Source organism: Neorhizobium lilium (assembly GCF_004053875.1).
In the GTDB taxonomy this organism is placed as follows: domain Bacteria; phylum Pseudomonadota; class Alphaproteobacteria; order Rhizobiales; family Rhizobiaceae; genus Neorhizobium; species Neorhizobium lilii.
Map to the genome: position 1 here is coordinate 1,255,470 of NZ_SBIP01000001.1, position 55,502 is coordinate 1,310,971.

Sequence of the window (55,502 nt, forward strand, 5' to 3'; positions counted from 1 at the left end):
CGCCTTCGTGCTGGTCGCATTGCATGATTTCCACTGGAAGCGGTAAGCTCCTCATCGAACTAGGAGCGCCTGACCCTATCCGAATATCGACCGTCCAATCGTCCAAATCTGCCTGCTAACGCACAAGAAGAAAATCTTCAACTGCGATAGATTTCCTCCAGACGAGGCCGGAAGCCGGCCCTTCTATAAGGGATAACCATGCCGAACGAATTCGAACTCACCCTTTCACGCCGTCAGGCATTGGCGGCTGGAATTGCCCTTTCGGCAACGGTGGCAGCACCGTCGCTTGCTCTTTCCAAGACAACATCTTCTAAGCACAACCCTGAAAAAGGATTACCAGAGATGACCAGCAGCTTCGTCGAGACCAAGGACGGCGTCCAGATCTTCTACAAGGACTGGGGTCCGAAGGATGCGCAGCCGATCCACTTCCATCACGGCTGGCCGTTGTCGTCCGACGACTGGGACGCGCAGATGCTGTTCTTCCTGGCAAACGGCTATCGCGTCGTCGCCCATGACCGTCGCGGACACGGCCGGTCGTCGCAGGTGAGCGACGGTCACGACATGGACCACTACGCAGCCGACGCATCGGCAGTCGTGGAACACCTGAACCTCAAGAACGCCGTCCATATCGGTCACTCCACCGGCGGCGGCGAAGTTGCCCGCTACGTCGCAAAGTTCGGCGAGCCGCAGAAGCGCGTTGCCAAGGCCGTTCTGGTATCTGCCGTACCACCGCTGATGTTGAAGACGGAATCCAATCAGGGTGGCCTGCCGATGGAAGTCTTCGACGGCATCCGCAAGGCTCTCGCCGACAACCGCGCACAGCTTTTCATCGATTTCCCGACCGGCCCCTTCTACGGTTTCAACCGTCCGGACGCAAAAATCTACCCGGGAGTCATCCAGAATTGGTGGCGCCAGGGCATGATGGGCAGCGCCAAGGCCCATTATGACGGCATCAAAGCCTTCTCCGAGACGGACCAGACGGAAGACCTGAAGAAAATCACCGTACCCACGCTGGTCATGCAGGGTGATGACGACCAGGTCGTGCCATACAAGAACGCGGTAGAACTGCAGGCCAAGCTGATCAAGAACAGCGCTATCAAGGTCTACAAGGGTTTCCCGCACGGCATGCTGACAACCCATGCCGACGTGATCAATGCGGATCTGCTGGCTTTCATCAAGGCCTGATAGACCACCATTAACTCCGGGCGCAGCCGCTCCTCAAAGAGGGGAGGCTGCGCCCGGCCGCCGGTTTCTGTTTCTCTCGGCGGTCTGCAATGGGCAAGGACGCTACGAGACATGAAGAATATCCCACTTGCCATTCTGTTGAGCCTGAATGGCGGTTACGTCGATACCGTTGGGTTTCTTGCGCTCGCAGGGCTGTTTACGGCCCACGTGACGGGCAATTTCGTGACGCTGGGCGCAGCCGTGGTGCTGGGAACCGGCGGCGGGCTTGCCAAGCTTCTTGCGCTCCCGATGTTCTGTCTCTGCGTTTTCCTGTCCCGCGTCGCCGGTATCGTCCTCGCCCGAAACGGACATGCGGTGATGAGGCCTCTGCTCGCGGTAAAGCTGGTCCTGCTGACGGTGGCGTTTGGCTTGGCCATCGCGCTTGGTCCCTTCACCAACGCCAATGGCTGGCCCGCATTGACGATAGGCATGGTTCTGGTCGCTGCGATGGCAGTCCAGAACGGGCTCCACCGGGTCCATCTTGCCAAGTCGCCTCCCACAACATTGATGACCGGAACCACGACACAGATCATGCTCGACCTCGCCGACCTTGCCGTCGGCACGCGTGACGACAGCAAGGCCCCCGCAGCAGCCCGTCGCCTGAAGATGATGTGCTTCAGCGTGGCAGCCTTTGCTGCCGGATGTGCATTGGCGGCAGGCTCATACATCCTTTCGCCTGTCTGGTGTTTCGCCGTGCCGGTGGTCATAGCCGCCCTTGCATTTGGCGCAAAGGTCGAGACACCCGAAGGGGACTGACCAATCTCAAAAGACCCGGCCTTCGCCATGTCGGAGCCAGAGATAGTCATTTCTACTGGATTCCGGCAAACTATGAAGAGGAGCCGGTCGCCACGACGTGATACGGCATCGGGTTCAGGCACGTGCGGTTCACAGGCCGCTCGCGCCGATGTTACCGCTATCCAAGCGAAGGAGTTTTGGCATGACGGCAAGACACACCGATGACACCGGGCTCCGCGACGGCATCGCATCGCTTCCGGAACGAGTGGATCTTGCGGCAGAGCTGCCTCCGGAGCATCCGCCCCAGTCCGAGGACGACGCCAATCTGGACGAAGCCCTGATAGAAACCTTTACAGCAAGCGATCCGATCGCTTCGGGGCGTACGGCCTGACTTCCTCCTCATCGGCAGGACGAAGCGGCCGTTATGCGGAATAGGTCACCTGGACAATCGGGACGCAATCATCCCTTGGTATAATTCCATCACCCCCATAGCTGCGGAAAACCGGCCTGCTGCACAATTTAGCAAAGGACAAAACTAATCTCTTATGGGGTCATCAAATCACTTCGTAACCCCATCATGGAGATCACGATGAACGCCCATGCAGCTCTTCTCGACCGCCCAGACGCCAGCTTCCCGGTCGCAGGCCTTCATGGCGGAATATCTGACGAAATTTCGACCCTTCTGCTGCGGGCGGCCACATGTGTGGAGCGGGACGAAGCCAATGCGCTGGACCTGATGAAGCAGGCCTGCAGCCTCCTGCGCCCCCAGGGTAACATTCCGCCGAACCGAACTTCCCTATCTGCCGGCGGCCTTGCACCCTGGCAGGTAAAGCGGCTCAACATCTTCATCGAGCAGAACATCTCGCGCCCGGTATCGATCGAAGCGCTCGCGAGCCTCAGCAATCTCAGCACAAGCTATTTTTCCGCCGCCTTCAAATCCACCTACGGAACGTCGCCCCACAATCACATCCTCATTTGCCGCGTTCATCACGCCAAGCGGTTGATGCTGGAGGGCAATACGCCGCTCTGCGAAATCGCGCTGGATTGCGGACTTGCGGACCAGGCGCATCTTTCCCGTGTCTTTCGGCGGATCACCGGCACGACGCCCAGCGCCTGGCGCCGCCATTCCCGCCAGATGGCGTCGGACCGGACGAAAGCCGACGCTATAGCAAAGTCATCGGCTCGCTCCATGCCGGCTCATGCTTTCTGAAGTAGAAGAAACGAAGAAGGTCGCGCATCCGCCAAATATACCTACGGATGATTGTATAAGGCGCCGAAAGAACCAAACCTGCTCTCAAGCTTTAGGGGCAGGTACGCCTTAGGGAGGGCGAAATGCCGATCCGTAAATTGATTGGGATAGTCGACGACGATCCAGACATTCCCGCTGCTCTGAGCAGTCTGCTGCGCTCGTTCGGCTACCGCGCGGAATGCTTTGTTTCGGCCTCGGATCTGCTCCAAAGGCAGGATCTGGCAAGCTTCGCCTGCGTCATCAGCGATATTCATATGCCGGTCATCAATGGGCTGGAATTGACGCGGCGTCTAAGGGACATACAGCCTCATCTGCCCGTGATCCTGATGACGGGACGCCCGGAAGCGGATCTGGAAGACCAGGCTCGCGCCTGCGGCGCCATTTCCTGTGTCGCAAAGCCTATTTCCGTCAATACCCTTCTCGAAAATCTCGAGGAGGCATTCGGTCGTACCAAATGATCCCGCCTCAGGACAGGGCGTTCCTGTTTTTGAGCAGATCAGCCATTCTAACAAGGTCGGCAAGCGTGCGTGCTTCCATTTTCCGCATCGCCGAACTTCTGTGAATCTTTATCGTCACTTCGCTGAGCTTGAGCTCCCCGGCAACCTGCTTGTTCATGAGACCGGAAGTGACAAGCGCCATGACCTGTTTTTCGCGCTCGGTAAGTTCCAGATAGCGTTTGTGAAGAGAGGTGAAATCTCCGTCGCCTTCCCGCCGCTCCCGATCGGCCTTCAGCGCAGTTGCCACGGCGTCCAGCATATCCTGGTCGCGGAACGGTTTGACGAGGAAGTCGATGGCACCGGCCTTCATGGCCCGCACCGACATCTGGATGTCGCCATGACCCGTCATCACGATGATTGGAATCGGTGCGCCTCCGCGTCCGAGCTGATCCTGAAAATCGAGACCGCTGACACCAGGAAGGCGGACGTCCAGAACGAGGCAGCTGGCCACATTCGGTTTTGAAGCTTCGATGAACTCGCTTGCCGAGCCGAACATTTTCGTTTGCAATCCAACGGATCGAAACAGACTGTCCAGCGAAAGTCGCAGGTCGTCATTGTCATCGATGATATAAACAAGCGATTGATCCGTCATGTCAGGCGCCTTCAGTCCACACAGGCCGCAAAGCTGTACCTGCTCCTGCGACTGGCTTGGCAAAAGGGACAATATCGATGCCGACACGAGTGAGTTCCTGTCGCATGGCGCGGGCCGTTGCAACGGCTCCAGGCGTATCGCCATGGATGCACACGGTCGCAGGTTCGACCGGCACATAACCGCCGCCGATGGTTGGAATTCGCTTGTCGCGAAGCATGGAAAGAACCTGATCGACGCTCTGTTGAAGGTCGTGGATGACCGCGCCTTCCATCTGCCTGGGAGCGAGCATGCCATTGTCGGTATAACGGCGGTCGGCATAGACCTCGCAGGCAATAGTCAAACCTGCAGCTTCCGCAGCCTTCATGGTCTCGGAAAAGGGCAGGGTGATGAAGACGAGGCTTGGATCGACCGTCCTGATCGCAGATACGCAGATTTTGGCCAAGGTCGCGTCTTCCGCCGCCATGTTGTTCAGCGCACCATGGGTCTTCATATGCGTGATCGGCCATCCCAGCGCGGTTGCCATGCCCTGTATGGCAGCGATCTGGTAGATGAGCTGCGCTTCGAGATCCTCCGGACGTTCACCTGATATGCGGCGGCGGCCGAAGCCGTAGAGATCCATTAAGGAAGGGTGGGCGCCGATCGCGACACCCTTCGCCTTGGCAGCAAGGATCGTATCGCGCATGACGCTCGGATCTCCTGCATGGAAGCCGCAGGCGATATTGGCTGTGGTAATGACGTTCATCATCGCCATGTCGTCACCCATCTGGTAGGCACCGAAGCTCTCGCCCATGTCGCAATTCAGATCGATCGTCGTCATGTCAAAATCCCTTATGTATGAAATGGGCAGCCCTGGCATGGCGGGTGACTGATCATGATAAAGCTTGACATACAACGGTGTCATGAAATCACAAGTGCCTTGTGACGCTGGCGAATCCGGACCGCGTCATCCACTCCGGCGCGGTGGGGTCAGGCTGTCCACGGGGACAGTTCGCGTACCGCGTCTTTTGAAACAGGATTGGCATCCATGGGCATGACGCAAGCTGCGTCGATACAATTTCCCCGCATCGCGCCCTGTGGTGACAGCGCGCTGGTCGTGGAGTTGTCCGATGAGATCGATGAAGCCACCAATCAGCGGGTGGTCGCACTTGCAGAAGCATTGGCCCAGCGCGCGATTTCCGGGATCGTCGAAACGGTTCCCACCTACCGCTCGCTCCTGGTGATCTACGACCCGTGCGTTGTGCGGGGCAGGGGGCTCTCGGCCTTGCTGCTCGACCTGCTGGCGCAGGATCTATCGTCCAGCACGACCGCGAGGCAGTTGACCGTGCCGGTTCACTATGGCGGAGAGGTCGGTCTCGATCTCGACGAACTTGCCGAGATGAAACAGATGACCCGGCTGGAGCTGATCGCTCTTCACTCGGCTGCACAATACCGCGTCTACATGATCGGCTTTGCCCCGGGCTTCGCCTATCTCGGCGGTCTGCCGGAGCAACTCCACACGCCAAGGCTTGCCGTCCCCCGCCAAAGAATAGAGGCAAGCGCGATCGGTATTGGCGGAAAGCAAGCGAGCATCAACTCGGTTCCAGGCCCGAGCGGCTGGCGGTTCATCGGGCGAACCCCGCTGAAGCTGTTCGATCCGTCGCGCAGCGAGCCTTTCCTTCTGCGCGCCGGTGACCGCATCCGTTTCCGGTCCATCAACCTTGAAGAGGCCGCCCATCTGGATGCTGCCGTTGCCTGCGGCAAGACCGTTGAAGAATGGGAGGCGCTGTGAATACGCTCGAGGTTCTGCAGGCGGGGCCAATGCTGACGGTCCAGGATCTGGGTCGGGCCGGATTCCTCCATCTCGGGGTTTCAGGTGCCGGACCCATGGACCGGCCATCCATGCTGTTCGCCAACCGCCTTGTGGGAAACGAGGATGGCGACGCGACGCTCGAATTCGCGCATGTGGGCGGCAGTTTTACGGTCGAGCAGCCCGTTCGGTTTGCTGTGACGGGCGGTGCGGTCGAGATCACGATCGATGGAGAGCGAAGGCACAGCTGGGAAAGTCATCATCTGCGGCCCGGCCAGGTCTTGAAGATCGGCGCCCTGAGACAGGCGGTTTGGGGTTACCTTGCTTTATCCGGCGGCATCCGAACGCCACCAGTTCTAAACGCGCGCTCGACGCATGTGCGCAGTGGGATCGGCGGTCTGGACGGCCGGCGGCTTGCGGCGGGAGATCGTCTGCCGCTTGGGGTGACAGAGGCTGGTGCGCTGCTGGCCCTGCGGCGGCCGCTGTCCCGGCCAACCGGGCCTGTCCGGGTCGTTCCCGGGCCACAGACCGATCATTTCGGTGACCAAGCCTGGAAAGCTTTTCTGGACGGCCCCTTCCGCGTCACGGCCAGCCGCGACCGCATGGCGCAGGTGCTGGACGGCCCGCAGATCCTTGCGTTTGCCGGACATGACATCGTATCCGACGGCACCGTGGCCGGATCCATCCAGATCCCCTCTTCAGGGCGCCCGATCGTGTTGATGGCGGAGCGGCAGACGACGGGCGGCTATCCGAAGATCGCCACCGTGGCATCCGTGGATCTGCCACGGCTTGCCCAATGCCCGACGGCATCGCTTGTGAGGTTCCACTCGGTGTCGCAGGACGAGGCCGAAGATCTGCTTATCGCGCAGTCGCAACAATGGGCCGAAGCTCTTGCAAGTCTTGAGGTCAAGCCAGAAAATTCTCCATCGGGATCTTCCATTTAAAGGGTCAATTCAAGCACGCGCAACAGCCGGCGGGTCCCCATCCGCCAGCTTGAGGGCCGCGTGGATCTGGGCCACCACGGCAGCGCCTTCGCCGACAGCCGCCGCCACTCGCTTGGTCGAACCCGAGCGCACATCACCGATCGCAAAAAGGTTCCTGACGCTGGTCTCCAGAGATTGCCGCCCCAGCTTGAGGTCGGAAGACGCTTCGCCTCCGGTCCGAATGAAACCGGCACGATCGCGAAGCACATGTTCCTTGAGCCAGCCGGCATTCGGTATTGCGCCGATGAAAAGAAACATATGGCGTAGGGTAAGTTCGAAACTTCCCCCAGCCGACGCATCGCGGATAAGAGCACCGCTCAGTCCCGTATGGGCAGTGCCGCTGACCGCCTCGATCTCGCAGCCCACATGCGTGGTCACGTTCGGCAGAGCGGCAATGCGGTCGATCAGGTATTGCGACATAGTGTCATGCAGCGGCCTTCGGACCAGAAGATGAAGCTGCTTGACCTGGGGCGCCAGAAAGGCGACCGCCTGACCTGCGGAATTGCCGCCGCCGACAAGGGCGATCTCCTCGCCCTGACACAGGCGAGCTTCGACCGGGGTTGCCCAATAGGATATGCCAGCCCCTTCATAGGTCTCGATATCGGCAACATCCGGACGACGGTATTTGGCGCCGGACGCAATCACGACGGTGCGGCCACGAACGATCCGCCCGCCGGTGAGGTGAAGCGTATGGCAGGATCCGCTTGTCTCTGCGGCAGGCTCGAAGTCGAGAACTTCCAGGGGCAGGGCCACTTCCGCGCCGAACTTGAGCGCCTGGTTGAAGGCACGGCCGGCCAGCGCCTGACCGGATATGCCGGTTGGAAAGCCGAGATAGTTCTCGATCCTTGCCGAGGCGCCGGCCTGGCCGCCTGTGGCACGCTCGTCGAGCACGATCACCTTCAGGCCTTCCGATGCGGCATAGACGGCAGCGGCAAGTCCTGCCGGGCCGGCACCGATGACCGCGACGTCATAGATCACGTCATTCTTCAACTCCGGCGTTATGCCGAGGCAGATCGCAGCCTCCAAGTCGCTCGGATGCTTCAATACCGTTCCGTTGGGGCAGAGCATCATCGGCAAATCCTCGGGCGCGATGCCGAGTTTCTTCACCAGCGTTTGCCCTTCTTCGTCCAGGGTCGCGTCCAAAACCAGATGAGGATAGCCGCTTCTGGTGAGAAAGCCCTGAAGGCGGGTGAGTGCCTGGCTGCCGGGGATCCCGACAAGCGTCGATCCGGCGCCGCCTTCGTCGATCAGCGCGACCCGGCGCAGGATGAAGGCGCGCATCACCACTTCGCCAATGTCCGCCGAGCCGATCACCAGGGCGCGCAGATGGGCTGCATCGAAGGGCAGCGCAAGGCAGCCGTCCGCGCCTGCCATACCCCTAACCAGAGAAGGGCGACCGACAAGCTGGCTTACTTCTCCGCTGAAGTGTCCCGGCATGTGGATGACGATCTGCGTCTCCTTTGCAGGTCCGTCATGACGATAGATTTCCAGCGCGCCCTCCAGAACGAGCCAGAGTGGAGCGTCGCGGTCACCGAAGCCGAACACGGTTTCGCCCGCGGCAAACTTCTGCGGCTCCATGGCTGCGAAGCGTTTCGCGGTCGCCATCTGCACAGAGCTGAGAACAGGAAACATCTGATCCAGGCGGTTGTTCGACGCGGTCATGGCGTTCTCCTGTCGTCGCGAATACGGGTGTCAGTAGTAGCGCGGGATGGGGCCATTCTGCGGGGTCTGATCCGGCAGATCGACCATGATCTCGTCAATGAAGCACCAGCCCCAACCCTCCGGCGGGTCGTAGCCCTCGATGATCGGGTGTTCGGTCTCATGGAAATGGGCCGTCGCGTGGCGGCCGATGGACTGGTCGCAGCAGCCGACATGCCCGCAGGTCCGGCATAGACGAAGGTGGAACCACGCCTGGCCTATCTCCAGGCATTCCTCGCAACCGAACGTCTTCGGCGTGACGGTGTGGATCGCGGATCGATGCGTGCATGATGTCATCGGCGTCTTCCCTTTTCTGTCGGCAGTCGGGCAAGATCCCGCCGAGCTTCATGAAATCCCAGCGGGTGGCACTGGCTTCATGTAACTGTAGCGGTCATGCTTGGCTTGTCGAATCCTGAGCCATACGACGATGGATTTAGTTCCGCATGGCGAGCCGGCAACCTTCAGGAAGCGCATCTAGCCTCGCTCCTTGAGGATGGCTGAAAACCGCGGCTCGAAGGCGCGGCCGATCGGTTCCGCGGCGGCGCCGAGGGCAACGGCCCAGGGGTCCGTCATGCCGAGCTGGAGCCTCGGAACCGGGCGCCCCTTGCGCTCGGCAAGCGATGGCAGAAGCGGCTCGGTCGCGGCAAGAAGACGGCGCATCAATGTCTCCGAAGCTCCACCGGACAAAATGACCGATTGCGGGTCGAACAGCGTCTCGACCAGATGCACAGCCCAACGCAAGTCGGTCGCGGCTCTCGATATCCATTCGCCTATGCGAGGATCGTCGCGTTCCACGAGGTCGAACACGGCATGATAGGCGTCGGCAGCGGGATCAATACCGAGATGCTGATAAAGCGAGGCCATGGACGCCCGGTGCTCGAGCGGCGTCTGTCGCCCGCCATCGGAAAACAGCGCCATGCCGATCTCGCCGGCATTGCCGTGGGCGCCGCTATAAAGCTCGCCGCCGAGGATAAGGCCGGCACCGATGCCGTAGCCGATATAGATGCAGACGGCGTGATCGAGGCCGCGGGCGTTGCCCAGCATGCGCTCAGCAGTGGCGCAGGCCGCCGCGTCGTTCTGCAGTCCCACTTCCAGGCCGGTTCCGGCAGCCAGGGTCTCCAGCAGGGGAAAGGCCTGCCAGGACGCCATCATCCATTCGTCGTCGTCGGCGCCGTCCAATCCGAAAGGTCCCGGCATAGCTATGCCCAATCCCGAAAGCCGCCGCTCGGCCTGCGGTCTTTGCCGCTGCAGGTCGCGCCGCACCCCTTCGATCAGCCCCAGAATGATCCTGACACCCGTCGCCGGGCCGTCGGTCGAAAGCTTTGCCTCTGCGCGCACGAGGACATTGCCGACCAGATCGACAGCAATCGCTCGGGTGACATGGCGGTCGATCTGCAGGCCGATCGCGAAAGCGCCTTCCGGAACAAGGCAATAGGGGGTGGAAGGCTGGCCGCGCCCCTTGCGCACCACATCCTGCGGGCGCACGAGGCCGTCCCGCTCCAGATTTTCCACGAGGTTCGATACGGTCTGCTTGGTGAGGTTTGTCGCACGCGCCAGATCGGCTCGTGACAATGCGCCGTTAATGCGAAGGGCATCAAGGATCACACGCTGATTGTGCGCGCTCGTTCCCTCCTGATTGGTGCCGCTTTTGGCTCGCACGAGCCGGAAATCGTCCATGTCGAATACCCCTTGACAGCAATACAATATTACAGAAGGATTAAGTCAATACGTTTGACTTAATAAGGGACCGAAGAGTTCCAGGGAACGCCGGCGACTACGCGCCGGACGCTCATACCGACGAGACCGAAAGGTCTCGACATCCGCGGCGGAAGCATTCCGCCATGGCTCACACGCGTCCAAACCGGAGGACAGAACCTTGAAGACGATTAAGAAGACCCTTCTTGGCGCCGCGCTGATCACCGCGTCGCTTTCATCTCATGCCCTTGCCGAGACCAAGATCAACGCCCTGTTCATGGCGCAGGCCGCCTACAGCGAGGCGGATGTGCGGGCGATGGCGGAGGCCTTTACCAAGGCCAATCCCGATATCGCGGTCAATCTCGAATTCGTTCCTTACGAGGGCCTGCACGACAAGACCGTGCTCGCCCAGGGATCCGGCGGCGGCTACGACGTCGTGCTGTTCGACGTGATCTGGCCGGCCGAATATGCGGCCAACAACGTGCTTGTGGATGTATCTTCGAAGATTACCGACGACATGAAGAAGGGCGTTCTTCCAGGCGCCTGGACGACCGTCCAGTACGACGCGAAATACTACGGCATGCCCTGGATCCTCGACACCAAATACCTCTTCTACAACAAGGAAATGCTGGAAAAGGCCGGGATCAAGGCGCCGCCGAAGACCTGGGACGAACTGACCGAACAGGCCAAGATCATCAAGGATAAGGGCCTCGCCCAGACCCCGATCGCCTGGAGCTGGTCGCAGGCAGAAGCGGCGATCTGCGATTACACGACGCTTGTCAGCGCCTATGGCGGCGAGTTTCTGAAAGACGGCAAGCCGGCTTTTGCACAGGGCGGCGGTCTGGACGCGCTCAAATACATGGTGACCAGCTACAAGTCCGGCCTCACCAATCCGAATTCCAAGGAATTCCTTGAAGAGGACGTCCGCAAGGTCTTCCAGAACGGTGACGCGGCCTTCGCGCTCAACTGGACCTACATGTACAACATGGCCAATGACCCCAAGGACAGCAAGGTAGCCGGCAAGGTCGGCGTCGTTCCGGCTCCGGGCGTTGCCGGCGGTCACGACGTCTCTGCGGTCAACGGTTCGATGGGTCTCGGCGTCACGTCGGCCAGCAAGCATCCGGACGAAGCCTGGAAGTTCATCACCTTCATGACGTCGCAGAAGGTGCAGAACGACTACGCGAAGCTCAGCCTGCCGATCTGGTCTTCCTCCTACGAAGACCCTGCCGTCACCAAGGGCCAGGAAGAGCTGATCGCCGCAGCAAAGCGCAGCCTTGCCGCCATGTATCCGCGCCCGACGACCCCGACATATCAGGAACTGTCGACGGCGCTGCAGCAGGCCATTCAGGAATCCCTGCTTGGGCAGTCCTCGCCTGAGGATGCGCTGAAGACAGCGGCCGACAACAGCGGCCTCTGAGACCATCCATCCGGGGCGGCCTGGGCGCCGCCCCCTTTCAATGCCGATACATTCTATGGGGAGGGACATCATGTCCGGCACCTGGCTAACGACCCGGGCTTGGCTGCTCATGCTGCCATTGCTGATCGTGATGATAGCGGTCATCGGCTGGCCGATGATGGACACGGTCCGCCTGTCCTTCACCGACAGCAAGCTGGTCGGCACCCAGGGCTCCTTTGTCGGCCTCGACAATTACGTCCGAATGCTCTCCAGCACCAATTTCACCCGCACGCTTGTGACGACGCTCTGGTTTGCGCTGATTTCAGTCACAGCGGAAATGGTTATCGGCGTGCTGGCCGCCCTGCTGCTCAACCAGGAATTCTACGGCCGCACGGTTCTGCGCGCGCTGATGATCCTGCCCTGGGCGCTGCCAACCATCGTCAATGCGACGCTCTGGCGGCTGATCTACAATCCGGAATACGGTGCGTTGAACGCGGCACTGACGCAGATCGGCCTGCTTGACGCCTATCGCTCCTGGCTGGGCGAACCGGCAACGGCAATGATCGCATTGATCGCCGCCGACTGCTGGAAGAACTTTCCGCTGGTGGCGCTGATCGCGCTCGCCGCTCTCCAGGCCGTGCCGCGCGATATCGTTTCCGCCTCTCTGGTGGATGGTGCCAATGCCTGGAACCGTTTCCGCTACGTGGTCCTGCCATATCTGGCCGGTCCGCTGGTCGTGGCACTGGTCCTGCGCACAATCGAGGCCTTCAAAGTGTTCGACATCATCTGGGTCATGACGAGAGGCGGCCCGGCGAACTCGACCCGGACGCTGTCGATCCTCGTCTACCAGGAAGCCTTCTCTTTCCAACGGGCCGGATCGGGCGCATCGCTTGCCCTGATCGTAACCTTGATGGTGACGCTGCTGGCCATCGCCTATGGGACCGTGGTGAAGAAGTTTGCAGGGAGCGCTGCCTGATGGCTCAAAGAAGCCTTGCCGCCTCCATCGCCATCTACGCCGCTGCCCTGCTTTTGGCACTGGTCGTTCTTGCGCCGATCGTCTGGCTGTTCGTGATGAGCATCTCGCCCGCAGCCGATCTCGCGGCCAAGCCCTTGCACTGGTGGCCGGAGACGGTGGATTTTTCCCGCTACGGCGTGCTTCTCTCCTCCGTGCCAAACAGCGCCGGCGCCGCTTTCGTCGCGTCGCTCTACAACAGCCTGATCGTGGCGGGAAGCGCCAGCGTGATCGCGATCCTGATCGCCATTCCCGCTGGATGGGCAGTGTCGCGAACGCCGTCCATTGGCTGGTCGCTCGGCATTGTCATCGGCACCTATATGCTGCCGCCGGTGGCGCTTGCCGTGCCTCTCTATATGGCGCTCGCCTATCTCGGCCTGCTCAACAGCCTGTTGGGGCTGACGCTCGTCTATCTCACCATTCTCGCTCCCTTTACCACCTGGCTGATGAAATCCGGCTTCGACGGCATCCCCCGCGAACTCGAGGCAGCCGCGATGCTGGACGGTGCCGGCCTTTTCACGACCTTGCGGATCATCACCCTGCCGCTGGCACTTCCGGTTATGGGCACATCCGCCCTGTTCGCCTTCCTGCTTGCCTGGGATGAATTCTTCTATGCGCTGCTGTTTACCTCGGACCAGCGCGCCAAGACCCTGACCGTCGCGATCGCGGATCTCGCCGGCGGCAGAGTTTCCGATTACGGGCTCATCGCAACAGCCGGGGTTCTGGCTGCACTGCCGCCGGTGCTGGTGGGCCTTCTGATGCAAAGGGTCCTGATTTCGGGACTGACAAATGGCGGCGTAAAGGGATGACCATGACCGATAGAACGAAACGTCCGGATGGACTTCTTGCCATCGACCGCGAAATGGCCTGTCAGCATGCCGATGCCATCGCTTCCTACGAAGGCGCGCGCGCCACGGCCGGCAAGGTTGCGGCTTCGCTGAAGCGGACCGGCCGGCTTCTGCTTCTCGGCATGGGCGGATCGCATGCGGTCAATCGAGCGGTGGAGCCGCTCTACCGCGCTCGCGGCATCGACGCTATCGCCCTGCCTCTCTCGGAACAACTGGGGCAGCCTCTGCCGCTTGAAGAACGCACTGTCTTCATCACGTCCCAGTCAGGCGAAAGCGCGGAAGTGGTGCGTTGGTTCAAGGAAACCGGCGGCACGCCCGACACGTTCGGCTTCACGCTCGAGGCGGGCTCATTTCTTGCAAAATCCACGACGAGCCTGGTCGGCGCTGGCGGCACGGAAACGGCTTTTGCCGCGACCCGCAGCCTGACTGTCACCTTGGCGCTTCACTTGGCCGTGTTGGCCGAGCTCGGCGAAGATCCCACCGCCGGTCTTGCGGCTCTTCAAAGGGCGGAAGCGCCCGATATTGCATCCGCATTGCAGGCCTTCACCGGGGTCAAGGCCATCGTCACCTCGGGCCGGCGTCTGCAGGGCGTGGCAGAAGCCCTGGCTCTCGGCCTGACCGAGCTTTCCCGGCTGCCCTGTTTCTCGCTGGAAGGCGGACAGCTGCGGCATGGCCCGATGGAGATGATGTCTCCAGAGCTTGGCGTCATCCTGTTCCGAGGCCATGACGAGACATCCGCACTGGTCACTGCCATGGCGCACTCCGTCGTCGAGGCCGGCGCACCGCTCATCCTCTTCGATTGCTCCGGCGAACCGCCCGTCGAAGGCGCAGTCACCATCGCGTTCCAGCCATTGTCCGGCCTTGCAGCCGTGCTTACCATGCTGCCGGCGGCACAGCGCCTGATGGTGGAGTTTGCCGCCACCCGCGTCGAAAATGCCGGGACGCCCGTCCGCTCGACTAAAATCACCCGGAGCGAATGAGTGAAGCCGCTTGCTGTCATTGGAAACGTCAATGTCGATCTGATCATGGGGCCGGCATCACCCTGGCCGCAGCCGGGCACGGAGATCCTGGTCGACCACAGTGAGGTCCGCGTCGGTGGCTCTGCCGGAAACACGGCTCTTGCCTGGCGGGCCTGCGGGCACGACTTCAAGATCGCCGCAAATCTTGGCACCGATCACTTCGGCCGCTGGCTGGCGGAGGAGTTCGGCCCCTTGGCGTCAAACTGGCCGCGTTGCGACGAAGAAACCACGCTTTCCGTCGGGATCACCCATCCCGATGGCGAGAGAACATTCTTTACCACCAAGGGTCATCTTCCGCACTTCTCGACGAATGACGTCCTGTGCGTGCTGGACGGCGAACAGTTGTCCGGGGGTTACGCGCTGATTTGCGGCTCTTTCCTGATGGACGCATTGACGCGAGACTATGACGCACTCTTCGACTGGGCGGAGGCCCATGACATCTCGATCGCCCTCGACACCGGCTGGCCGCTCAACGGCTGGACGCAAGCCAATTGCCAGGCGACGATCTCCTGGCTGAAGCGCAGCCGGGTGGCACTGATGAACGAGATAGAGGCAACGACGCTGACAGCCGAACAGGATGCGCTCAAAGCCGCCAAAGCGCTTCAGGTAATGATGCCGCAGGGCTCGATCGTGGTGGTCAAATGCGGACCGGAGGGCGCAATCGGACTGGATGCGAACGGAAGCCTGCATTCGGCCAAGGCTCCGAAGGTCACTGTCATCGACACGATCGGGGCGGGGGACGTGTTCAACGCCGGCTTCCTCGCGGCACTGGCTGCAGACGAGCCGATTGACCGATGCCTGGCAGCCGGCGTCGCCATCGCGTCGCGCGCCATTTCCACCCATCCCCGAACCTATGCAATGCCCCTTGAGGGAGACGGCCAATGACTGCCCTGACAATCGACAATATTGGCAAGAAATATGGTGACGTCGAAACGCTGAAAGGCATCGACATCGCACTTGAACCGGGCGAGTTCCTAGTCCTGCTCGGCTCGTCGGGCTGCGGAAAATCGACCCTGCTCAACATCATCGCGGGTCTCCTAGAAGCCACAAGTGGCGATATCAGGATCGGCGACCGCTCCATACTCGGCGTACATCCCAAGGATCGGGACATCGCCATGGTGTTCCAGTCCTACGCGCTTTACCCGAACCTCACGGTACACCGGAACATCGGCTTTGGCCTGGAGATGCGTAAAGTTCCGGCAGCGACACGCGACAAGGCGGTGCGCGACGCGGCCAAGCTGTTACAGATCGAAAACCTGCTCGATCGCAAACCGGGGCAGCTTTCGGGCGGCCAGCGACAGCGTGTTGCAATTGGCCGGGCACTGGTGCGCGATCCGAAGGTCTTCCTTTTCGACGAACCGCTCTCCAATCTCGACGCGAAGCTACGCATGGAAATGCGCACAGAGCTCAAACGCCTTCACCAAATGATGAAGACGACGGTCGTCTATGTCACGCACGACCAGATCGAAGCCATGACGCTTGCCAGCCGAATCGCGGTCATGCGCAACGGGCGCATCGAACAGCTCGGAACGCCGGAGGCCATCTACAACCGTCCCGAAACGCTTTATGTCGCGACCTTCGTCGGCGCACCGCCGATCAATCTCCTCAACGTCACCAAGGTCGCCGATGGTCTGCACCTCGATGGCACCGAAATTGTTCTGCCACTGACTGCGGGAACCGCAGCAACTATCGCCGAGGGGCGGAAGCTTGTGGCCGGCATTCGTCCGGAGAGCCTGAAACTTGGACAAGACGCGGTTACGCTTCCTGTCCTCTGCGAAGTGGTCGAACTGACCGGCCCGGAACTCGTCGTCACCGGCTATGTCGGGCAGCAGAAGCTGATCGCCACCTTGGCTGCGAACAGCCGGGCCTCTGCCGGCGCTCTTCTGTCTTTGTCGGTCGCACCGGACGCGCTTCATCTGTTCGATCCGGAAACCGAGCGCCGGATCAACTGATCCTGCCGGGAGAGATGCTCCCATATCTCGGTAAGCCGAGCGGCGGGGACCGCTTTCGTGATCGGACCATCCGATCCTCCAAACTCACGCCAGATCAACAAGAAGCACCCGGCCGGGGCGAATAATCTGCTTGGCAGGCAGCGAGCCCCACCGCTCGCTGTTTTATAAAAAATTACCACAGAATTGGAGACGTCGTGGACTCTCTTCCTCCGCCGATCGTGGCACAGGAAATCCAGATCGTGGATGCTCAGGGGCATCCCGTATTGCGGCTTTCGGGAGCATCGGGAAGGCCGGTTGTCGAGTTCTTACGACAGGATGGTGCCCAAGGGCTTGCACTGTCGCTCGACGATGCAGGCCGGCCCTCCGTCATGCTCGCCAATCCGGATGCAGCTTTGCCAACGGCCTCCTTGGAAATCGATGACAAGGGCGCGCATGTGAAGTTCGACCGGCCGGGAGGCGCATCGAGCTATCTCTTCCTGAACAATACTGGAGGATCGGGTGTCGTGCTGTTCGGCCCGACCGGTGACAGAAGGCTCGATATCCTTGCAGCTCCCGACGGCACGACCACCGTCCAGCGCTACGGCAGCAATGGCCAGCCGCTGCCCTGAGATCCTTGCCCGGCTTCACTGCTGAGTAAATTGTAACACCCGTTCTTACCCTCTTCATCGGAGAATTCATGATGTCCAGCATTCCGCTTTTGACCCCAGAGGATTGTGCCGTCGTCCTGATTGACGAACAGGCCGGGCTCGCCTTCGCGACCGGATCCGCCGACCGGCAGGTGTTGCGCAGCAATGCCGTGGCGCTTGCCCGCACCGCCGTCGCCTTCGGCATCCCCACCGTCGTCAGCACATCGGCATCAAAGGTCTATAGCGGCCCCATGATGCCGGCATTGCGGGCCGTCCTGCCCGATATCGTTCCCATCGAACGCCGCAACATGAACCTTTGGGAAGATGCGGCGGCACAGGCGGCGATCATCGCAACAGGACGCAAGACGCTCGTAGTCGCTGGCCTGCTGACCGAAGCATGCGTCAGCTTTCCCGTGCTTTCGGCTCTTGCCGAAGGCTACAAGGTTTTCGTCGTGGCGGATGCCTGCGGCGGCCTGACCCCGGCCAGCCATGAAGCGGCACTCCGGCGGATGGAGCAGGCGGGTGCAGTCATGACTTCCTGGCTGCAGTTCCTGCTAGAAATGCAGCGCGACTGGACACGGCACGATACCTATGAGGCTGCCCGCGGCATCGTGGCGGAACACGGCGGAGGCTATGGAATCGGCCTCGACTATGCCCGCGACATGATAAAACCGGCATAAGACAGGAGGCCGCACCGTTTCATGCAGCAATTACCCGTAGGAGGCTCCCCAATCACGAGGGACTGCTCGAACGGGATTGGTAGATAGCGCGTTTAACAGAAGCCGTTGAGCTTGAGTATCCTGTGCGCGTCGATCGAGGCCCGAAGCTTGTCCTCCGAGTTGCGATCCCCGTGGTTGGCGTCCGGATGGTGCATCTTGAGCCGTTCCTTATAGCGGCTTCTGATTTCTTCCGGTGTTGCATCCGGCGAAAGGCCAAGCGTCTCGAACGCCTTGGCTTCAAGAACCTTGAGTTTTCGCCGCTGAAGATCCGCCTTTGCCGCTCCGCGTTCGACGGCGCTCTTGCGTGCGTTGGTCGCCTTTGCGGAACCGGAGCGAGCGGTGGAGGGAAGGGGAGCTTCTGTCGCCCGGTTGACGCTCGTCCCCCAAGTCTGGCGGCTGCCGCTTGCCGCTTCCCGCTGATAGCGTGCGGTCACAGGGTCCGACAGGTTTGGCGCGAAGTTATAGCCTTTGCTATACTCCTTCACATGCTCGGGACAGAACAGCAGGTACAACCCTTCAGCATCCCGCCCAACAGGCGCGCGATGCGTGCCACTCTTTTCACAACCGTCCCATTGGCATTTGGGCCCACTTGTTTCGCGTGCTGCAACTGGTTTTTTTTTGGTCGGCCGTAAGCCGACGAAGATCTTTGAATCAGACGTCATCGCGCCTTATATGGCGGTCCTATCCAGCCCGCAAGGATTTGGCGCAATTTGCAGACATGTAAATCAAGGGCGCCATCTGGATCGATCCGCGGCAAGGCTCGATAGTTCGCTCTGCCGGCCATCCGCGCAAGAGCCGGCCGGCCCAAATCGCCTTTAGTTCTCAAGAAAAAGTTCCATAACATATCTTACGTGATATTCTCATGTAGCGGCTGTTTAGTAATGCGACAGTTGGGCCAGTTAGAGATGCGACAGCCTCGCCTCTTGATGCACTGGTCAATGCCAATGTCGGGAGCAAGAATGACGACTTCGAGCTTGGTCGAGACCATGAGCGGTTGGAGTCGTCATGTCCTGTTTGATCACCATGTCGCAGAAAGAATTGCATCGCCTCGAACTTATCCAGAAGATCCATGAAGGACGCCTGAGCGTTGTCCAGGCTGCCGAACAGCTCTACCTCAGTCGAAGCCAGGTCCATCGGCTGCTGCAAGCCTATGACCGGGATGGTCCGGCCGGTCTTGTTTCCAGGAAGCGATCGCGGCCGAGCAATCGGCGCCATAGCGAGGAGTTTCGCAATGCGGCGCTGGATCTGGTTCGCGAACGCTATGCGGATTTCGGACCGACCTTGGCGCGTGAGAAGCTGATCGAGCTGCACCGGATCTCTGTTGCCAAGGAGACGCTGCGACAATGGATGACCGAGGCTGGTATCTGGGTTTCACGCAGAGAACGCAAGAAACGGGTTTTCCAGCCACGCGGCCGACGTGATTGCTTTGGCGAACTGGTGCAGATCGATGGTTCGCATCACTGGTGGTTCGAGAACCGTGGGCCCAAATGCGCCCTTCTCGTCTATATCGATGACGCAACCGGCAAGCTGCTGCATCTACGGTTTGCCGGATCGGAGAACACATTCGACTATCTGCACGCGACCAAGGCCTATCTGCAGCAATGGGGCAAACCGCTGGCGTTTTACAGCGATAAGCATGGTGTCTTCCGTTCCACCCGTGCGTCGCAGAAGGACCGGACGAGTGGTCTGACACAATTCGGTCGGGCGCTCTATGAGCTGAACATTGACATCATCTGCGCCAACACGCCTCAAGCCAAGGGCCGTGTGGAACGTGCCAATCAGACGCTGCAGGATCGGCTGGTCAAGGAGATGCGGCTTCGCGGCATCGACACGATCGAGGCAGCCAATGCCTATGCGCCTGAGTTCATTACGGATTTCAACGCGCGTTTCGGCAAGCTGCCGCGCAATCCGAAAGTTATGCATCGGCCACTGGCCGATCATGAGAATCTGGACGCAGCGATGTGCCGCAAGGAAGTTCGCACGCTGTCGCAGGCTTTGAGGCTGCGCTACGACAAGGTGCTGTTCATTCTGGATCCAACCGAGATCTCCATGCAATTGGCTGGGCAGAAGGTGGTTGTGTGCGATTATCCGGACGGCCGGCTTGAGATCATGCACGAGAGCTTTGCCCTGCCCTACAGGACCTTCGATACATTGCGCTCGGTGCATCGCGCTGAGGTCGTCGACAGCAAGCGGCTGGACGACATGTTGTCGATCGTCGCCGAGATGCAGGCTGGACGAGAACTTGAGCGCAGCAAAAGCGGTCCGCGCCGCACCGGCCAGACGGATCATATGTTCGGCATTCGTGATGGCAGCACTGCCAACGGCTATCAGAAGCGCGGCCGCAAGCCAGGTCGCAGGACGGATTTCATGAACGATCCGGACGTCATCGCCAAAAGGCAGAAGGCTATGGCGCGGATGGAGGCCGCAGAATGACTGGGCCTAAAGCCAGGGAGAACGTTATCGGCCGCCCCCGCTCCTCCCTTTCAACCCGGAACAGCCGGTCGGAGGGGGGACTGAACACCAGAGCAAGTGTCGCAGTTCTGACTGGCCAGCGATGTCGCATCTCTAATCAGCGTTGACATCTCATGCAGTCGCAATGCTGATCTTCGCGTCATCATGGCGCGGCCTCTGCTAATACGTCGAGATTGATACGAGCGAGCGGCCGCTTGTCCTCCTGGATCTCGTGGGTCATCTCCACCAGGCGCATGGCCAGTGGCGTCAGCACCCGCATCTCGCGACCGATTTCGATGACCGGCGATAGCTGCGCATCTACCTCGGCCCTGCGCCTGCGCATTGCCAGGTCATGCCGGATATCGCAAGATGCGCGGTCGTGGGCGACCATGTCGTCGAAGGACTTGTCAGCCTGTCCCGGGGTTGCAAGAGGCCCGAAAGCCGTGGGATCGAAACCGTCGAAAGGCTCGGCGCGGATATTGTTGATGGCGGCAACGGTCGCCACTTCCAGTGCAAGCTTGCGCAATACCGGCCTTGCCGCCTCGTCCGCCAAGATATCGGCAATGCTATCGTCGGTCAGCGCCACGCCGAAAAGCAGCGTATCGTGGATAAGCTTGCTCCAGAGGAAGCCCGAGATATTGTTCGTGACCATCGCTTTCGGCTCAAGCGACTTTATCAGGTGGTAGATGTCTTCGGCACGATCTGTGAAACGGCCACCCAGCTCGCCGATCATCGCTGCGCCGGGACGGCTATACTGGACGACGCCCGGTTCGAGATAATCTGCCTGGAGGTTGACGAAGCAGCCGACCACCCGGTTTTGGCCGGCAATGCGGGCGATCACTCGCTCATTCAACCCGTTCTGGGCCGATACGATATAGCCATCGGACGTCACATGATCGACCATTGCGTGTGCGGCGTCTTCGGTATCACCCGCTTTGACACAGAGGAAGCTATGCTCGTAGACGCCCCTCAGTTCCGCCGGCAGAAAGGCCCTCCCCTTCACCGTGCCCTCAAAGATCGGCCCTACAACCGTCAGCCCCTTCTCATTGATGGCATCCACATGGGCCTTGGCGTTATCGACGAAGATCACGTCCTGACCAGCCCTGATGAAGGCGGCGCCCAGCGTTCCGCCGATCGCGCCGGCACCCCAAATCAGGATTGGCTTGCTCATGACTACCCGCTTTCAAGCATAAACTCATGCCGCTTCTACCAGCGAAACCGCCAAGATCAACAACAACCTCTGCGGCTTCCCTGCCGTCTGGACTAACGGCGGGAAGTTTCAGAACAAAATCAAAACTCCGCTTCAGTGGACACTGGGCGTCTTGACCACGGTCGCAAAATCTTCCGCAACCAGTTCGCTGATGGCGATCAGCACCTCTTCGGGTGAAAATCCGGAAGCGATGACCGAGCGGACCAGGTCCTGAAGGTCAGGTTCGACGACGTCGCGGCAGTCTTCCAGACGTTCGTCCGAAACATTCAGTGAATAAAACTCTTCCATGGCATATCCTTAACCATTTATGGGTTGGTTGCCCAACAACCGTCTTTTGGCTGGAGCGATCTCGATAGGTCAGCCGAGTTTTTCGGCGATCAGCACCTTCATCTCATGGCGCGTCAGGAGACATGGGTCTGGCTTCCAGTCAGAGACAGGCTCTGGTGGCTTCGTGCGCTCACTTGCTTGTGCAGCCGCACGAGCAGCGGCATTGGTCTTGTCGTTCAATGAAAATCCTTCCCGCAAGATGCGGTATGCCAAGGACCACAAGGATGAGCGCGGCTTTGCGTCAGCTCAAAGATGGTCGTTGATGATTGGGGTACATATTAGATAGGAACATGATGCGGCGATTCAATGTCCTTGCTAAATCTCCGAGTTGCATCTGGTTCCTGGGCCCTTTGGGGCTATCTACCAGACCAAACCATCAACAACGGCAATCAGGGAGGAGCGATCGCATGGAAAGACATCATAAAGCGCCGCTACTCGCCGCGATCCTGTTTGCGACCACGGCGACAGCTCAGGATGCCAATAAGCCTGTCGTAAACCCTGGCACACCTGTTCCCGAATGCCGCCAACGGATCAACATAGACCGGAATGGCGAGCTTCCGGGCTACAAGTCAACTTGGGATGGCCAAGAGGTCTGCCTGCCGTTCACGCCGACGAACCAGTTGCTTCCGCGCGGCGTATCGCCCGACGACTTTTACATCGGCGAGTTTTCCGACGAACGTATCCGGCAGAAATGGCAGGTCTGCAAGGCCGATCCCGGTTGCGTGGAAAAGACGATGACGGCCGCAAGGGCTTTCGCCAAATTCGAACCGCGCGACACCGGAACCGTCGACAAGTCGGGCGTCATCGACTTCGACGGCAGCGTCGATCTTCACCAGATCAGGCGTCCTGCCTATTTCGGCAAGCCCGAATACGGCGAGCCGATAGCTCAAAGCGACGCCACCACCTATATCGTAGAGTTCACCGTCCCGCATGACAGTTTCGAAACCCGCCTTTTGAAGCTCGAAGGCGATATCAAACTGCGCGGCTGGTACATCAAAGGCACCGGCGTCGCCGATACAGATGGCAAAAAGAAGCGAGCGCTTGTCATCCTGAACAATGGCGGCGGTGGCGAGCTGACCGCGATAGACGATCCTCGCACACCGCCATTTGCGGTGGATCAGGCGACGGGCAACTACTCCCCCGCCAAGAGCGACGAGCTGTCGGAGGAGCCAGGCACGCGGCATTGGCGCGGCTTTCTCCGCGCCTTTAACGCGGCGGGCTTCGACGTGCTCATCACGGACCGGCGCGGCAACGGGATCTCCGGAGGCAGAAACGGCTTCAACACGGCCGAGCAGGCTAACGACATATTCCGCGAACTCGATCAGCTGGACACCGGCAAGGGACTGCGTGTGCTTGCGCCCAACGGACAGGAAAGCGCGGAAGAACCGGCTGCGAAACTCCTGCTCGACGGCCAGTCGGCAAAGGAAGTGCCGATCGTGGTCGGCGGCTATTCCCGCGGCTCCTATGCCACCCAGTGGTTCATGCAGAAGAACTTCGTCCAGGACTGCAACTACGACATCCCGGAAAAACCCTGCAAGGGTCCAAGAGGGCTCGACAACATCAAGGGCGCCATCCTCTACGGCCCCAACTCGGCTGGGCTTGGATATCGCCTCGCCGGGCATGATTTGGTGGAAGGCGCGTTGCGGCAGGAATTCGATACCACCTATTATCCTGACTCTGCCATACTCGCCAATGTCGACAAGTGGCCCGCGCTGCAGATCGTCAAAGGCACATGGGACTACGTGGAAGGGCTGGAGGGCTCCTTTGCGACATACCAGAGGGCAAAGGGACTAAAGGATATTTCAGTCTTTCTCGGGCCGCATATCCTGCAGACTCAGAACCCGCAGAACATGGAATTTGCCGCTGGCCGCATGGTGTCCTTCGCGACGGCCGCTGTCCTTAGCCGAAAGGAAGTGCCAGGCGCAGTCAATCCGAAGGATCTGAAGGAGCTTGTCCTTTCGGTGCCCCACCAATGGGAACTGTCGAGCAAGCCCTAAAACCGATTGAAGGGGTTCTCTTTAAAGCATGTCGCGGCGTGCTTTAAAGCCGGATGCTTTTTTCTACCCCCAGATGCGCGCCCAGCACGGCTTCGTCAGCCAGCAGATCGGCACTCTGACCCTGATAGACCACTGCTCCCCGGTCGAGGATCACCACATCGTCCGTCAGCGGCAAGACCTTGCGTGCCTTCTGCTCGACGGTGATCGCCGACACCCCTTCACCTTGTGTAACCCGCTGTATCGCTGCCAAAACCTGGCACCGTCGTTGACAACAAGTTCCTGAGCGATGCGGCTGGTTGGTCGGCTACCCCGTCATCGTCGCGAATTACAGGCTCGATCTTCCTGCTGCAACCGTGCCGCCTTTGGTTGCCATGAACGTCTTGGTCTTGGCCCCAGCCGAAACCTGACGTCTGGTCGAGGCGAAAGGCCCGGTCATCGGCAGTATAAGGCCGACTTTTATGATCTCCTCCGCCGACACTGGTGCCGAAGCGGATAAGGTCATCGCCAATCCGGCAAGACCCAGCAACATTCATTTGATCATTAACTCCTCCCAAGAGCCAAAACATTTTCGACGGGCGTGTAGCCGCGGTCCGGCATCCCGTAACACCCATTCACCGAAGACAGCCGGTGTTGCCGGACGCTTGCATCACTTGCCGCTTGTCCTCCTCCCAGGCACACACGGCACCTCGCCTTGCATCCTATAGGCGGCAGAGGGTCAAGGTTTATCAGATCGTCTGACCGGCTTATAAGTTCGGTTATTCGCTCTATACGGATATCAATGAAGTCAGCTGGGTGGTCGTCGTCATCCTAAGGCGCGGCGACAGTTCCGTCAGAGCCGGGGTCAAGCAAGGCAAAAGCGCGCGCGATCCGGCGTGCCAAAATCTCCCCGGCCTGGTTGGCAAAAATCCGCTGCGGCGTGCGCAAGAAGAGCGGAACGCCGGCCGTCTGCTCCGATCTTAGCCAAAGCCTGGGTGACGGCCGGCTGCAATACGAAGCAAAGCTCGGCGGCTTCGGTCACCGAACCTGTCTCCACGACAGTCAGAAAGGCGCGAAAACTGTGCCTCGAATTTTCAGTGCGGCCAGTCGGTGAGATCATGAGAGCCTGTTGTAGACGAACCGCGTGCCACCGGCATGTTCTATTTTGGACATGCCGGTGGCCGATGTTCTCGCGGGGCAGGCAGTGCCTGGTTGGCGTCAAGAGGCTATACCCCGTGGCTATCGAGCGCTTCATCAGGCATTCAGCGCCTTGAGCATCGGGTGGATGGAGAACCGGCCTTTTTCAGCCTTGCGGGTTAGGTCGCGCAGGTAACCGCCGGGCGACCTAATGGCCTCCGCCCGCTCAAGAATGGCCGCGATGACGACGGCCGCCGGGATATCTCCCATGGATTGTCGGGCCGCCGCCCAGGCACTCGGACTGATGCCGAGCATGGACCGGACGATTTCGGCCGCGGCCAGGACATCGCTCCAGCTATGCACCCCGCCGCGGGCATATTCGGCAATCTGTGGGCATGTCTTGAGGAAGTCCTTCAGTCCCATTCCAACCGACTTCCGTTCCGGGGCAGTAGCCTGCGGCTGGGTATCTTGTTCTTTGCCGCTTAATTCAGAATTTTGGTCTGTATTTGAATTCTGAATATGGCGCTCAAAAATAGACTCATTGGCGCTCATTTCTTCTTCTGTGATATTTTCGAGGTAGGATGCCTCCACTTCGATTCTGAGCTGGAGGAGCGCTTCGCACCGCAATTTGAGGTCCCGTATGTCTCCCGTGCGCGATACCCGGCCTGACAATACCTGGAGCCTCTCTATGAATGATTGCCAATCTCCAGCACGCCCTTCCTCCAGCGCTGCCTCGATCGTCTTGGCTATATCCCGCAAGTGAAGCGTGATTTCGGAGCGGACGCGATTGAGACGCCTTGCCTGCTCCCGCACCTCTTCTGCCCGCGAGAAGATCTCCTCGGCGCGCAGCGCCAGCGGCGCCAAATCAAACCCGAAGGCGTTCTCGACCTGGCCTCTGTCGTCCCTGCGGCAAAAGCGCTTGCCGTTGGCGCTATCACGACGAAAAATGAAGCCTGAATCGACCAATGCCGCCAAATGACGCCGAAGCGTGGCAGGCGACATACCGCGCGAGCGGATCGAGAGCTCGGCATTGGACGGGAATACGATGATCGGTGTCTTTCCGTCCAGTTCCCGATCCTGATGGAAACTTGTAAGCGCCTCCAGCACGCTGATAGAGCGGTCGGAGAGGCCGTAGGCCTCACGCGCTTCCGTCAGTGCCCGGATAAGCTGCCACTTCTCCGCCGTGCCCGTTTGATTTCCGCTTTCGCCTGAACGCAGTCGCTCTTGCCGGCGCTCCACTTCCGCTCTCAGCGAAAAATTGCGCGCACTGAACGGAGCGCCGCCAAAAGGCGTCGTTGCCAGTCGTTCCACCATGTCCGTCTCCATTCGGAGGCAAGTGCCCGGATAACGGCCAGCGTCAGCCAAAGTCTTTTCGTTCGGAAACGACATTTCTGTCGCCGACTCTTGACTTTGGGCATCGGAAGTGATTCTCTTGAACTGCTTAGATTGAAGAGGGCTTCCAGGACGGTGACGTTTTGGGGGCCTTTTTTCTTGCTCTCTTGGCTTCCTTGTTAGGGTTGATCGGAACCCTTCCGGGCTACTCGCTCACAACGGTCTCAGGCGTGTTCGCCTGCCTACCGCTTTGCGAGAAACTCCTGATATTGCTTTGCCAGCGACGCTGCGACTTCATCGACGAAGTTCGCATCTACGTCCGCTACAAACTCGATCCGCTTCGACTTCCCTTCCCGGCGCACACGCGCGAACACCTTGCCGTTTTTGTCCTTCAGCTCTTGCGGCTGCGGCGCGTCGGGCTTCTGCCGCCGCGACAGCCGGTCGAAGAGAAGCTGAAAGCGGCCATCGGTATCGGCGGTCTGGAAGCGCTGGAACTGGATCTCGTCATTGGCAATGCTCTGTGCAGCGCCGCTTTCCAGCATCTCGCCAAGCTTCATCCAGCGGTCGCGCCCGGCCTTCGGGGCGGGACCGATGACGCGGATGAAGGTTTCAGGGATGCCTTCCACTACCGCCAGCAACCGCGACAACTCGCTCTTCTGCACCGCCAGCGCATCACCAATCACTTTGCGGTCAAATCCGTGGCTGGCAAGGTTCTTGGCAAACAAGCCGCGCTCGATAAACGAGAGGTTCCGCCGCTCAGCATTTTCCTTGCCTTGCGCCAGTACCAATTCGGCGTCGGACAGAGGCCTGACGACCGCCTTAACTTCGATCCCGAGCCGGCCTGCTGCGCGGACGCGCCGATGACCATAGGCGATCTGGTAGCGGCCGGATTCCGTCGGATGCGGGCGCAGCAGCACCGGGACCTGCTGGCCGCTTTCGCGGATGCTGTCCACCAGTGCGGCAAAATCATCGTCATCGCGATCATCAAGCCGGAGCCGATCCTCCACGAAGGAGGACGCGATCTTGTCCGGATGAATGGTGACGATACGTTCGCCTTCGCTCAACGCCTGACGCAGAGCCCTCGCCTCCTCCGCCTCCCGGGTCATGGCTCCGAGCGAAAGACCCATGGCCTTCACGGCGCCTGACGCCGGCCGTTGCGGAACGGTCTCGACCGTTTGCGGACGCGCGGCGTCACCATCGGGCACCGCCTTAGTCTCGGGTGCTTTTCCAACTTCAGTCGATGAAAGGCCGCCTGCAAAAAGCGCCTTCAATTCGTTCTTTCGGCTAACCATTGCCGAGCCTTCCTTCAATCGTCATCGGTTCCATGCCGCGTGGATAAGCCCCGCAATCTCTTCGTTGACGGCATTCATGGCCTCGACCGCGCGGTCGTAGGTGGTGCGGGTAAAATTCTCCCGCCCGACCTCGTACAGCGTCTGCTTGGTAAGACCGGCATCCGAGACTGCGGTGGATTTCAACATCGGCGACGTGAGTACGCGATCACCGAACAGCGACCTCATGAAGCCGACAATCTGAGCTTGCGGGCCGTCATTCGGCTCGAAACGGGTGACGAGGTAGCGCAGGAAATCGAAGTTCAGCGTGCCGCCCGCCTCGCGTACCACGGATAGAAGGTCCGACGTCATGAACAGAAACTGGTTCATGGATGCGACATCGAGCATCTGCGGATGAACCGTCACGATAACGGAGGTCGAAGCACAGAGCGCGGCTAGCGTCAGATAGCCAAGCTGCGGCGGGCAGTCGATCACGACGATGTCGTAGTTCGCCTCGACTGTCTGCAAAGCCGCCTGAATGCGCGCAAAGAAGAGCGGTCCCACATCCTCGCCGCTCTGCCGGCGCGTCAGGGCCTGCGGCGTTACATGTTCGAATTCCTGAAGCTCGATATTTCCGGGAACCAGGTCCAGGCCAGGGAAATAACTACCGCGAATGATATCGGTCAGCGGACGCTGCTCGCTGTCATAGCGGATGGCACCATAAAGTGTATCATTGCCGGTGAGATCGAGCTCCGGCTGATAGCCGAACAGCGCCGAAAGAGAGGCTTGCGGATCGAGGTCGATGGCCAATACACGGTGGCCGCTCAGGGCAAGATACTGCGCGAGATGGACGGCCGAAGTGGTCTTGCCCGATCCACCCTTGAAATTGGTGACGGAGATGACCTGAAGATGTTCGCCATTCTCGGCATCCCGGCGCGGCAAGTAGGCTTTCGCCTTTGCAAAATTGCCTTTGGCAGCCGCCTGTTCGGCCAGGTGTACGCGAAGCGCATTGATATCGGCGAGTGAATAGAAACGACGGCCTCCGGCGCCCGTTTCCGGCTGCGGCCCCTCGCCCGCCAAGGAGAGTTGGCGAAGATAGCCGTCAGACACTCCGATCAGCTTGGCAGCCTCACCGGAGGAGAAGCCGCGCAGCGATTTCATGGACGCTGGCGGATACAGGCGTTCCCGCATAGCCTTCAATTGTTCGGAAAGGGCCCGAGCATCCTTCGCGATCGCTTCATCGGCGAGAATGCGCGGAACTTCGGTTGCCTCCGCCTTGCGTACCGCCGATTTCTTAGCCGATCCGGCCATTTCACCACTCTCCCTTGTGCCTGCTCAAAGGCCCCATCCATTGATCGGGCGGCCAAGCCTTGCTCGTTCCGCCAACAGACACAGCGATTCTCTCATCATCCTATACGCTCCAGCCCAGGACTAACAGTGATGGGCAACGGTAACGCTAAAACGAAAGTTATCCGCCTTATTCCGTAGGAGTGATCTTGCAGGTGAGTCGCGTCAAGCAGTTTTTGGGAACCCACAGCCTGTGGCAAGGGGGGACGGTAGCGACAGCCCCCTATGCCTGCAGCTTTCTTCACCAGGCAATCTGTGAGACAGAGTGAGCCGACGACGCAATCGCGACGCCGCAGCAGCAGGACCTGCCGAACGACCGGGGAGAATCTACCATGGAGCCAATCTGGGCCGTCGGCCTCATGACCGGAACCGTTCTGGACGGCAATATCGACGTCGCTCTCTTGAAAACAGATGGGGATAAGATCGACACTTTTGGCTCTTATAAGCTTACACCCTATCCGGGCAATACGCGCACTCTTCTTGAAGAAACTCTTCGGCAGGCGCGAGCCTGGAACTTCCAAGGCCCGGAACCGGCAATTTTCGCGGAAGCCGAAGAGGCACTAACGCGGGCGCAGAGCAAGGCTGTGAGGGATCTGGTAGAGAGTGCCGGCTTGTCGATGGCCGAGATCGGGATTGTCGGCTTTCATGGTCAGACGGTTCTACACCGTGCGCCCACGAAAGAGCGCCTCGGCGATACCCGCCAGCTAGGCGACGGAGCGCTGATGGCTTCTATCCTGGGCATCAAAGTGGCTTATGATTTCCGCACGGCGGATGTCAGGGCCGGAGGCCAAGGCGCACCCTTGGCCGCTATATATCACGCCGCATTGCTGCGTAGCCTCGAAACGTCCGGCGATACGGCGGTGCTGAACCTTGGCGGCGTCGGCAATATCACCTGGTGGGATGGCAAGGATATTGTGGTCGCCTTCGACACAGGCCCCGCCAACGCGCCTCTCAACGATTTCATCAAGCGCCTCGGCCTTGGGGAGATGGACCGGGACGGCACGCTCGGCGCATCAGGCAAGGTAGATGAGGAAAGGCTCGCCGGGCTTCTGCAGCACCCTTACATGACTGCGCCCTATCCGAAGTCGCTCGACCGCTTCGATTTCACCGCTGCCATGGCTGATGGGCTTTCGCCAGCCGATGGCGCCGCCACCCTCTCGGCCTTTACCGCTTCGGCGGTCGGAAAGGCGCTCGACCTCCTGCCGCAACGTCCCAAACGCGTCATCGTTTCCGGCGGCGGCAGCCGTAACCCGACCATCATGGCGATGCTGAAAGACCGAGCTGGTGTGACCGCCGTCTCCGCGGACGACTTCGGGTGGCGGGGCGATGCGGTGGAGGCGGAGTGTTTCGCTTTTCTCGCCGTCAGGGCCTTGCGGGGGCTGCCGATCAGCTTCCCCTCCACGACGGGGGTGCCGCAACCAATGACAGGCGGGCGCATCGCGGGCTGAGCAGTACCGCGCACCATCAAGCGGAAGTGATCTTACCCGAAGCCCTGACGACACTACATTGGACTCTGTCAGACCGGGAGAATTCAATTGCTTATGCGTTTCGTTTCCACATGCCTCGCGCTGTCGCTTGCACTATTCCATCCCGCAGCCGCCCAGCAGCACGACGGGGAGGCTCGGGGCAAGCCGAGCAATTCCGAGGAACATCAGCCCGCCGGCAGCCTCTTCAGCCTGATCCCTGCCGACGCCACAACCGATCATGTGCTGAAGACCCCAGCAAGGGACCTTGCCTATACGGCGACCGCCGGGACGCTTGACCTCTTAGGCCAGGACGGAAACCGCACAGCGAAGATCTTCTATACCGCCTATGTCGCGAAGGACAGCTCTCCCGACCGCCCGGTGAGTTTCGTCTTCAATGGCGGCCCGGGAGCCGCATCGGCCTATCTGCATCTCGGCTTGGTTGGGCCTAAAATCCTGGAATTTGGAAAGAATGGTAATGATGGCACAGAGCCGGTTTTACGGGAAAATCCAGACAGCTGGCTTCCTTTCACCGACCTCGTTTTCATCGACCCCGTCGGCACAGGCTGGAGTCGAGCGGCCAATGACGATGCCGCGAAAGCCTTCTATGGCGTAAGGCAGGATGCAGAAAGCCTAGCCAAGGTGATCTCACTTTATGTTCAGAAGAACAATCGTGTGGCATCGCCCAAATACCTGGTCGGCGAAAGCTATGGCGGGTTCCGCGCCCCGAAAGTCGCCGTCTCGCTGAAAAACACGCAAGGCATGCTCGTTTCAGGGATCGTCATGCTGTCGCCGCTCCTGGAAGGGCGTTTCCTGGCAAATTCGGACGATCCCTTGAGTGCCGCCCTGCAGCTTCCCTCTATTGCGGCGGCCAAGCTGGATCGCGAGGGCCGGTTCAGCTCGGACGTATTGAAAGATGCCGAGGCTTTTGCCCTGCGCGATTATCTGCCGGCGCTGGCCGGTGCGGCACCTGAGGGACCTGATGCTGACGCGCTTTATGGCCGCATATCCGACCTGACCGGCATCCCTCGCGACAGCGTTGCTCTTAGCCGCGGCTTCGTCGGCGACCTTTATGTGAAGCAAATGGCAGGGCAGGGAAAAGTCGTCAGCCCCTATGACGCTGCCTATGCGGTGCCCGACGCCTATCCGGAAGATGCCTACGCCCGCAATGACGATCCCATTCTCGACGGTTATACCCGCGCCTATGGCAGCGCCTTCGTGGGCTATGCACGCTCGGAGTTGAACTTCGCCAGCGACATGACCTATAACCTGCTGAATGAAGACGTAAACCGACGCTGGGAATGGAATGGCAGCCGCGGTGGAGATGCCCGGTCGCTTGCCAGCGTCTCGACAGACCTTCGAGATCTCCTCTCTGTCACCCCGAGATTTCACCTGATGGTGGCTCACGGCTACAGCGATGCTCTGACACCCTACGGCGCTAGCCGCTATGTCATCGAGCACCTGCCACCGGCCTTGGCGAAAGAAAGGGCAACCCTCAAAATCTATCCCGGTGGGCACATGTTCTACACGAGGCCGGATTCGCGCCGTGCATTTGCGACGGACGTGCAGGAGTTCTATCGGGAGAAAACCTCGGACTGAGCTATCGGCGCTCCTCCGATCGCGGGCGCCAGAAAACCCGCCGAAGCGGGTTTTCTTATGCTTGTCTCAGGTGATTATTCGCACTCGACGATTTCGCAGGTGCTGTCGGTGGTCGTCCGCTTGGCGCATTCGTTGAGCGCACGCTCCACGGCTGCATCCTTGCCGTCATAGTTGTAGCTGTAGCCGTAGGTTCCTTCGTCGGACACGGCAATGCAGTCCCAGGCGCGGGCCGGCGCCGACATGCCGGAAGCGGCTGTCACGGCGATGAACCCCGCGAGGAAAAATTTCTTGAACACGCTCATGTCAAACTTTCCTTCGGTCACTGGCAATCAGACACGATGATCTGGCATTTCGGGCAATCCTTGAGCGACATTTTCTCGGCGGCCTTCTTGGTTTCGCCATAGCCGATACCGTAATTGACGCGGTCTCCGGCATAGGCGCCACAGCGCTCAAACCAGACAGCCACTTCACATTCGTCGTTGCCGGCCGACTTGCATTCCTTCACGGCGTTGCGTTCCGCTTCCTTGCGGGTCGTGCCCCAACCGAGGCCATAACCCGCCTCGCTTGCAGCTGTCCCTTGAGAATCGTTGACGGCGATCGCACCGAATGCAAAAACGGCCGATGCCTGCGCCGTAAGGATAACGGCCAAGGCTAAAGTTGGAATTATTTTACGCATGAGTGTTCCCCCGAACTGAATCAACCGCTCGCACAGGATTCGCAGGCGGTATGTCCGGGATATTCTTCAACGCAGCCATTAGCAACTGGGCTAACCGACGGCTTTGAAATAAATCACACGGCATCCCTAACAGACATACTTAAAACGGATATAGAAATCCACAGAACTATAACCGGCCGACATAGGCCGAACTTGATATAAAAAGGGTATCACACCCGCTCAAGCGCAATTGAGATGCCCTGCCCGACCCCGACGCACATGGTCGCGAGTGCGAGCTTTGCTTTGCGGATGGACAGTTCCAGCGCCGCAGTTCCGGCGATACGGGCGCCGGACATGCCGAGCGGATGACCCAGAGCGATCGCGCCACCGTTCGGGTTCACGTGCTCCGCATCTTCGGGAATACCCAATTCCCGCAAAACGGCGATGCCCTGGCTTGCGAATGCCTCGTTGAGCTCGATGACGTCGAAGTCCTTGGGTGAAAGACCCAGCCGAGCGCAAAGCCTCTGCGTTGCCGGCGAAGGGCCGATCCCCATGATCCGTGGTGGAACGCCGGCGGCTGTGCCACCCAGGATTCGCGCGATCGGGGTTAGACCGTATTTTCTTACCGCCATCTCGGAAGCGACGATAAGAGCCGCAGCGCCATCGTTGACGCCCGATGCGTTCCCGGCCGTCACGGAGGCTCCTTCCATCTTGTTGACCGGCTTCAGCTTGGCCAGCGCCTCCATGCTGGTTGCACGCGGATGCTCGTCCCGGCTTACTAAGAGAGGATCGCCCTTCCGTTGGGGAACGATGACGGGCGTGATTTCCTGTTCCAACCGACCGTTTTCCTGCGCGGCGGAAGCCTTGTTCTGCGAGCGCACGGCGAAGGCATCCTGATCCTGCCGCGACACTTGATATTCAACCGCGACATTGTCGCCCGTTTCCGGCATGGAATCGACGCCGTATTGCTTCTTCATCAGCGGGTTCACGAAGCGCCAGCCAATCGTCGTATCATAGATCTCGGCATTGCGTGAAAAGGCGCTCTCTGCCTTCGGCATTACGAAGGGCGCGCGGCTCATGCTTTCCACGCCGCCAGCGATCATCAACTCGGCCTCTCCCGCCTTGATGGCGCGCGCGGCCGTGATCACCGCATCCATGCCGGAGCCACATAGCCGGTTGATGGTAGTGCCCGAAATGGAAACCGGCAGGCCTGCCAGCAGGAGCGACATGCGCGCCACGTTGCGGTTATCCTCACCCGCCTGGTTAGCGCAGCCATAGATCACATCGTCCACTGCTTCCCAGTCGATACCGGGATTGCGCTCCATCAGCGCCTTCAACGGTACGGACCCCAGATCATCGGCTCTTACTGACGAAAGGGCGCCGCCAAAGCGTCCGATCGGCGTGCGAATATAGTCGCAGATGAATGCTTCTGTCATGGGATGTCCTCAAATTGCCGGAACGACGAGATCGGCAACCGGTCCGTCGGTGTGGAGCGGTGCCCCGGTCATGGCCTGGAGTTCGTCCATGCTGATGTCGGCGAGTTTTTCGCGCAGCACGAAGTGCTTATCCTTGATGTCGATGACGGCGTGGCTCGTATAGACGCGGGTGATGCAGCCGACGCCCGTCAGTGGAAACGTACATTTATCCACCAGCTTCGGCTTGCCGTCCTTGGTGACATGTTCAGTGATCACGAAGACCTGCTTGGCGCCATGCACGAGGTCCATGGCGCCCCCGACCGCAGGCACACCCTTGGCACCCACACGCCAGTTGGCGAGGTCACCATTCTGCGCAACCTGGTAGGCCCCAAGAATTGCAACATCGAGATGGCCGCCGCGCACCATGGCAAAACTGTCGGCGTGGTGAAAGAAAGCTGCACCCGGCTTCAACGTCACGGCCTTCTTGCCGGCATTGATGAGATCCCAGTCCTCTTCGCCCGGCGGCGGTGCCTCGCCGAAGTTGAGGATGCCGTTCTCGGTATGGAAGACCGCTTGTCGTCCGGGCGGCTGGTAGCGCGCCACCATCTCCGGGAAGCCTATCCCCAGGTTCACATAGGCGCCATCGGCAATGTCCTGCGCGGCACGCCAGGCGATCTGCGCATTGGATAGCTTGATGTCGTCACGTGTGTTTAGTGTCTGCACTGGAAGTGTCATGCGTAGGCCACTCCGGCTCGGATAAGCTCTTCTTCCTGGCTCGGATGAGCAATTTCGACGACACCATCGACGAAGATGCCTGGTGTCACAACCTGTTCCGGATCGATCTCTCCGGCGGCTACGATCCTGGACACTTGCGCGATAGTCCTCGCTGCCGCCATGCACATCAACGGGTTGAAGTTCCTGCCAGCCTTGTTGTAGGTGAGGTTGCCGTACGTGTCCCCAAGATGGGCCTTGAGGATGGCGAAATCGGCCTTCAGCCACCGCTCCTGAACATAGTGACGGCCATCGAATTCGGCGATCGGCTTGCCCTCGGCAAGCTCGGTGCCGTAGGCCGTCGGCGTATAGAAGGCAGGAATGCCTGCTCCGCCGGCGCGAATACGTTCGGCCAGCGTTCCCTGCGGCACAAGCTCAAGCTCGATGTCACCTGCCAGATATCTGTCTGTAAAGGCGCGCGGGTCTGAAGACCGGGGAAAGGAGCAGATCATCTTCCGCACAAGCCCGGCGTCGATCATTGCCGCGATCCCGATGCGCCCGTTGCCGGCATTGTTGTTGATGACAGTGAGGTTCTTCGGGCCTCGGTCGATCAAGGCATGAATCAGCTCGATCGGGGCGCCGGACCCGCCAAATCCGCCGATCATGACCGTGGCGCCGTCACCGATATCTGAGATGGCTTCAGCAGCACTTTCTATCGTCTTGTCCATCAAAGCTCCTCAGGCACCCAGACATCATTCCCTCAAGAAGGATAGGGATAGCTTTCATGGACATCAACGCATTTGTGCGCTATTTGATATTTGTTCGTATATCGCACGGATTAAAAGATGATCGAGACAGATTTCGTTAGCGGCTTTGCCCGGGGATTGCGGGTGATCGAGGCTTTCGGGGAGAGCAAGCCCAAGCTCGCTATAACCGATGTTGCGAAGACGACTGGCCTCGACCGTGCGACAGCCCGACGCTGCCTGTTGACCTTGGTCGAACTTGGTTATGCCGAATACGATGGGAAGTTCTTCGCGCTGACGCCGAAAATACTACGGCTTGGCCATGCCTATCTCTCCTCGACCCCCCTGCCCCAGATCGTTCAACCTTTTCTCGACAGTCTTTCGGAGAAGGTTGGCCAGAGCAGTTCGGTCAGCGTTATCGACGGCGCGGAGGTCGTCTATGTCGCCCGCGCCTCGCAGCGGCGGGTCATGTCCATCAACCTGATGGCGGGCAGCCGGCTACCTGCCTATTGCGCCTCAATGGGGCGGGTTCTGCTGGCTGCAATGCCGGCTGACCAAGCGCGCACCCTTCTTGATGAGACGCAACGGACAGCCTTCACTCCCCACACGAAGACGGACCTGAATGTTCTGATGGAAGAACTGGCCGAGGTTCGGAAGCAGGGATTTGCGGTAATCGATCAGGAATTGGAACTCGGTCTCTGCTCCATCGCAGTTCCCCTTGAGGACAGCCGCGGACGTGTGGTCGCGGCTTTGAACATTGGCGCGCCGGCGGCAAGCGTACCAGCAGGCGATCTCGCCAAACGATATCTCGATGACTTGAAAGCTGTCGCTGCCTCGCTCCGCCTCGTCCTGCGCTGAGGCATTATCCGCACAAGGAATTGCAAGCCTTCAATGATGCAAACCCAAGTTCACGGTCTCAGGACGACGTGGCCTCGGCCAAATCGCGCAACGTCCAGGGAAGCGTTGTCATGCGCTCATAGCCCGTCTGCGTGATCAGGAACTGGTCCTCGATCATCAACGCGCCCAAACCCTGACCGTAGAAAGGAGCTTCCAGAGCTACCACCATATCTGGCTGGATCACCTCACAATTGCTGGCGGAAAAGAAAGGCCACTCCTCCATCCCCACAGCGCCGCCTACGGAATGCCCGAAATGGCCGCGGTAATATTCGCTGAAGCCATCCCTGCGCATGGATGACAGCATGGCGTTATGTACGGAGCAGAAACTATTGCCGGGCCGAAGTTGCTCCAGACCACAAGCGAATGCAGCTTCCAGAGCCTTGAATATCTCCAGGGCCAGGGCTGGTGCCGGCCCATAGGTGAAGGTTCTTGCTCCATCCGACGAATAGCCGTCGACCAACGCCCCGACATCCGCCTTGATGAGCGCGCCGGGGGACACGGTCGCTGCCATGTCTGCAAGATTCTGTCCTACCGATATAAAGTCCCAGTGGCCGCTGAGAGCAAAGCCGTTTTCTGTCGCATAACCAAGCGCTCCCTCCTTCCACGCTGCCGAGAGGTCAGGAAGTGCCGCTTGCGGCTTGACTGCAGCTGCCATGCGGACAAGCCCTGCTTCCGCAGCCAAAGCGGCGCGGCGCAGCCGGATAATCTCGCGCGCTGACTTTATCGTCCGCATGCGCCGCAGGATCGGCGAGCCGTCCAGCCAGACCACCTTAGGCAACGCCTTTTTCAGTGCCTCGAAATCTACAGCGGGTACGAATTCCAGATCTACACCGATCCTCGCACCAGCGAGTCCCCGTTCCTTGAGGAGGTCGCCAAGCAATTGAAAGGCGACAGCCTTGTCGAATGTTTCCGGACGCGGTCCTGATCTACCAGATCTTACATAGGCGGCGTTGATGTCGTCGATGCTGGCAGTACCTGTCAGATCGAGCATGTCGATCCAGATCCTATGTGTCCGCAGATCCAGATCCGGTGCAGCAGCCCTGATCGCTGCTGCTGCGTGATCGCTTGCCACGGCACCCAAAGTTATGGAAGCATCGGCCGGCACCAGCGCGATCGCTGCACCGGCACGACCCCACATGGTTGCCACTCCGGCCGGGGCTCCCACCGCATAACGGAAGGATTCCGGTTGGAAAAGCGCCAGACCATCCAGGCCCGCTTCCCGCATAAGCGTTTGCGCATAGTTTCTGTCGATATCGCTCATGGCCGCTCCAAGCATTGTCACTCGGAGGCTTAACGTCGCAAGGATGGAAACGCCAGGGTCCAAAAGGCCTCAAAGGCGCGGGGGATATCTCGTCGAGTGTTCTGCAGATCGAACTGCGGAACACTCGTTTGGTCCTTCAGCCTCACAACAGGAGAGCGAAACTTTAAGGTCCTTCAGCGTGCTGAACGGCCGAGTGAGAATCTTCCTCGCCTGTGGTGATTTGCGCCATTGCCTGGCTGGACTTGGCTCCACGGTTGGCTGCGATATCTGCAGCTCCTGCATCTCCTTCAGGGTCGCCCAGAACGGACGTATTCTCCGTCATCGTGTCCTGAGCTTGGCCCTCTGCACCAAATTCCGTAAGGGCTGCCAGCCAGTGGCGGAGATCGTCCCCTTGCGGCCTGCCCTCTTGCTCCCAAAGCGCGTAGGCACGCTCTCTGATCTGCTGCTCGCGATCATTTTCCATGGCTGCTTCTCCTGATTTGCCGTGTCCAGAACAAGCCGCCGAAGATTTGGTTCCCCGCGGGCGCTCTCATCGAGCGGCCGCGGGGAAGATCTTTTGTCGTTTAATGATCGGAACCATGCGGCTTTTCCGCGTGGCCGCCAAAGGCGGCTCGCAAAGCCGAAAGCACCTGATTGGAATATTGCTCATGCCCTTGCGACGTAAAGCGCTGGAAGAGAGCGGACGACAGGATCGGCAGCGGCACGCCCGTGTCGATCCCTGCCTTAAGCATCCATCGGCCTTCGCCGGAATCGGACACGCGGCCGCTGAAGCTTTCCAGCGTCGGGTCGTTCTTCAAGGACTGCGCCAGAAGATCCAATAGCCATGAGGACACCACGCTGCCATGGCGCCACACTTCGGCAACTTCGGTCACATCAATGTCGAACTGATAGTATTGCGGGTGCTGCAGAGGGCTGGTTTCCGCATCGACTGCGCGATTCTGCTGCCCTGCATTGGCAGCTTTCATCAGGTTCATGCCTTCCGCATAGGCGGCCATCATGCCGTATTCGATGCCGTTATGGACCATCTTGACGAAATGGCCGGAGCCGCTCGGGCCGCAATGCAGATAGCCCAACTCGGAGGTACGCCCGGATGCCACCTCCATACCGGCTCCCGGCGCCAGAGATCGGAAAATAGGATCGAGGCGTGTGACGGCCTCGTTCGGTCCGCCGATCATCAGGCAGTAACCGCGATCCAGACCCCACACGCCGCCACTCGTGCCGACGTCGATATAGTCCAGACCCTTTTCGGCAAGGCGCCCGGCCCGATCGATATCATCCTGGTAGTTGGAATTTCCACCGTCGATGATCGCATCGCCCGTAACAAGCACGTTCGAAAGATCGACAATTGTTTTTTCGGTAATTGCAGCCGGCAACATCAACCAGATCGCGGCAGGCTTGGCCAGCTTGGAGACCATGTCCTGGAGAGATTGGGCTCCGATGGCACCCTCGCCGACAAGGGCTTGCACATTGGCAGAATTGACGTCGTAGACGACACATTCATGCCCGCCGCGCATGAGCCTGCGAACCATGTTCGCACCCATGCGACCCAATCCTATCATGCCAATTTGCATTGTGAATCCTTTCCAGCAGACGCCAATGTCTTGGCGATACGGTCGCGGCAGCGATCTTGCAAGCCGAAACTGGAAGCTCTGGACCCAGCACAGCCGAAATCGCCTTTAAGTGAACGCAATTATCCCGGCGCAAAGCCCACTGTGCTTGACATTTCGAAAGGAACATGAGAACAAAAGAAGAACATAGGAGATTGCGATGCAGAGAACAGACGAAGTCGTCGCTCGCGCCCTTGCAGCAGTAGCGGCATCTAAAGCGCTTCGAGAGCGCCACGATCAGCAGAGACGGGAAATTTACAGCCGGATCGAGCTGGCGTCGCTCAGGACGCCGCATATTCCGAAAGGAATACAATTGCCGCTCAGGCTTGATAGCTGAGCGAATAGATCGGCGGGCAAGCAGAATATCTGGCCGTAGTGGAAGCAGATGCAAATGAGGGACCCAACGGGTCCCCCATTCGAACGTCAAGCTATTAGCAGCTGGCGCCTGTATTGCCGGCTGTGCCCGTGTCATTGGTGCCGGAAGACGCCGAACCCGTCATTGCGCCGGTGCTACCGGTGCCCTGGTTGGCGCTGGTCGGACCGCAATTGGTGCGGCTGGAGCTGGTGCCGCCATTGCCGTCGCTGCCTGTGCCGCCGCCCGAACTGCCGCTGGCGCCGGAATTGGAGCCGGAGCCAGTACCCGAGCTGGAGCCGGAAGTGCCGGAGCCGGAGTTTCCGGAGCTGGACTGGGCAACTGCCGCAGTTGCCAGGCCAAGCGAAAGTGCGGTGACAGTCAAAATCTTGGTAATCATTGGGTTTTCCTCTCAAGGGTCATCTATGCGCCCTCCAGAAAACCAAACCGGCGGGAAGCAATAAGGTTTCCGCCCATGAAGATATTTATTGCGTGATCGCTGGATATTGCTTGTGAGCGTAATGGAACTCACTCTCTCTTATCGTAGCAGCAATATCCTTTCGCCCATCTATCCAACCGCATAGCGCCTCGACCCGAGGTGCCTATGAAGCGCACGGCTGTGGGTATTAACCTGGAGTTAAGCATGTTCAGTTACGGAACTGGAACCAAGAAGTTTGGCGCATCAAGTTGAGACCGTCGCAGGCGCCCCCCCGAATGTCACTCCTGCGGCTGAGGCTCGACTCGTGGATCACCCCCATAGCGCGTGTCGAGCCTCATCCACCCATATGAGAACGGGCGAATAAACTTCTAATTTAGACTGTTGCTAACCGGCACTCGACACCTCCAGTCCGCTTCGCCATTGTGCGGGCCGACATCGGGAGTTGAGTTATGTATTGTGACTGGAATGCCTCGACTGCGCGTAAGACGTATCTTCTCAAATTTGTAGGTGCCTGGATTGCGGCTATCGCACTCGCCGTCTTTCCCGTCATCTTGGCGGTAAATGCCGTAACCCTCTAGATTACAGTCATATCCTCCTCACGAAGACGTGCTTGAATTTGCATTGACCCAGCCAAGGGCAATGAGCAAACCGGCCGCGTTCAATTGCGGAGTACCCTATGATCAAAAATCTTCAGCAGGCGCAACCAATCGTCCTCAGCATTATGAGGATAGCCGTTGGCCTCGTTATATTTTCCTTTGGAACTGCCAAAATCTTCCATTTTCACGCGGGTCAGTTCATGCCGCCACCGGGGTCCCTTCCCTGGATCGCGGGTCTACTCGAACTCGTGCTCGGCTTCCTGTTCCTGATCGGCCTTGGAACTCGACTTTCTGCCTTCATCCTCTCCGGCGAAATGGCTGCTGCCTACTTCATCGCCCATTTCCCAAAGAGCTTCTTCCCGACCGAAAACGGCGGGTATGCTGCAATCGTCCTCTGCTTCGTCTTCCTCTATTTCGTCACCTCGGGCGCAGGTCCGATCAGCGTCGACAAGAAGCTCGGGCGCGCCTGACGTACGAGTAAAAACAGGCGGCCGGAAGACGTGTGAATTCCGGCTGCCTCCCTTCCGGGTTCTCCGCAGCTGATGAAGCGGAGGCCGCCTGCGCCGGTGACTATTAGGCAAAAGGCGTTTGACAGCCGCCACCAGTCCGATATTCTGTTATTACAACCTACATAACATAATAATGGAACAACGAAACGGGTGGCAATAATGAAGCTGAAACTGGCATTCCTCTTGGCAACCGCGCTCATTGCAGCGCCTCATCTCTCCGTGGCTCAGGAAAAAGGCGGTGTCATCAATGTCGCTACGATCGGTGAGCCGCCGACACTCGACCCTATGGTATCGACCGCCGATCTCGTCGGCATCGTCACCCAGCATATTTTCGAAACACTCTACACGTTCGACAAGGGCTGGAAGGTCACCCCGCTTCTTGCGGATAGCCTTCCTCAAATCAGCGCCGACGGCAAGACATACACGATCAAGCTCCGGACCGGCATCAAGTTCCACGACGGCAGCGACATGACATCGGATGATGTCGTCGCTTCGCTCAACCGCTGGCTCAAGCTCGCTTCGCGCGGCAAGCAGGTTGCAGGCTTCATCGACAAGATCGAAGCCGCCGATCCGGCCACCGTCACTATTTCGTTGAAGCAGCCCTATGCGCCGCTCGTCTCGCTTCTTGCCTTCAACAACTCGGCGGCCATCATCATTCCGTCCGAAAAGCAGGATGAACCGATGAAGGAATTCATCGGCACAGGCCCTTATATGCTGAAGGAGCGCAAGGCGGACCAGTATATCCAGCTCGCTCGCTTTACCGGGTACAAGCCCCGTTCGGAAGAAAGCAGTGGCTATGGCGGTGCCCGCCACCAGTATCTGGACGAGATCCGCTTCGTTCCGGTGCCGGACCCGAACACCCGCGTCGAGGCAGCGGTTTCAGGCCAGTACGACTATGTCGACTCCCTGCCGGTGGAGTCCTTCGACAAGGTCAAGGCATCGACGGCGTCACAGCCCGTGCTGCTGAAGCCGTTCGGCTTTCCGGTCTTCGTCTTCAACACGGCGGAAGGTGTGACCAAGAACGTCGCGATCCGCAAGGCAATCCGCCAGGCGCTCAGCATGGAAGACATGATGGCGGCCGCTTTCGGCAGCAAGGACTTCTACGCGCTGGATGGCAATATTTACCCCAGCAACTTCATCTGGTCGACGGATGCGGGGGTCGAAGGCGCCTATAATGTCGCCGACCCGGAAGCCGCAGCGACCTCTGCAAAAGCAGCCGGCTACAAGGGCGAACCTATCCGCATCCTGACGAGCCGCCAATATGAGTTCCACTACAAGATGGCGCAGGTTGCCGCCGAATACCTGAAGCTTGCCGGATTCACGGTCGATCTGCAGGTGGTGGATTGGGCGACGCTGACCCAGCGGCGGACGGACAAGGGCCTGTGGGACATCTATATCAGCCATAGCCCCTTCCTCCCCGAACCGGCGCTGATCGGTTCGCTCTCCACGAGCTCACCGGGCTGGTGGGATACGCCGGCGCGCAAGGCATCCGTCGATGCCTTCACCTCGGAAGTCGATCCCGACAAGCGGGTTGCACTTTGGGCCAATGTCCAGAAGGCCATGTATGACGACGTGCCTCTCATGAAGATCGGCGACTTCAATGCCGTCGCTGCCAAGTCCACCAAGCTCGAAGGCGTCGACCCCGCGCCTTGGCCTTATTTCTGGAACGCTTCCATCAAGAAGTAAGGCACGAGGAGAACGGATGCCGGCTCCTTGTCCGGCATCCGCCCGCCCCTCCCGTACCGATGAAGAGTTCGTGGCGTCGGTCCACGGACATGGGAACTGGATATGATACGTTACATCCTGCAGCGACTGGCCGGCATGATCGTCGTGATGTTTCTCGTCGTCACGATCGTCTTCGTGATCGTACGTGTAACGCCCGGCGACCCGGCAGCCGTTATGCTCGGTCCGGATGCCACGCTCCAGGATGTGGCGGACCTACGGGCACGGCTCGGGCTGGACCAGCCGATCATCCTCCAATACGTCTTCTATATCGGCCAGTTGCTGAGGGGTGACCTCGGCCAGTCCATCTTTCTCAACATGCCTGTCGGCTCGGCCCTGCTGGAACGGGCGGAACCGACCTTCTTCCTGACGATCTTCTCGCTTGCCATCGCCAGCGTCATCGCGTTGCCGGTTGGTATCTACGCTGCCTACAGGCGCGGATCCTTTGTCGATCAGGTGGCAACGACCGTCGCCATGCTGGCGGCCAGCATTCCCAGCTTCTGGCTCGGGCTGATCCTGATGCAGTTCTTCGCCGTCCGGTTCAATCTTTTCCCCGTCTCCGGCTATGGCGGACCTGGATCGAGCCTTATGGACAGGCTCTACCATCTGGTCCTGCCTGCAATCGCGCTCGGCTTGGTCTCGTCCGCGCTCATCCTGCGCTTCACGCGCGCCTCCATGCTGGATGTTTTGGGCGATGATTATGTGCGCACCGCCCGCGCCAAAGGCCTGGCGGAACGTCACGTCGTGCTGCGGCACGCGCTGAAAAACGCCCTCATCCCGATCCTGACAGTGCTCGGGCTTACCGCTGCGGTCTTGATTTCCGGCGCAGTGGTTACAGAAACGGTCTTCGGCCTGCCGGGTGTCGGCAACCTGGTCGTCTCGGCCGTGCTGCGGCGGGATTACCCGGTCATACAGGGCGCGCTTCTGGTAATCGCAGCCATCTATGTCTTCATCAATTTCGCGATCGACATGCTGTATCTCGTGGTCGATCCAAGGGTTCGCTACTGATGGCCGAGATCACCGATTCGATGCCCGCCCAGCGTGAAGGGCTGAGGTTCATCCGCCAGCTTTTCCGGCGGCGCACGGTAGCACTTGGCGTGCTGGTGCTGCTCATCTTCGTCGCCATCGCATTGCTTGCTCCGTGGCTGACGCCCTACTCGCCGTCTAAGCTCTCGATCGTCAACCGGTTGAAGCCGCCGAGCGGAACCTTCTGGTTCGGAACCGACGAGTTCGGACGCGACGTGTTCTCGCGGACCATTTATGCGGGCCGCCTGTCGCTGCTGGTCGGAGTGGCCGTGGTGACGCTTTCCTCCGTAATCGGCGTCACGCTCGGTCTGCTGGCCGGGTTCTTCCGCCGTCTCGACACGCCGATTGCCCGGTTGATCGATGCAATGATGGCCTTCCCGGACATTTTGCTCGCCATAGCACTGGTGGCCGCGCTCGGTCCTTCCTTGACCACGGTCATCGTCGCGCTTTCCATCGTCTATGCGCCACGGCTTGCGCGCACGGTCCGGGCTTCGACGCTGGTGATCCGCGAACTTCCTTACGTGGAGGCGGCGCAGGCGCTTGGTATCTCGACGTTCCACATCATGACACGGCATGTGTTGCGCAACCTGCTCTCACCCATTCTCGTGCAGGGCACTTTCCTCTTCGCAAGCGCTATGCTGGCCGAAGCGGGCCTCTCCTTCCTGGGGCTCGGTGTCAGTCCGGAAATCCCGACCTGGGGAACGATGATTGCATCCGGACGGCAATATATCGGCCAAGCCGACTGGATGACCTACTTCCCCGGCTTTGCCATCATTCTGTCCGTGCTCTCGCTGCAAATGGTTGGCGATGGGCTGCGGGATATGCTCGACCCAAGACTACAAAGGAATCTTTGACATGACATCCGGAGATAAAGCGCAGCCGCTTCTCCTCACCAACGTCAAGCCGATCGCTTTCGGCGACGGCACGACCGACGCTACCACCGACATCCTGATCGGAGCCGACGGCAAGATTGCCGCCATCGGATCTTCGCTTGCCGCCCCTTCGGACGCGCTACGGGTCGATGGCAAGGGCGCCTGGATTTCGCCCGGCTGGGTGGATCTGCATGTCCATATCTGGCACGGCGGCACGGACATTTCCATCCGCCCATCCGAATGCGGTGCAGAGCGTGGTGTCACCACGCTGGTCGATGCGGGCTCGGCCGGCGAAGCCAATTTCCACGGCTTCCGCGAATACATCATCGAGCCTTCGCGCGAGCGCATCAAGGCCTTCCTGAACCTCGGCTCGATCGGCCTCGTTGCCTGCAACCGCGTCGCGGAACTGCGCGACATCCGCGACATCGATCTCGACCGTATCCTGGAATGCTATGCCGAAAACAGCGAGCACATCGTCGGCATCAAGGTGCGCGCCAGCCACGTTATCACCGGCTCCTGGGGCGTTACGCCGGTAAAACTCGGCAAAAAGATCGCCAAGATCCTCAAAGTGCCGATGATGGTGCATGTTGGCGAACCACCCGCGCTTTACGACGAGGTGCTGGAGATCCTGGGGCCCGGCGACGTGGTCACCCATTGCTTCAACGGCAAGGCCGGATCGAGCATCATGGAAGACGAGGATCTGTTCCAGCTTGCAGACCGCTGCGCGTCGGAAGGTATCCGACTCGATATCGGCCACGGCGGCGCCTCCTTCTCCTTCAAAGTGGCGGAAGCGGCGATCGCCCGCGGTCTCCTACCCTTTTCGATCTCGACAGACCTGCACGGGCATTCCATGAATTTCCCGGTCTGGGACCTCGCCACGACCATGTCCAAGCTCTTGTCCGTCGGCATGCCGTTCGACAAGGTCGTCAATGCGGTCACCCATGCGCCGGCCTCGGTCATCAAGCTCTCCATGGAAAATCGCCTGTCTGTTGGTGAACGAGCCGATTTCACCATCTTCGACATGATCGATGCGGATCTTGAAGCGACCGATTCCAATGGCGACGTGTCGCGCCTGCAGAGACTGTTCGAACCACGCTATGCAGTGATCGGCTCTGAGGCCATCACCGCCAGCCGCTACATTCCGCGCGCCCGCAGGCTCGTGCGCCACAGCCATGGTCTATCATGGCGCTGAGCCTTGCCGCGCCGCCAACCTCCAATTGCATGACAGGACTTTCCGTGACGACATTTTCCGCACAACCGGCCGCAACGGCACCTTCGCCTTATGAACGGCTGAAGTCGCTTGGCATCGTTCTTCCGCCTGCACCAGCACCGATCGCCAATTTCGTGACGCATGTGCGCGAAGGGAACCTGCTTTACCTGTCGGGCCAAGGTCCGCGTGAGGCCGATGGCCATCTGCATTCCGGCAAGGTCGGGGCCGACGTGACGGTCGACGACGCGTATCACCATGCGCGCCTGACAGGCATCAACCTGCTCGCCGTGATGCAGGACGCTCTCGGCGATCTCACGAAGGTGAAGCGGGTCGTGAAACTGCTGGGCATGGTCAACGCCGTTCCGGAGTTCGCAGATCACCCGAGCGTCATCAATGGCTGCTCCGACCTTCTGGTGGACGTATTTGGAGCGGCCGGGCAGCATGCCCGCTCCGCTGTCGGATTCGGCTCTCTTCCCGGCAACATTACCGTGGAAATCGAGGCGATCGTCGCCCTACGCGACTAGCCGAGGACATCGTCAATGGCTGCGCCAGCCCATCAACTGCTCGATCCGTTCCGCCGAAGCTCGCACCTGGTCGGCGTAGTGGCTCTGCTTGCCGAAGGCCTTCTGCTCGGCAAGCACGATGGAAATGGTCGCGACGCATTCTCCCGCAGGGTTGCAGATAGGAGAGGCAATACAGGCAACGGCATAATCGGATTCACCTGCCTGGATCGACAGCCGCTCCTCGAAAGCCTTGGCCGCCGCCTCCGAAAGCGCCTTCGGGTCGACTTCCGCACGACCGGTCGGCGAAGTGCGGGCGCAGCGTTTGAACAATTCCAGCCGCTCGGCATCGCCAAGATGGCCCACGAGCAGGCGGCCAGATGCTGTCCAATTCAGGGGCACACGGGTGCCGACACGGGACGTCACCTGGAAATGGCTCGGTCCGTCGGCCATGGCCAGCACCAGCATATGATCGCTGTCGCGACCGCACAACTGCACTGTCTCGCCCGCCTGGCGGCAGAGGTCGTGCATCTCGTGCGTGGCCGTGCTCATGAAGTCCAGGGAGCGGGCATAGGCGAGGCCGTAATGGTAAAGCCGGGCTCCGAGCCAGAGCGAGCCGTCGGCATTGCGGGTGAGCATGTTCTTGTCCACGAGATCGTCGATAATCACGTAGACGGTAGAAAGCGGCGCTTTGATCGCCTTGGCAATCGCATAGGCACCGGCCGGCGCGCCGGTCTCGTAAAGATGGTCGATGACCTGAAGCGCCCGGTCGATCCCGCTCACTCGGGACCGCTTGACCGCTCCCTTGTCATGATCGACGTCGCCCTCTTCCAACGGAACGGCGGGTAAGGTCATGGCGTCCATTCTGTCTTCCTCTCAAAATCACCCTGCTATTACTTTATTGTGGCATAACTGTCGATGCCGCTCCTCAGGAGAAGAAAATGTCTGACGATATCCGCGCCTCGATCGGCCTTCGCCCGGTCATCAACGTGTCCGGAACCATGACCAGCCTCGGCGCCTCGATCGTCGTGCCCGAGGCCATCCGTGCCATGGCAGCCATCCTGCCGCAGTTCGTGGAGGTGAACGACCTGCAGCGCAAGGCAAGCGCTATAATTTCGAGGCTGACGGGAAGCGAGGCCGGCTTCGTCACCGCCTCCTGCTCCTCCGGCATCAGCCTTGCGGTCGCCGGCGCCATTACCGGTCCGGACCTGCTGGCGATTGAGAAGCTGCCGGATGCGGCGCCGGAAAAGAATGAGGTGCTGGTCCAGATGGGCCACGTGGTGAGCTACGGCGCGCCCGTCGATCAGGCCATCCGGCTTGCCGGCGGAAAGGTCGTGCTTATCGGGCAGGCGACTTCGACCCATCGTTTTCACATGGAAAATGCCATTACGGACAAGACGGCCGCGGCTGTCTATGTCATCTCCCACCACGTGGTAAATTACGGTCTTCTGCATCTGACCGAATTCGTGGAAATCGCCCATGCCAAAGGCGTTCCCGTCATCGTCGATGCGGCGTCCGAATACGACCTGAAGCTGTTCCTGGCTCAGGGAGCGGACATCGTCCTTTATTCGGGTCATAAGTTTTTGGGTGGCCCGACATCCGGCATCGTCGCCGGCCGAAAAGAGCTGGTCCGCAACGCCTTCCTTCAGAACATGGGGATCGGGCGCGGTATGAAGGTGGGCAAGGAGAGCATATTCGGCGTCATGGCGGCGCTGGAGGCTTGGGAAACCCGTGACCATGACGGCATCCGTGAGCGTGAAACAAGCTATCTCCACCTTTGGAAGCAGACGCTCGACGGGCGTCCGGGCGTGACCGCGCTGATCGAACCCGACCCGACCAACAATCCGCTGGACCGGATGCGGGTCATCATCGCCCCGCAGGAAGCACATATCACCGCCTGGGACCTGGCGGCGCAGCTGCGCAGCGGCACCGATCCCATCATCGTGCGCGACCACGAGGTGGAGCATCATTACTTCTACCTCGATCCCTGCAATCTGCATCCCGGCCAGGAAACGGTCGTGGCAGAGAGACTGGCGGAGGAGTTGGACAAGGCGCGCGCCTCCAACGAGATCATCGCGTCGCCGATCGAGGATCTCAGCCGGCATCGGTTCGACGGCATGCTGCGCTGGCCGGACTGACGATATCCGGTTCAACTGGGCTGCGTTAGCGCAATAAAAAAGGCCATCCTGCCGAAGCGACAGGATGGCCAGATCGAAATGCCGATGCCGGTTACTTCTTGGCGTCGGCCCAGCTCTTCACCAGCTCGTCATAGTTGACGGTGACCGGCTTTTCCTTCTCGTTGGCGACCTTCAGCTGCGGCGCAAGATTGCCCTTCGCGACGGCATCCTTGTTCCAGTATTCGAGGTCGTGTTCCTCGGCGAGCTTGGGACCCATTTCGCCCTGCACCTTAGCGCGTTCCAGGCGCTGCAGCACCTTTTCCTGCTCAGCGCAAAGTGAGTCCATGGCTGCCTGCGCCGTCTTGGCGCCGGATGCCGCGTCACCCACTGCCTGCCACCAGAGCTGCGCCAGCTTCGGATAGTCCGGCACGTTCGTTCCGGTCGGCGACCACTGGACGCGGGCCGGTGAACGATAGAACTCGACCAGGCCGCCGAGCTTCGGAGCACGCTCCGTGAAGCTCTTGTCGCGGATGGTGGACTCGCGGATGAAGGTGAGACCGACATGGCTCTTCTTCACATCGACCGTCTTGGAGACGACGAACTGCGCGTAGAGCCAAGCGGCCTTGGCGCGGGCCTCCGGCGTGGACTTCATCAGCGTCCAGGAACCCACATCCTGATAACCAAGCTTCATGCCGTCCTTCCAGTAGACACCATGCGGAGACGGAGCCATACGCCATTTCGGCGTACCGTCGTCGTTGACGACTGGCAGACCCTTCTTGACGGCATCGGCGGTAAACGCCGTGTACCAGAAGATCTGCTGGGCTACTTCGCCCTGCGCCGGAACGGGTCCGGATTCGGAGAAGTTCATGCCCTGTGCTGCCGGAGGCGCGTAAGCCTTCATCCAGTCGAGATATTTCTGGATCGAGTAGACGGCTGCAGGGCCATTGGTATCGCCACCGCGGGCGACGCAGGAGCCAACCGGCTGCGACTTTTCGTTGACCTTGATACCCCATTCATCGACGGGCAGCCCATTGGGGAGACCCTTGTCGCCATTGCCGGCCATGGAAAGCCAGGCATCGGTGAAGCGCCAGCCGAGCGAGGGGTCCTTCTTGCCATAGTCCATATGGCCGAAGACCTTCTTACCGTTGATTTCGCGGCCGGTGAAGAAGGCGGCGATATCTTCATAGGCTGACCAGTTGACCGGTACGCCGAGGTCGTAGCCATACTTTGCCTTGAAGTCGGCCTTGTTCTTGGCATCGTTGAACCAGTCGTACCTGAACCAGTAGAGGTTGGCGAACTGCTGGTCCGGTAGCTGGTACAGCTTCTTGTCGGGCGCCGTGGTGAAGGACGTGCCGATGAAGTCGGCAAGATCGAGGCCGGGATTGGTGACGTCCTTGCCTTCCTTCGCCATCCAGTCGGTCAGCGAGCGGGCCTGCTGATAGCGCCAATGGGTGCCGATCAGGTCGCTATCGTTCACATAGGCGTCGTAGATGTTTTCGCCCGACTGCATCTGCGTCTGCAGCTTTTCGACCACGTCCCCTTCCGAGATCAGGTCGTGGGTGATCTTTATGCCGGTGATGGCCGTGAAGGCGGGCGCCAGCACCTTGGATTCGTATTCATGCGTGGTCAGAGTTTCGGAAACGACCTTGATGTCCATCCCGGCAAGAGGTTTGGCAGCATCGATGAACCACTGCATTTCCTTTTCCTGGTCCGCCCGTGGAAGGGAGGAGAGATCGCCGATTTCTTTATCGAGGAACTGTTTTGCCTCGTTCATGCCGGCAGAGGCAGTACCTGCCAGTGCCAGCAATATGCCTGCCGTCGTTGTTAGTAGATGCGTTCGCATAATGTCCTCCCAAAGGTTGCGATTGCAGTCCGGTAACAGGCGTCCAATCCTCCTGACGCCTCTTAGAAGCTTGCCTCAAACGAAGCGGAACACGCCGATGGCGTAGACCACTGCGAGGGCAAGAGCCCACCACAGGTTGGGGCCGACAAGCCCCAGCCATGCGAGATTGATGAATGCGGAACCCAGCAGCGAGATGAAGAGCCGGTCTCCCCGCGTCGTCTCGAAATGCAGAATGCCTTTGCGCGGTGAGCCGCCGGGCACGAAATATTCCCACACGCTCATGCCCACCAGAAGAGCAAGGATCGTCAGGAAGAAAATTCCGGTCGGCCAGGTCCAGGCCATCCATGTCAGGTTCATGTGCGGTCCCTCCCCTTCACACGCGACCGAGCGCGAAGCCCTTGGCGATATAGTTGCGGACGAAATAAATCACGAGCGCGCCGGGCACGATGGTGAGCACACCGGCCGCCGCCAGCACACCCCAATCCATGCCGGCAGCGGAGACTGTTCGTGTCATGATCGCCGAGATGGGCTTTGCCGCTGTGGTCGTGAGCGTGCGGGCCAGCAGCAGTTCTACCCATGAAAACATGAAGCAGAAGAAGCCTGCGACGCCGATGCCGGACGCGATCAGCGGCATGAAGATCTTCACGAAGAAGCGCGGGAAGGAGTAACCGTCGATATAAGCGGTTTCGTCGATCTCCTTCGGGACGCCCGACATGAAGCCCTCGAGTATCCAGACTGCGAGCGGCACGTTGAACAGGCAGTGCGCCAAGGCCACTGCGATGTGGGTGTCGATCAGACCGAAGGCGGAATAGAGCTGGAAGAACGGCAGGGCGAACACGGCAGGCGGCGCCATTCTGTTGGTCAGCAGCCAGAAGAACAGGTGCTTGTCGCCGAGGAACCGATAGCGCGAGAACGCATAGGCCGCTGGCAGTGCCGCAGATACCGAAATCAGAGTGTTCAGCGCGACGTAGATGATCGAGTTGATGTAGCCGTTATACCAGGACGGATCGGTGAAGATGACCGTGTAGTTCCGCAGCGTCGGACTGTGCGGCCATAGCGCAAAGGCCCCGGTAATCTCGGAATTCTCCTTGAAGCTCATGTTGACGAGCCAATAGATCGGCAAGAGCAGAAAGACGATGTAGAGCGTGCAGACGAGCCAGGAGAGGTTTCCGGCAGGCTTGTATTTCGGGTTGGCGGCCATCGGTTCTCCTCCCTCAGGCGTCGGCATCGCTGCTGGTCATGACGGTGTAGAACACCCAGGACATCAGCAGGATGATGAGGAAGTAAATGATCGACATGGCAGCGGCCGGGCCGAGGTCGAACTGTCCGATCGCCATCTTGACGAGATCGATGGACAGGAAGGTGGTCGAGTTGCCTGGCCCGCCACCCGTCACCACGAAGGGTTCGGTATAGATCATGAAACTGTCCATAAAGCGTAGGAGCACAGCGATCAGCAGCACGCGCTTCATCTTCGGCAACTGAATGTAGCGGAATACCGCCCAGCGCGATGCGCCATCGATCTTGGCTGCCTGATAATAGGCGTCGGGAATGGAGACGAGACCTGCATAGCAGAGCAGCACGACAAGGCTCGTCCAGTGCCACACATCCATCAGGATAACGGTGGCCCAAGCGTCGCTCGGATTACGCACGTAGTTGTAGTCGATCCCGATCGCCTCCAGCGCATGGCCCAGGAGCCCGATATCGACACGGCCGAACACCTGCCAGATCGTGCCGACCACGTTCCACGGGATGAGCAGCGGCAGCGCCATCAGCACGAGACACACAGGCACGCCGATGCCGTGCTTGGGCATGTTGAGCGCAATGAAGATGCCCAGCGGGATCTCGATCAGCAGGATGACGAAAGAAAAAATCAGGTTGCGCACCAGCGCATCCCAGAAGCGCGAAGAATGCAGCATCTGGACGAACCAGTCCGTGCCGGCCCAGAAGAATTCGTTGTTGCCGAACGTGTCCTGAACCGAATAGTTGACCACCGTCATCAACGGGATAACGGCGGAGAAGGCCACCAGCAGCAGCACCGGCGTAACCAGAAACCAGGCTTTGTTATTCCAGGTCTTTTCCATCCATCACACCTTTGCGCCGATGCGCCACGAATTGGCGTAGATATTGACAGCAGAAGGGTCGAAGCTGATCCGTGCCTCTGCGGGAATGTCCTCGCCCTCTGCCGACACAATGGCGATAGGCTGCCCCTCGAACTCGGCGCGGACGATCCTATGGCGGCCGATATCTTCCACGCGGCTTATACGCACCGGCATGCCTTCGCGACCGATGCGGATAAACTCGGGGCGGATGCCGATCTCGATCCTGTCACCGGCCTTGACGTCCGGAGCATGATCGAGCGCCACGGCTTGCGCGCCAACATGCGCGTTCGAACCCTCCAGGCGGGCAGGCAGTACGTTCATGCCGGGCGAGCCGATGAAATAGCCGACGAAGGTGTGGCGCGGCCGTTCGAATAGCTCGGCCGGCGTACCGATCTGAACGATCTCGCCCTCGAACATGACGACGACCTTGTCGGCGAAGGTGAGCGCTTCCGTCTGGTCGTGCGTCACATAGACCATGGTAAAGCCGAACTGCTTGTGCAGCCGCTTCAGCTGCGAGCGCAGCACCCATTTCATATGCGGGTCGATAACCGTCAGCGGCTCATCGAACAGGATGGCGTTGACATCGTTGCGCACCAGGCCGCGGCCGAGCGAAATCTTCTGCTTCTGGTCGGCGGTCAGCCTCTGCGCCTTGCGGTTCGACCAGTCGGCAAGGTCGATGATTTCGAGCATGTCGCGGACGCGTCGATCGACTTCCGCTTCCGGGACATTCCGGTTGCGCAACGGGAAGGCAAGATTGTCGTAGACGGTCATGGTGTCGTAGATGACCGGAAACTGGAACACCTGGGCGATATTGCGCTCCTGGGTGGAAAGGTCGGTCACGTCCTTGCCGCCGAACAGGATGCGCCCATGCGACGGATGCAGAAGGCCTGATATGATATTGAGCAATGTGGTCTTGCCGCAGCCGGATGGGCCAAGCAGCGCATAGGCGCCGCCGTCTTCCCATTCATGATCGACTTCCCGCAGCGCATAGTCCTTTTCCGAACTTGGGTTCGGACCGTAGGCGTGGCGGATGTGATCGAGAGTTATGCGTGCCATTCTCGTTCCCTCACGCCGCCATTTGGGTGGAAATGGCGGCACCATCTTCGCGGAAAGCCATCAGGTGCCGGCTGTCGAGGAATATGTCGACCTGCGTATCCGGGTCGATGTCGTGAATGCCGGGCGCCAGCATGATCCAGCGCGCACCGCCAAAATCGAGGTGGACGAAGCTTTCCGACCCGGTGATCTCGGCGATCTGAATCCGCGCCCTGAGACGGGGGGCGTTCGGCGTCTGGGGGGCCAATGCCAGATGGTGAGGGTGGAAAGCGATCGTCACAGGCCCATCGGCGATATGCGCAAGATGAGCCGGCACCGGCATGTCTCCGCTGCCGCTGTGCCGGAAAGTGCCATTGGCCTTGATCACGCCAAGCGAATTCAGCGGCGGATCAGCAAAGGTCTTGGCCGTCGCAAGGTCTCCCGGTTTGCGGTAGACCTCGATGGTCGGGCCGAACTGCGTTATCCTGCCTTCACGCAGGGTCGCTGTATTGCCGCCGAGCAGCAGTGCTTCGTGGGGCTCGGTGGTGGCATAGACGAAGATAGCACCGGACAAGGCAAAGATCTTAGGCAGTTCCGCCCGCAGTTCCTCGCGCAGCTTGTAGTCCAAGTTTGCAAGCGGCTCGTCCATCAGCACCAGGCTCGCATTCTTGACCAGGGCGCGGGCAAGTGCGGTACGCTGCTGCTGCCCGCCCGACAGATTGAGCGGGGTACGGTCGAGATAGGGCGTCAACCGCATCAACTCGGCAGCCTTGCGCACCTCCCGGTCAATTGTGGCGGAATCCTTGCCGGCGATGCGCATGGGAGAGGCAATATTCTCGTAGACGGTGAAAGCCGAATAATTGATGAACTGCTGGTAGACCATGGCGACATTACGCTTCTGCACCGGCATGCCGGTCACATCCACGCCGTCAAAGACCACGCTTCCGCTCGTGGGGCGGTCGAGCCCTGCCATCAGCCGCATCAGCGAGGTCTTGCCCGAGAGCGTCGGCCCGAGCAGAACGTTCAAGCTGCCACGGGACAGCGAAAGGCTGGTCGGGTGAATATGATAGTCACCTCCCACCAGTTTTGCCGCGTTGCGCAATTCCAACATGTCGTCCCGTGCCTCCTCACACCGGGAACATGCCGCTTTTATACAGCCAGGCTAACCTGCTGTGCGGCCATGTACTCCTCCAGATCCCTTGCCTGCTCCTGCGTGAGACGCAGGCCCTCCTTCGTTCTGCGCCAAAGCACGTCCTGCGCGCTCATGGCCCATTCGTGGTCAATCAGGTAGCGCACCTCCGCCTCGTAGAGATCGCTGCCGAACTGTCGCCCCAGATCCTCTATCTTCTCAGCGCTCCCCAGCACCATGGCCGAGCGCGTCCCATATCGCCGTACCAGCCGCCGGGCCAGCCGCTCCGGCAGGAAGGCATACCGCTGCTTCAGCTTTGCAACTTCTGCGTCATAACCTTGCACCGGAAAATCACCGCCCGGCAAGCGGCTTTCGGCAGTCCATGCCGGACCCTTGGCGCCGATCGTCTCGGCGACCTTCTCAAGAGCATGTTCCGCCAGCCGCCGAGATGTCGTGAGCTTGCCGCCGAACACGTTGAGCAGCGGTGCGCCCTGCCCGTCTTCGACCTTCAGTACATAATCGCGCGTGGCTTCTTGCGCCTTCGACGCGCCATCGTCGAAAAGCGGACGCACGGCGGAATAGGTCCAGACGATGTCGGCCGGCGTTACCGGCTCCTTGAAATATTCCGA

Annotated in this window: 60 protein-coding genes (2 of these 60 cut by a window edge); 28 read left to right on the forward strand and 32 right to left on the reverse strand. The window is 59.9% G+C overall.

Going from position 1 to position 55,502, the window contains the following annotated elements; all coding sequences use genetic code 11:
• The 6 genes from EPK99_RS05820 to EPK99_RS05845 form a co-directional block, all read left to right on the forward strand.
• Window positions 1–46, forward strand: the end of a protein-coding gene (locus tag EPK99_RS05820) for a DoxX family protein (RefSeq protein WP_128441952.1). Its footprint begins 383 nt before the window's first position; the window shows 46 of its 429 coding nt (coding positions 384–429); the start codon falls outside the window, past its left edge; the stop codon is at window positions 44–46.
• 152 nt (window positions 47–198) lie between these two features.
• Entirely contained in the window at window positions 199–1,185 is a 987-nt protein-coding gene (locus tag EPK99_RS05825; protein WP_128441954.1) for an alpha/beta fold hydrolase, read from the forward strand.
• A 111-nt stretch (window positions 1,186–1,296) separates the two neighbouring features.
• Entirely contained in the window at window positions 1,297–1,980 is a 684-nt protein-coding gene (locus EPK99_RS05830) for a YoaK family protein (protein ID WP_128441956.1), read from the forward strand.
• Window positions 1,981–2,161: 181 nt separating this feature from the next.
• Complete coding sequence (locus EPK99_RS05835; protein ID WP_128441958.1) at window positions 2,162–2,350, forward strand: hypothetical protein; 189 nt, start codon at window positions 2,162–2,164, stop codon at window positions 2,348–2,350.
• Between the two features lie 198 nt (window positions 2,351–2,548).
• Window positions 2,549–3,169 (forward strand): helix-turn-helix domain-containing protein, encoded by a 621-nt coding sequence (locus tag EPK99_RS05840; RefSeq protein WP_128441960.1) that lies wholly within the window; start codon window positions 2,549–2,551, stop codon window positions 3,167–3,169.
• Window positions 3,170–3,291: 122 nt separating this feature from the next.
• Window positions 3,292–3,666 carry a response regulator transcription factor gene (locus tag EPK99_RS05845; RefSeq protein ID WP_128441963.1) on the forward strand — a complete coding sequence of 125 codons (375 nt, stop codon included), beginning with the start codon at window positions 3,292–3,294 and terminating at the stop codon, window positions 3,664–3,666.
• A gap of 7 nt (window positions 3,667–3,673) precedes the next feature.
• On the opposite strand, the gene EPK99_RS05850 is transcribed toward EPK99_RS05845, so the two are convergent.
• Together EPK99_RS05850 and EPK99_RS05855 are read right to left on the reverse strand one after the other, a co-directional pair.
• Entirely contained in the window at window positions 3,674–4,297 is a 624-nt protein-coding gene (locus EPK99_RS05850; RefSeq protein WP_128441966.1) for a response regulator transcription factor, read from the reverse strand.
• Window position 4,298: 1 nt separating this feature from the next.
• Window positions 4,299–5,114, reverse strand: coding sequence for a LamB/YcsF family protein (locus EPK99_RS05855; RefSeq protein WP_128441968.1), 816 nt, complete (start codon window positions 5,112–5,114; stop codon window positions 4,299–4,301).
• A gap of 207 nt (window positions 5,115–5,321) precedes the next feature.
• Here EPK99_RS05855 and pxpB point away from each other — a divergent pair, with 207 nt between their 5' ends.
• Together pxpB and EPK99_RS05865 are read left to right on the forward strand one after the other, a co-directional pair.
• Window positions 5,322–6,065, forward strand: a complete 744-nt coding sequence (gene pxpB, locus EPK99_RS05860; protein WP_128441970.1) for a 5-oxoprolinase subunit PxpB — start codon at window positions 5,322–5,324, stop codon at window positions 6,063–6,065.
• On the forward strand, window positions 6,062–7,027 hold the full coding sequence (locus tag EPK99_RS05865; RefSeq protein ID WP_128441972.1) for a 5-oxoprolinase subunit C family protein: 966 nt from the start codon (window positions 6,062–6,064) through the stop codon (window positions 7,025–7,027). The genes pxpB and EPK99_RS05865 overlap by 4 nt, the downstream gene beginning before the upstream one ends.
• A 9-nt stretch (window positions 7,028–7,036) precedes the next feature.
• On the opposite strand, the gene EPK99_RS05870 is transcribed toward EPK99_RS05865, so the two are convergent.
• The 3 genes from EPK99_RS05870 to EPK99_RS05880 form a co-directional block, all read right to left on the reverse strand.
• Window positions 7,037–8,728, reverse strand: coding sequence for an FAD-dependent oxidoreductase (locus EPK99_RS05870; RefSeq protein ID WP_128441974.1), 1,692 nt, complete (start codon window positions 8,726–8,728; stop codon window positions 7,037–7,039).
• Between the two features lie 30 nt (window positions 8,729–8,758).
• Window positions 8,759–9,061: a UBP-type zinc finger domain-containing protein gene (locus EPK99_RS05875; RefSeq protein WP_128441976.1), complete on the reverse strand. Its 303-nt coding sequence runs from the start codon at window positions 9,059–9,061 to the stop codon at window positions 8,759–8,761.
• Window positions 9,062–9,238: 177 nt separating this feature from the next.
• Window positions 9,239–10,441: an ROK family transcriptional regulator gene (locus EPK99_RS05880; RefSeq protein ID WP_128441978.1), complete on the reverse strand. Its 1,203-nt coding sequence runs from the start codon at window positions 10,439–10,441 to the stop codon at window positions 9,239–9,241.
• Window positions 10,442–10,640: 199 nt separating this feature from the next.
• Between EPK99_RS05880 and EPK99_RS05885 the strand changes: the two genes are divergently transcribed.
• From EPK99_RS05885 to EPK99_RS05920, 8 genes are all read left to right on the forward strand, one after another.
• Entirely contained in the window at window positions 10,641–11,876 is a 1,236-nt protein-coding gene (locus tag EPK99_RS05885) for an extracellular solute-binding protein (RefSeq protein WP_128441980.1), read from the forward strand.
• A gap of 70 nt (window positions 11,877–11,946) precedes the next feature.
• On the forward strand, window positions 11,947–12,831 hold the full coding sequence (locus EPK99_RS05890; RefSeq protein ID WP_128441982.1) for a carbohydrate ABC transporter permease: 885 nt from the start codon (window positions 11,947–11,949) through the stop codon (window positions 12,829–12,831).
• Window positions 12,831–13,676, forward strand: a complete 846-nt coding sequence (locus EPK99_RS05895; protein ID WP_128441984.1) for a carbohydrate ABC transporter permease — start codon at window positions 12,831–12,833, stop codon at window positions 13,674–13,676. Before EPK99_RS05890 ends, EPK99_RS05895 begins: the two co-directional genes overlap by 1 nt.
• Window positions 13,673–14,695, forward strand: a complete 1,023-nt coding sequence (locus tag EPK99_RS05900; protein ID WP_128441986.1) for an SIS domain-containing protein — start codon at window positions 13,673–13,675, stop codon at window positions 14,693–14,695. The genes EPK99_RS05895 and EPK99_RS05900 overlap by 4 nt, the downstream gene beginning before the upstream one ends.
• Entirely contained in the window at window positions 14,696–15,619 is a 924-nt protein-coding gene (locus EPK99_RS05905) for a carbohydrate kinase family protein (RefSeq protein ID WP_128441988.1), read from the forward strand.
• A complete protein-coding gene (locus EPK99_RS05910; RefSeq protein ID WP_128441992.1) occupies window positions 15,616–16,686 on the forward strand; it encodes an ABC transporter ATP-binding protein in 1,071 nt (356 codons plus the stop codon). Before EPK99_RS05905 ends, EPK99_RS05910 begins: the two co-directional genes overlap by 4 nt.
• A 194-nt stretch (window positions 16,687–16,880) precedes the next feature.
• Complete coding sequence (locus EPK99_RS05915) at window positions 16,881–17,294, forward strand: hypothetical protein (protein ID WP_128441994.1); 414 nt, start codon at window positions 16,881–16,883, stop codon at window positions 17,292–17,294.
• A 68-nt stretch (window positions 17,295–17,362) separates the two neighbouring features.
• On the forward strand, window positions 17,363–17,992 hold the full coding sequence (locus EPK99_RS05920; protein ID WP_281033444.1) for a hydrolase: 630 nt from the start codon (window positions 17,363–17,365) through the stop codon (window positions 17,990–17,992).
• 92 nt (window positions 17,993–18,084) lie between these two features.
• On the opposite strand, the gene EPK99_RS05925 is transcribed toward EPK99_RS05920, so the two are convergent.
• Window positions 18,085–18,693, reverse strand: a complete 609-nt coding sequence (locus EPK99_RS05925) for a J domain-containing protein (protein WP_128441996.1) — start codon at window positions 18,691–18,693, stop codon at window positions 18,085–18,087.
• Between the two features lie 343 nt (window positions 18,694–19,036).
• On the opposite strand from EPK99_RS05925, the gene EPK99_RS05930 reads away from it, so the two are divergent.
• Window positions 19,037–20,464 carry an ISNCY family transposase gene (locus EPK99_RS05930; RefSeq protein ID WP_128441998.1) on the forward strand — a complete coding sequence of 476 codons (1,428 nt, stop codon included), beginning with the start codon at window positions 19,037–19,039 and terminating at the stop codon, window positions 20,462–20,464.
• 181 nt (window positions 20,465–20,645) lie between these two features.
• Here the strand turns inward: EPK99_RS05930 and EPK99_RS05935 are convergent, their stop codons facing one another.
• From EPK99_RS05935 to EPK99_RS25230, 3 genes are all read right to left on the reverse strand, one after another.
• On the reverse strand, window positions 20,646–21,653 hold the full coding sequence (locus EPK99_RS05935; protein WP_128442000.1) for a ketopantoate reductase family protein: 1,008 nt from the start codon (window positions 21,651–21,653) through the stop codon (window positions 20,646–20,648).
• A gap of 132 nt (window positions 21,654–21,785) precedes the next feature.
• Window positions 21,786–21,980 carry a hypothetical protein gene (locus tag EPK99_RS05940; protein ID WP_128442002.1) on the reverse strand — a complete coding sequence of 65 codons (195 nt, stop codon included), beginning with the start codon at window positions 21,978–21,980 and terminating at the stop codon, window positions 21,786–21,788.
• Between the two features lie 69 nt (window positions 21,981–22,049).
• A complete protein-coding gene (locus tag EPK99_RS25230) occupies window positions 22,050–22,199 on the reverse strand; it encodes a hypothetical protein (RefSeq protein ID WP_164901706.1) in 150 nt (49 codons plus the stop codon).
• A 227-nt stretch (window positions 22,200–22,426) separates the two neighbouring features.
• Between EPK99_RS25230 and EPK99_RS05945 the strand changes: the two genes are divergently transcribed.
• Window positions 22,427–24,016, forward strand: a complete 1,590-nt coding sequence (locus EPK99_RS05945) for an alpha/beta hydrolase (protein WP_205909057.1) — start codon at window positions 22,427–22,429, stop codon at window positions 24,014–24,016.
• Window positions 24,017–24,059: 43 nt separating this feature from the next.
• Here the strand turns inward: EPK99_RS05945 and EPK99_RS25235 are convergent, their stop codons facing one another.
• From EPK99_RS25235 to repA, 6 genes are all read right to left on the reverse strand, one after another.
• Window positions 24,060–24,230 carry a hypothetical protein gene (locus EPK99_RS25235; RefSeq protein WP_164901707.1) on the reverse strand — a complete coding sequence of 57 codons (171 nt, stop codon included), beginning with the start codon at window positions 24,228–24,230 and terminating at the stop codon, window positions 24,060–24,062.
• 111 nt (window positions 24,231–24,341) lie between these two features.
• A complete protein-coding gene (locus tag EPK99_RS25240) occupies window positions 24,342–24,518 on the reverse strand; it encodes a hypothetical protein (RefSeq protein ID WP_164901708.1) in 177 nt (58 codons plus the stop codon).
• A 339-nt stretch (window positions 24,519–24,857) separates the two neighbouring features.
• Window positions 24,858–25,247 (reverse strand): helix-turn-helix domain-containing protein, encoded by a 390-nt coding sequence (locus EPK99_RS26060; protein WP_425374170.1) that lies wholly within the window; start codon window positions 25,245–25,247, stop codon window positions 24,858–24,860.
• Entirely contained in the window at window positions 25,247–26,455 is a 1,209-nt protein-coding gene (repC, locus tag EPK99_RS05955; protein WP_342633733.1) for a plasmid replication protein RepC, read from the reverse strand. Before repC ends, EPK99_RS26060 begins: the two co-directional genes overlap by 1 nt.
• Window positions 26,456–26,703: 248 nt before the next feature.
• Entirely contained in the window at window positions 26,704–27,753 is a 1,050-nt protein-coding gene (repB, locus tag EPK99_RS05960) for a plasmid partitioning protein RepB (RefSeq protein ID WP_128442007.1), read from the reverse strand.
• Between the two features lie 21 nt (window positions 27,754–27,774).
• Entirely contained in the window at window positions 27,775–29,040 is a 1,266-nt protein-coding gene (gene repA / locus EPK99_RS05965; protein WP_128442009.1) for a plasmid partitioning protein RepA, read from the reverse strand.
• A gap of 368 nt (window positions 29,041–29,408) precedes the next feature.
• Between repA and EPK99_RS05970 the strand changes: the two genes are divergently transcribed.
• Window positions 29,409–30,524 (forward strand): anhydro-N-acetylmuramic acid kinase, encoded by a 1,116-nt coding sequence (locus EPK99_RS05970; RefSeq protein WP_128442011.1) that lies wholly within the window; start codon window positions 29,409–29,411, stop codon window positions 30,522–30,524.
• Window positions 30,525–30,617: 93 nt separating this feature from the next.
• Window positions 30,618–32,138, forward strand: coding sequence for a S10 family peptidase (locus EPK99_RS05975; RefSeq protein ID WP_128442013.1), 1,521 nt, complete (start codon window positions 30,618–30,620; stop codon window positions 32,136–32,138).
• A 74-nt stretch (window positions 32,139–32,212) separates the two neighbouring features.
• Here EPK99_RS05975 and EPK99_RS05980 read toward each other — a convergent pair whose 3' ends face one another.
• The 5 genes from EPK99_RS05980 to EPK99_RS06000 form a co-directional block, all read right to left on the reverse strand.
• Complete coding sequence (locus EPK99_RS05980; RefSeq protein WP_128442015.1) at window positions 32,213–32,440, reverse strand: DUF4189 domain-containing protein; 228 nt, start codon at window positions 32,438–32,440, stop codon at window positions 32,213–32,215.
• A 17-nt stretch (window positions 32,441–32,457) separates the two neighbouring features.
• Window positions 32,458–32,814, reverse strand: coding sequence for a DUF4189 domain-containing protein (locus tag EPK99_RS05985; protein WP_128442018.1), 357 nt, complete (start codon window positions 32,812–32,814; stop codon window positions 32,458–32,460).
• Between the two features lie 209 nt (window positions 32,815–33,023).
• A complete protein-coding gene (gene pcaF / locus EPK99_RS05990) occupies window positions 33,024–34,229 on the reverse strand; it encodes a 3-oxoadipyl-CoA thiolase (protein ID WP_128442020.1) in 1,206 nt (401 codons plus the stop codon).
• A 9-nt stretch (window positions 34,230–34,238) separates the two neighbouring features.
• Entirely contained in the window at window positions 34,239–34,943 is a 705-nt protein-coding gene (locus EPK99_RS05995) for a CoA transferase subunit B (protein ID WP_128442022.1), read from the reverse strand.
• Complete coding sequence (locus EPK99_RS06000) at window positions 34,940–35,647, reverse strand: 3-oxoacid CoA-transferase subunit A (RefSeq protein WP_128442024.1); 708 nt, start codon at window positions 35,645–35,647, stop codon at window positions 34,940–34,942. Before EPK99_RS06000 ends, EPK99_RS05995 begins: the two co-directional genes overlap by 4 nt.
• A 117-nt stretch (window positions 35,648–35,764) precedes the next feature.
• On the opposite strand from EPK99_RS06000, the gene EPK99_RS06005 reads away from it, so the two are divergent.
• Window positions 35,765–36,520: an IclR family transcriptional regulator gene (locus EPK99_RS06005; protein WP_128442026.1), complete on the forward strand. Its 756-nt coding sequence runs from the start codon at window positions 35,765–35,767 to the stop codon at window positions 36,518–36,520.
• Between the two features lie 58 nt (window positions 36,521–36,578).
• On the opposite strand, the gene EPK99_RS06010 is transcribed toward EPK99_RS06005, so the two are convergent.
• The 4 genes from EPK99_RS06010 to EPK99_RS06025 form a co-directional block, all read right to left on the reverse strand.
• Window positions 36,579–37,820, reverse strand: a complete 1,242-nt coding sequence (locus EPK99_RS06010) for a M24 family metallopeptidase (RefSeq protein WP_128442028.1) — start codon at window positions 37,818–37,820, stop codon at window positions 36,579–36,581.
• A 163-nt stretch (window positions 37,821–37,983) separates the two neighbouring features.
• Complete coding sequence (locus EPK99_RS06015; protein ID WP_128442031.1) at window positions 37,984–38,283, reverse strand: DUF2934 domain-containing protein; 300 nt, start codon at window positions 38,281–38,283, stop codon at window positions 37,984–37,986.
• 100 nt (window positions 38,284–38,383) lie between these two features.
• Window positions 38,384–39,391, reverse strand: coding sequence for a phosphogluconate dehydrogenase (NAD(+)-dependent, decarboxylating) (gene gnd, locus EPK99_RS06020; RefSeq protein WP_128442033.1), 1,008 nt, complete (start codon window positions 39,389–39,391; stop codon window positions 38,384–38,386).
• Window positions 39,392–39,858: 467 nt separating this feature from the next.
• On the reverse strand, window positions 39,859–40,179 hold the full coding sequence (locus EPK99_RS06025) for an oxidoreductase (protein WP_128442035.1): 321 nt from the start codon (window positions 40,177–40,179) through the stop codon (window positions 39,859–39,861).
• 715 nt (window positions 40,180–40,894) lie between these two features.
• On the opposite strand from EPK99_RS06025, the gene EPK99_RS06030 reads away from it, so the two are divergent.
• The 6 genes from EPK99_RS06030 to EPK99_RS06055 all read left to right on the forward strand — a co-directional run bounded on the left by EPK99_RS06030 (window position 40,895) and on the right by EPK99_RS06055 (window position 46,677).
• Entirely contained in the window at window positions 40,895–41,284 is a 390-nt protein-coding gene (locus EPK99_RS06030) for a DoxX family protein (protein ID WP_128442037.1), read from the forward strand.
• A 198-nt stretch (window positions 41,285–41,482) separates the two neighbouring features.
• Window positions 41,483–43,009 (forward strand): ABC transporter substrate-binding protein, encoded by a 1,527-nt coding sequence (locus tag EPK99_RS06035; protein ID WP_128442039.1) that lies wholly within the window; start codon window positions 41,483–41,485, stop codon window positions 43,007–43,009.
• A 102-nt stretch (window positions 43,010–43,111) separates the two neighbouring features.
• Window positions 43,112–44,053: an ABC transporter permease gene (locus tag EPK99_RS06040; RefSeq protein WP_164901709.1), complete on the forward strand. Its 942-nt coding sequence runs from the start codon at window positions 43,112–43,114 to the stop codon at window positions 44,051–44,053.
• A complete protein-coding gene (locus EPK99_RS06045) occupies window positions 44,053–44,925 on the forward strand; it encodes an ABC transporter permease (RefSeq protein WP_128442042.1) in 873 nt (290 codons plus the stop codon). The genes EPK99_RS06040 and EPK99_RS06045 overlap by 1 nt, the downstream gene beginning before the upstream one ends.
• A 1-nt stretch (window position 44,926) precedes the next feature.
• Window positions 44,927–46,135, forward strand: a complete 1,209-nt coding sequence (locus EPK99_RS06050) for an amidohydrolase/deacetylase family metallohydrolase (RefSeq protein ID WP_128442044.1) — start codon at window positions 44,927–44,929, stop codon at window positions 46,133–46,135.
• Between the two features lie 29 nt (window positions 46,136–46,164).
• Window positions 46,165–46,677 carry a RidA family protein gene (locus EPK99_RS06055; RefSeq protein ID WP_128442187.1) on the forward strand — a complete coding sequence of 171 codons (513 nt, stop codon included), beginning with the start codon at window positions 46,165–46,167 and terminating at the stop codon, window positions 46,675–46,677.
• 12 nt (window positions 46,678–46,689) lie between these two features.
• On the opposite strand, the gene EPK99_RS06060 is transcribed toward EPK99_RS06055, so the two are convergent.
• The gene (locus tag EPK99_RS06060; protein WP_128442046.1) at window positions 46,690–47,517 is read right to left on the reverse strand and encodes an IclR family transcriptional regulator; all 828 of its coding nucleotides are present in this window, start codon (window positions 47,515–47,517) and stop codon (window positions 46,690–46,692) included.
• A 77-nt stretch (window positions 47,518–47,594) separates the two neighbouring features.
• Between EPK99_RS06060 and EPK99_RS06065 the strand changes: the two genes are divergently transcribed.
• Window positions 47,595–48,791 (forward strand): aminotransferase class V-fold PLP-dependent enzyme, encoded by a 1,197-nt coding sequence (locus EPK99_RS06065; RefSeq protein WP_128442048.1) that lies wholly within the window; start codon window positions 47,595–47,597, stop codon window positions 48,789–48,791.
• 91 nt (window positions 48,792–48,882) lie between these two features.
• On the opposite strand, the gene EPK99_RS06070 is transcribed toward EPK99_RS06065, so the two are convergent.
• From EPK99_RS06070 to glpD, 7 genes are all read right to left on the reverse strand, one after another.
• The gene (locus tag EPK99_RS06070) at window positions 48,883–50,613 is read right to left on the reverse strand and encodes an ABC transporter substrate-binding protein (protein ID WP_128442050.1); all 1,731 of its coding nucleotides are present in this window, start codon (window positions 50,611–50,613) and stop codon (window positions 48,883–48,885) included.
• 75 nt (window positions 50,614–50,688) lie between these two features.
• Window positions 50,689–50,970 (reverse strand): DUF2160 domain-containing protein, encoded by a 282-nt coding sequence (locus EPK99_RS06075; RefSeq protein WP_128442052.1) that lies wholly within the window; start codon window positions 50,968–50,970, stop codon window positions 50,689–50,691.
• 16 nt (window positions 50,971–50,986) lie between these two features.
• On the reverse strand, window positions 50,987–51,814 hold the full coding sequence (locus EPK99_RS06080; protein ID WP_128442054.1) for a carbohydrate ABC transporter permease: 828 nt from the start codon (window positions 51,812–51,814) through the stop codon (window positions 50,987–50,989).
• Between the two features lie 13 nt (window positions 51,815–51,827).
• Window positions 51,828–52,694: a carbohydrate ABC transporter permease gene (locus tag EPK99_RS06085; protein WP_128442056.1), complete on the reverse strand. Its 867-nt coding sequence runs from the start codon at window positions 52,692–52,694 to the stop codon at window positions 51,828–51,830.
• A 3-nt stretch (window positions 52,695–52,697) separates the two neighbouring features.
• Window positions 52,698–53,768 carry an ABC transporter ATP-binding protein gene (locus tag EPK99_RS06090; RefSeq protein ID WP_128442058.1) on the reverse strand — a complete coding sequence of 357 codons (1,071 nt, stop codon included), beginning with the start codon at window positions 53,766–53,768 and terminating at the stop codon, window positions 52,698–52,700.
• A gap of 10 nt (window positions 53,769–53,778) precedes the next feature.
• Complete coding sequence (locus EPK99_RS06095) at window positions 53,779–54,855, reverse strand: ABC transporter ATP-binding protein (RefSeq protein WP_128442060.1); 1,077 nt, start codon at window positions 54,853–54,855, stop codon at window positions 53,779–53,781.
• Window positions 54,856–54,893: 38 nt separating this feature from the next.
• On the reverse strand, window positions 54,894–55,502 hold the end of the coding sequence (gene glpD, locus EPK99_RS06100; protein ID WP_128442062.1) for a glycerol-3-phosphate dehydrogenase. Its footprint extends 894 nt past the window's final position; the window shows 609 of its 1,503 coding nt (coding positions 895–1,503); the start codon falls outside the window, past its right edge; it ends in the stop codon at window positions 54,894–54,896.

Bases quoted from the DNA above. Each gene is read 5' to 3' on its own strand.
- EPK99_RS05825 (WP_128441954.1), top strand. From the start codon at position 199: ATGCCGAACGAATTCGAACTCACCCTTTCACGCCGTCAGGCATTGGCG.
- EPK99_RS05830 (WP_128441956.1), top strand. From the start codon at position 1,297: ATGAAGAATATCCCACTTGCCATTCTGTTGAGCCTGAATGGCGGTTAC.
- EPK99_RS05835 (WP_128441958.1), top strand. From the start codon at position 2,162: ATGACGGCAAGACACACCGATGACACCGGGCTCCGCGACGGCATCGCA.
- EPK99_RS05840 (WP_128441960.1), top strand. From the start codon at position 2,549: ATGAACGCCCATGCAGCTCTTCTCGACCGCCCAGACGCCAGCTTCCCG.
- EPK99_RS05845 (WP_128441963.1), top strand. From the start codon at position 3,292: ATGCCGATCCGTAAATTGATTGGGATAGTCGACGACGATCCAGACATT.
- EPK99_RS05850 (WP_128441966.1), bottom strand. From the start codon at position 4,297: ATGACGGATCAATCGCTTGTTTATATCATCGATGACAATGACGACCTG.
- EPK99_RS05855 (WP_128441968.1), bottom strand. From the start codon at position 5,114: ATGACGACGATCGATCTGAATTGCGACATGGGCGAGAGCTTCGGTGCC.
- pxpB (WP_128441970.1), top strand. From the start codon at position 5,322: ATGGGCATGACGCAAGCTGCGTCGATACAATTTCCCCGCATCGCGCCC.
- EPK99_RS05870 (WP_128441974.1), bottom strand. From the start codon at position 8,728: ATGACCGCGTCGAACAACCGCCTGGATCAGATGTTTCCTGTTCTCAGC.
- EPK99_RS05875 (WP_128441976.1), bottom strand. From the start codon at position 9,061: ATGACATCATGCACGCATCGATCCGCGATCCACACCGTCACGCCGAAG.
- EPK99_RS05880 (WP_128441978.1), bottom strand. From the start codon at position 10,441: ATGGACGATTTCCGGCTCGTGCGAGCCAAAAGCGGCACCAATCAGGAG.
- EPK99_RS05890 (WP_128441982.1), top strand. From the start codon at position 11,947: ATGTCCGGCACCTGGCTAACGACCCGGGCTTGGCTGCTCATGCTGCCA.
- EPK99_RS05895 (WP_128441984.1), top strand. From the start codon at position 12,831: ATGGCTCAAAGAAGCCTTGCCGCCTCCATCGCCATCTACGCCGCTGCC.
- EPK99_RS05900 (WP_128441986.1), top strand. From the start codon at position 13,673: ATGACCATGACCGATAGAACGAAACGTCCGGATGGACTTCTTGCCATC.
- EPK99_RS05910 (WP_128441992.1), top strand. From the start codon at position 15,616: ATGACTGCCCTGACAATCGACAATATTGGCAAGAAATATGGTGACGTC.
- EPK99_RS05920 (WP_281033444.1), top strand. From the start codon at position 17,363: ATGATGTCCAGCATTCCGCTTTTGACCCCAGAGGATTGTGCCGTCGTC.
- EPK99_RS05925 (WP_128441996.1), bottom strand. From the start codon at position 18,693: ATGACGTCTGATTCAAAGATCTTCGTCGGCTTACGGCCGACCAAAAAA.
- EPK99_RS05930 (WP_128441998.1), top strand. From the start codon at position 19,037: ATGTCCTGTTTGATCACCATGTCGCAGAAAGAATTGCATCGCCTCGAA.
- EPK99_RS05935 (WP_128442000.1), bottom strand. From the start codon at position 21,653: ATGAGCAAGCCAATCCTGATTTGGGGTGCCGGCGCGATCGGCGGAACG.
- EPK99_RS05940 (WP_128442002.1), bottom strand. From the start codon at position 21,980: ATGGAAGAGTTTTATTCACTGAATGTTTCGGACGAACGTCTGGAAGAC.
- EPK99_RS05945 (WP_205909057.1), top strand. From the start codon at position 22,427: ATGGAAAGACATCATAAAGCGCCGCTACTCGCCGCGATCCTGTTTGCG.
- EPK99_RS25240 (WP_164901708.1), bottom strand. From the start codon at position 24,518: ATGACCTTATCCGCTTCGGCACCAGTGTCGGCGGAGGAGATCATAAAA.
- EPK99_RS26060 (WP_425374170.1), bottom strand. From the start codon at position 25,247: ATGAAGCGCTCGATAGCCACGGGGTATAGCCTCTTGACGCCAACCAGG.
- repC (WP_342633733.1), bottom strand. From the start codon at position 26,455: ATGGAGACGGACATGGTGGAACGACTGGCAACGACGCCTTTTGGCGGC.
- repB (WP_128442007.1), bottom strand. From the start codon at position 27,753: ATGGTTAGCCGAAAGAACGAATTGAAGGCGCTTTTTGCAGGCGGCCTT.
- repA (WP_128442009.1), bottom strand. From the start codon at position 29,040: ATGGCCGGATCGGCTAAGAAATCGGCGGTACGCAAGGCGGAGGCAACC.
- EPK99_RS05970 (WP_128442011.1), top strand. From the start codon at position 29,409: ATGGAGCCAATCTGGGCCGTCGGCCTCATGACCGGAACCGTTCTGGAC.
- EPK99_RS05975 (WP_128442013.1), top strand. From the start codon at position 30,618: ATGCGTTTCGTTTCCACATGCCTCGCGCTGTCGCTTGCACTATTCCAT.
- EPK99_RS05980 (WP_128442015.1), bottom strand. From the start codon at position 32,440: ATGAGCGTGTTCAAGAAATTTTTCCTCGCGGGGTTCATCGCCGTGACA.
- EPK99_RS05985 (WP_128442018.1), bottom strand. From the start codon at position 32,814: ATGCGTAAAATAATTCCAACTTTAGCCTTGGCCGTTATCCTTACGGCG.
- pcaF (WP_128442020.1), bottom strand. From the start codon at position 34,229: ATGACAGAAGCATTCATCTGCGACTATATTCGCACGCCGATCGGACGC.
- EPK99_RS05995 (WP_128442022.1), bottom strand. From the start codon at position 34,943: ATGACACTTCCAGTGCAGACACTAAACACACGTGACGACATCAAGCTA.
- EPK99_RS06000 (WP_128442024.1), bottom strand. From the start codon at position 35,647: ATGGACAAGACGATAGAAAGTGCTGCTGAAGCCATCTCAGATATCGGT.
- EPK99_RS06005 (WP_128442026.1), top strand. From the start codon at position 35,765: ATGATCGAGACAGATTTCGTTAGCGGCTTTGCCCGGGGATTGCGGGTG.
- EPK99_RS06010 (WP_128442028.1), bottom strand. From the start codon at position 37,820: ATGAGCGATATCGACAGAAACTATGCGCAAACGCTTATGCGGGAAGCG.
- EPK99_RS06015 (WP_128442031.1), bottom strand. From the start codon at position 38,283: ATGGAAAATGATCGCGAGCAGCAGATCAGAGAGCGTGCCTACGCGCTT.
- gnd (WP_128442033.1), bottom strand. From the start codon at position 39,391: ATGCAAATTGGCATGATAGGATTGGGTCGCATGGGTGCGAACATGGTT.
- EPK99_RS06025 (WP_128442035.1), bottom strand. From the start codon at position 40,179: ATGATTACCAAGATTTTGACTGTCACCGCACTTTCGCTTGGCCTGGCA.
- EPK99_RS06030 (WP_128442037.1), top strand. From the start codon at position 40,895: ATGATCAAAAATCTTCAGCAGGCGCAACCAATCGTCCTCAGCATTATG.
- EPK99_RS06035 (WP_128442039.1), top strand. From the start codon at position 41,483: ATGAAGCTGAAACTGGCATTCCTCTTGGCAACCGCGCTCATTGCAGCG.
- EPK99_RS06040 (WP_164901709.1), top strand. From the start codon at position 43,112: ATGATACGTTACATCCTGCAGCGACTGGCCGGCATGATCGTCGTGATG.
- EPK99_RS06045 (WP_128442042.1), top strand. From the start codon at position 44,053: ATGGCCGAGATCACCGATTCGATGCCCGCCCAGCGTGAAGGGCTGAGG.
- EPK99_RS06050 (WP_128442044.1), top strand. From the start codon at position 44,927: ATGACATCCGGAGATAAAGCGCAGCCGCTTCTCCTCACCAACGTCAAG.
- EPK99_RS06055 (WP_128442187.1), top strand. From the start codon at position 46,165: ATGACAGGACTTTCCGTGACGACATTTTCCGCACAACCGGCCGCAACG.
- EPK99_RS06060 (WP_128442046.1), bottom strand. From the start codon at position 47,517: ATGGACGCCATGACCTTACCCGCCGTTCCGTTGGAAGAGGGCGACGTC.
- EPK99_RS06065 (WP_128442048.1), top strand. From the start codon at position 47,595: ATGTCTGACGATATCCGCGCCTCGATCGGCCTTCGCCCGGTCATCAAC.
- EPK99_RS06070 (WP_128442050.1), bottom strand. From the start codon at position 50,613: ATGCGAACGCATCTACTAACAACGACGGCAGGCATATTGCTGGCACTG.
- EPK99_RS06075 (WP_128442052.1), bottom strand. From the start codon at position 50,970: ATGAACCTGACATGGATGGCCTGGACCTGGCCGACCGGAATTTTCTTC.
- EPK99_RS06080 (WP_128442054.1), bottom strand. From the start codon at position 51,814: ATGGCCGCCAACCCGAAATACAAGCCTGCCGGAAACCTCTCCTGGCTC.
- EPK99_RS06085 (WP_128442056.1), bottom strand. From the start codon at position 52,694: ATGGAAAAGACCTGGAATAACAAAGCCTGGTTTCTGGTTACGCCGGTG.
- EPK99_RS06090 (WP_128442058.1), bottom strand. From the start codon at position 53,768: ATGGCACGCATAACTCTCGATCACATCCGCCACGCCTACGGTCCGAAC.
- EPK99_RS06095 (WP_128442060.1), bottom strand. From the start codon at position 54,855: ATGTTGGAATTGCGCAACGCGGCAAAACTGGTGGGAGGTGACTATCAT.